Origin of the sequence: Streptomyces sp. NPDC048196 (genome assembly GCF_040652715.1) — a bacterium.
Taxonomy (GTDB): Bacteria; Actinomycetota; Actinomycetes; order Streptomycetales; family Streptomycetaceae; genus Streptomyces; species Streptomyces siderophoricus.
The window spans coordinates 1-57,671 of the sequence record NZ_JBEZMM010000041.1; the positions used below are offsets into that span (position 1 = coordinate 1).

The window sequence follows — 57,671 nt, forward strand, 5'->3', positions numbered from 1 at the left end:
CCATTTCCCACCTCCCCCGCACCGTCCCAGGAAAACACCACGAACTGCGGCGGCTTCTGCCCCGGCGCCAACCGCTCCGGCCTGGACGGCTGATGGGGCTGCTTACCGGTGTACGCCGTCGACCCGTCCCCGATCGGCCGGCCCTGCGCCCCCTTCCCCGGCGTGGTCCCGACCTTGTCCGAGGCCGACGAACCGGCGGAGGAGCACCCGGCGACCGACAGCGCCGCCGCCGCCCCTGCGCCGAGCCCGAATATCCGGCGGCGGCTGAATTCACGCATGACGATCCCATCGCATTGGTTCGAAGTTCTGGTAAGTGGCCCCCGGCGAAGTGGGACACCCGAAGAGAGAGGGGGAGTCGGATACGGAGGTTCCGCGGACGCGGGCCGCGCCGCCCGTCCCCCAACGCCCGTGGACGTGTACGACTCTCGCGGCGATCACTAGCGCACCGGTAACGCCCCACTAACAAGCGCTGCCGTGCGGACGGCGAAGCGGTCGGCCCCGGCTTCCGGCCGCTTTTCTCTTTCCACAGCTGTGGACGACGGAGGACGGGAGGCCGGCCCCGACCCGTACCGCACCCGCCCCGGCACCCACCTCCGCGCCCGCCTCCGGACCCGCCCCCGCACCCGCCCCCGCACCCGCGCCGGTCCCCGCCGAAGAAGCCGAGGTTTTCTGTTATCCGGCCAGGGCGGGAGGATCCCCAGGCATGGCACGACCGATCGCATGACCGATGGCACGACCGATCGCATCCGATCGCACGACCGATTGCACAGCGAGGAAGGAAGCCGGAACGTGAACCCACATCCTGGAGCAGCGACTGTGGTGGCCGCGCGTGCTGGGGATCAGCAGGCGCAGGACGAGCTCGTGACCGGCTTCCTGCCGCTGGTCTACAACATCGTGGGCCGCGCCCTTCGCGGCCATGCCGATGTCGACGATGTGGTGCAGGAGGTCATGCTCCGCATGTTGCAGGGGCTCGACGGGCTCCGCGATCCCGACCGGTTCCGCTCCTGGCTGGTGGCCGTGACGATGAACGAGATACGCCGGCATTGGAACCGCAGGCAGGCGGCACCGACCGACACCAGGGTGGACGACGTCGCCGACCTCGCCGATCCGGCCACCGACTTCGTCGATCTGACCATCTTCCGCCTGGGCCTGGCCGGTCAGCGCCGGGAGGTCGCCGAGGCGACCCGGTGGCTGGACGAGAACGACCGGGCACTGCTGTCGCTGTGGTGGCTGGAGGCCGCGGGCGAGCTCACCCGGGAAGAGGTCGCGGTCGCCCTGGAGCTGACCCCGCAGCACACCGCGGTACGGGTGCAGCGGATGAAGACCCAGTTGGAGACGGCCAGGGTCGTGGTGCGTGCGCTGTCGGCGGAGCCGCGCTGCGGGGAACTGCTGGCGATGGTGGCGCACTGGGACGGCGTCCCCTCCGCGCTGTGGCGTAAGCGAATAGCCCGGCACGCGCGGGGCTGCGCGGCGTGTTCGGGGTACTGGATCGGCCTGGTCCCGGCGGAAGGGCTGCTCGTCGGTCTGGGCCTGGTGCCGCCGGCGGCCGGTTTGATCTGGCTGCTGTCCGGCACGCACGGCGCGTCCGTCGTCAACCTCGCCCCCGTCGCCTCCCGGCAGGACATCCCCGGCAACGGCGGCGAACAGGTGGTCAGGGCGGCGGTACGGCGGGGAGCGCACCGCGCGCCCAAGGCGGGCGGCCGGGGCGTCCGCCGGATCCTGCAGGCCCGCCCCCGCGGCGTGAGCGCGGTCGCCGGAGGCGCCGCCGTGACCGCCACCGCCGCCGCGGCCGCCTTGTCCCTCGCCCTCGTGCCCTCCGGCGGCGGCCACGACACCACGAGCGCGGCAGCCGCGCCCCGGCACCTGCCCGCGACGGCATCGGCGAGCTCGCCCACCCCCGAACCCTCGGTCCGCCGTTCCACCAGCACGACCCCCTCGCGTCCCACGGCCGCGCCGAGCCGCAGGTCGGCCCCCGCGGCGAGCCGGGACGAACGGCCCGCCCGCCCGCCGCTGACCCCATCACCGACCCCGACACCCCGGCAGAGCCAGGCAGTTGACCCCGCCCAGCAGGTCCTCGCCGTGATCAACAAGGCGCGGGCCGACCACGGTCTGCCGCCCTACACCCTCGCCTCGGGGCTCACCCGCAGCGCACAGGCCCACAACGGCGTGATGGACGACGGCTGCGGCCTGTCCCACCAGTGCCCCGGTGAAGCGCCGCTGGGGGACCGGGAGACGGCCCAGGGCGTGCACTGGGGAGCGGCCGGCGAAAACATCGGGCGGGCCACAGCGGGGCCGGACCCCCAGGAGATCGCCTCCGCCGCCGTCGGCCTGACCCGGTCCATGCTGAACGAGAAGCCGCCCAACGACGGACACCGCCAGAACATCCTCAGCACGACGTTCCACCACGTCGGCATAGGCGTCCACCGGGACGCCAACGGCACCGTCTGGCTCACCCAGGACTTCTCCGACTGACCCAACCCACGCCCCCGCACCCGGGAGTTCCCCCTCCCGCCCCACTTTCCTGTTATCCACCCCACCCCGAAGGATCTCCTCTAACTGTCAGGTCCCTGACACCCAACTCTCTGGCAGGGCAGGACACCGCACCGCCCTGCCCTGCACTTTGCCTGCGCAAGAAATGAGGACACCCATGAGTCACGGTTCGCACCGGTGGAAGGCGATGAGCGGCAGGTCGCGTGCGCTGATCGCACTGGCCTCAGCAGGTGTGGCCGGCGCCGTCACCGTCGGGGTGTCCTCGGCGGCCACCGGGTCGACCGCCCCCCGGAAGACCGCCGACCCCCGTGCGGCAACCGCCGGGGCGTCGCAGATACCCGGTACGGCGGCCGGAAAGCCGAAACGCTTCGCCACCGGCGCGGTGCCGTCCCGGGAGAACGGCCGGACGGACGCGCTCGGCAAGACCCTGGGGCCCAGGCTGGCGGCGCTCGCGCCCGGCGCCACGGTCGGAGCGAGGCCTTCGGCGACCCGAGCCGTCCTCCCCGCAAGCGTCGACCTGAGCAAGTACGCGCCCGCCCCCGGCAACCAGGGCCAGGTCGGGTCCTGCGCCGCATGGGCCGTCGACTACACGGCCTACGGCGTCCTGGAGCGCGAGCAGAAGATCTCCGGCGGCCCCCAGGCGCCCATGTTCACCTACGCACAGGTCGTCAAGGGCCAGCAGCGGGGGACCTCCTTGGCCGACCACTTCAGGATCGCGATGAAGCAGGGCGTCGACGCCAAGTCCCACTACTGGCAAGGCGACTTCGACTACACCACCCAGCCCACAGCCGGCGAGACGAGCAACGCGACGAAGTGGAAGCTGTCCGGGTACACCCCCCTGCACACCGGAAGCCGGCTGCCGGCCGAGGTGAAGGCGGCGCTCGCCAAGGGCCTGCCGGTCACCGTCGCGATGCCGGTACACAACAGCTTCTTCACCGTCACTCCCCGAGCAGCCGCCTCCTACACCTACTCCCCGACGGCCGGTGACCCCGTGGCAGGCGGCCACGCGATGGCCGTCATCGGCTACAACAGCAAGGGAGTACGGGTGGAGAACTCCTGGGGCTCCGGCTGGGGCGACCACGGATTCATCAACCTGTCCTGGAAGACCCTGACCGCCCAGACATGGGAGGCCAACGCCGTCGGCAAACTCATCAAGCGCTGACACCCACCCCCGCCGACACCCAAGGCCCCGAACACCCAACAAGGCCCCGGCCGTCCACCGACCGGGGCCTTCGCCATGGGAACGCGTGACGGGGATCGAACCCGCGCGGCCCTAGCAGATGCGCTTCCGAACCCAGGCCGCCCCGCCTGCGACGGCGCCGATCATGCCGGCCGGCGCCATGGGGGCGGTGAAGAGAAGCTGGTAGGTCCCGATCACCTGGTCCCCGAAGTAGCCGATCGCGACGGCCAGCACGGCCGCTGCCACCAGAATGACGGGAAGAGCCCTGGTCAGGGCCTGCACGGTCGCTTCGCTCGCGGCGGCGTGGTGGTACTGGAGCGTCCCGCGCACGGCGCGCCGGATCAAGAAGAAGGCGGCGACCACGCAGAGGGGCAGGCCCACCCACATCAACGGGACGCCGGGGTTGGCGAACTCGCGCACCTCCTGGTGCACATGTCCGTCGAGCGTGGTGGCCAGGGACTCGCTGCTGGGGTCGAGGAGGTGGGACCAGGACACGTACCAGAAGGCGAGGGCGGCAAGGGCGGGCAGAGCGGCGCCCTGGGCCGCCGCGACGGCGGTCTCCTTCAGATGCCGGCGCTCCGTCAGCAGACCGCGTTCGTCGGCCCACGAGGTGGCCAGCGCCTTGATGTCGCCGCCGATGTAGTCGGCGACCGACCTGCCGTCCGCGGCGGCGGCAGTCAGGTCCGCGGCCAGCTCCTCGGCCATCTCATCGGCCGCGCCCTGTTCGACGCCGAGGCGGCGCCACGTCTCCGTGGCCTGGTGCGTCGCGTCCTCGACCGTCAGGGTCATGATTCCTCCCGCGCAGGTGCGCCGATGATGCTGTCGATGCTCGTGGCGAATTCGCGCCAGTCGCGGCCCCACGACCGGAGCATCCGCATGCCCGCTTCGCTGGGCATGTAGTAGGTACGGGCGGGCCCCCCGCCCCCGCTGCGGCGTTCGACCGTGACCAACTCGCGTTTGCGCAAGCGCGCCAGCGCCGGGTAGATCGAGCCGTCGGCGACCTCCAGCCCCACCTTGGCGAGCCGGACGGTCATCTCATAGCCGTAGACCGGCGCCTCCGCCATCAGAGCCAGCAGGCACATGTCCAGCACCCCTCGCAGCCACTGGGCGCGGGGGGCGGACGTCTCTTCCATGGCCAGTACCTTACACAGCAAGAGTCATGCACTACAAGATAGTGCGGTGCAAGATAGCGGGAGCCTTCGAATGCGGCCTGGACAACGTCGAGTTCCGCACCGCCGGGTTCCGCACCGTCGGCTCCTGCACCACCGGCGAGCCGGACACCGGGCGGCGCCCGCGGTGCCTGCGGTGCCTGAACCGGTCCGGCCAACACACAAGGCCGAGGTCTCCGACCTGGGCCTCAACTATGGAGCGGAGTGGTGCGGCTGCCACTGGAAGGAAGACGCCTTCGGCGCCTGCGACCTACAGGGGGACGGCTTCGCCGGCGAGGCTGTAACACCCCCGGTGTTACAGGCCTCTGAGCCGGACAGCCCGGACAGCTGGGACACCTGCCAGCGGGTGCAGGTCAGGGCGGGGTTCACGGGCGTCCCGCCGGAGTTCAATGCTCCACGTGACCCCGTAGAAAGCTCGACGCCAAGGCCCCTATTCTGAAATCAAGTTGAACGACATGTGTATGGGCCGGACGTGTCCCAGCGGCCGTTGGGAGGGATGGTGGGGGACTTAAGGTCGACCCTGTTGATTGGGGGACCGCCCGCGGCCGGGAAAACCACGGTCGCCAGGCTGCTCGCGCGTCGTCATGGACTGCGTTGGTACAACGCCGACGCTCACACCTGGGAGCACCGCGACAGGGCTATTGTCGCTGGTCACGCGGCTGCTCTCCGTTTTGAGCAGCTGCCGATCAAAGAGCGCTGGACGGTTCCGATGGCGGACCGGTTGGCGATGTCACTGCACTATGAGCGGGGGCCGATGATCGTAGATGATCTCCTGGACCTGCCGTCCAAACCGCTGACCGTCGCGGAGGGCACCCCCATCACGCCATCAATCGCCCGCTATGGCAGCCGTGCTGTGTGGCTACTTCCCGCGCCAGAGCTGCAGCGGGCTCGGTTGATCGAGCGCGGCTTGCCGAACGGAGTGCGCGAGCTATACGAGCATTTGCGCCGTGCGATCACTGACCAGGTTGAGAGGTACGGCTCTCGCCGACTGATCCTGGATGGCTATCAGAGCGTCGAAGACACGGTTGCTGAGGTTGAGGACCTATTCGCCGACGCATTAGCCGACGGCGACACGGCGACGACGGCCCTGGAGCGGCGGCAACTGCTGCGGTACGCAAATTGTGCCCTCGTCTCACAGTACCTCACGTTTTACACCCGCCCGTGGGCTCAATCACTCGGCGACGTCCGAACCACCGTCTTAGAGTTCGCCTGTGAATGCGCGAGCACGGGATGCGAGGAACAGGTCAAGCTTGCCGTTGCCGACTTTCCCCAGCAGGGCGACGCCACATCCGCGCTGGTGTTGGCCCCGGGACACGTCCCGTTGTAGAGAGGCGACCAATGGTGGTCTCTCGCAGACCACAGAGACAGCGCCCCTGAGGTCCCGCCGGCAGCAGCGACGCGTTCATGTACCTACGGCCCGGCTGTCGCGAACTGCGCGTCATCGATGCCGAGGTCTCGCCGCGCTTCCTGGTGAAGAACATTGAGCGCGTGTATCACTTCCGGTGTCGGCAGCGCGACTGTGCTGAGCTCACGCGCTTGCACAATGACTCGCCATAAGGCGCGATTCACCTCATGTGCCGCCTCGATAGCAGAGGGGTGCGCCAACAAGACCAAGGACTCGAAAGCAAGAGAGCGCTTCCCCTCCGCAGCTTCCATTGTGGCAAGAGCCCGCGTGCAATCCTCAGGGCTCGCCCACGCCTCCTTGGCCGCTCTCTGCGCCTCTTTTACCAGGGCCATGTACTCGATGTACGTTGCCAGCTTCCGTTCGTCCCAACGCGTCTCCAGAGTGCGTCGGTGCCTGGCGCGTTCGGCCGAAGCTGTGGCTAAGTACGAGGTCAGAGCACCGATGAGCACCCCAACAAGGGTGACTATCTGACTGATCACCAGCCAAACATAGCGTCAACCTGCCTCGGCGGGTGGCGAGTACGCATATGAAGGAGCGATCCGATCGCAAGTGAAGCGGGTCGCCCCTTCACATGTTTCGAGGCCGTAGGCGGGTTGGCCGAGCTGCCTAGATCGTGACCGGCTCGCGCGGCTGCCATGTCCAGTGAAGGCGACGGAGCACATCAGCGCGACTGAGAACTATCCCGATGCGGATGGTCCTTTCGGATTCGTCCTGGTAATCCGACGCCGCGGTTTGCTGGGCGGAGTGCTTTCGGTAGATCTCGCCGGGCTTCTCTTGCATCCACCCGTCAGCGCATGCCTCGGCGGCCAGCAGCGGGCCGACATCCTCAAATGCAGGAATGGCAGGCCAGCCACCATGTGCCAACAGCAGTTCTGTGTAGATGGTCGCGGTAGTGCCCATGACCGGCAGGGTGCCCGCGCGCAGGCCCTCGGCGAGGTAGCCGGACGGGAGACGGCCGGGTGGGGGATCGCACGGGCCGGGGACGAGTTGTCCATCGGGGTACAGGTCGACGGCCGGTGCGACCGTCCACCCCAGGTCCGGGTTGGCGGCTAGGGCCTCGATGTCGCGCGCGAGCGTGTGCTCGTCCGGGAACAGGTCATCGGCATCCAGCGTGCGTGTCAGCAACCCTTCGGCGCGAGGCAGAGCAAGGGTACGCGTGCGTGCGGCACCGCCGGCCCGGCTGGCATCTTTGGAGATCCACGGCCGGTCAGGCAACCGATCGAGAGGCCGTCCTGTCTTGCCGTCCTCCTGGACGAGCCACTGGAGAGACCACCCGGTCGGGAGCTGTTGGGCCGCTACGGACTCGTACGTCTCCAGCAAATAGGCGTCTCCGCCGTCGTAGACCGGGGTGATCACGGAAATAGTCGGCATTATGCCCAGCGCTCCAATCGCGTAATGAACCGTAGCTCTGCTCGGTCGGGAACGGGTTGCCAGTGACCTCGACAACTCTGTCGTCGGTGTCATAGGTGATCTTCCGAACTCGGATCATCAGGACCCCTGGCGGGATGTCCTGCTCCTCGACTTCTTCCTCGGACGGTATGTCAGCCGTCACTCGGTCCTCGATCCGGGCAACGCCGATACCGAGGGCGGACAGCTGGTGCTGCGTGCCACCAGGCCAAGGTTCATGGTTCGGATCAAGGGTCTCCGGATTGGGCGACACCACGTCGTATGGAAGCTAGGACACGGCGGTGCTCGCCCCCTCTCCGTGCGAATTGCAGCGCCGGGCTGACTTTCGCAGCACCTTTTGGGCGGAGGTCAGGTCCAACGAGGTCCGCCACGTGTTCTGGCAGGTCCACGATCGCCTACTGAACTGCATCCGCGACCACCTTCGCTACGGAGGTGGTCGTGCTGGGTCCGATATTCCCCAGCTCCGACGCTCATCCTCCGACAACTGCGCCCGTCGTTTTTCGCGGTGGTAGTTGTCGTTGCTGCGTAGGGGGAAGGGCCGAGAGGCCCTGAACCACGTCTTGCCGCCCACCTTGCCGGATGGCAGGCCGCGCTTTTTGAGGGCCTGGACAGGCCGCCTGGGCGTTGCCGCTCACGTCGAAGCGCTCGGCGACCTCGGAGTTGGGAAGGAAGCGATCTCCTGATGTACGTCGCGGGCATCATCGGCGCCATCCCCCGCATGGCAAGACCTTCCTTCTCCGTCTGTTGCTGCTCATCGCCGCCCTGGACCCCCGCACTGAGCTGCATACCTACGACATGAAGGGCACCGGCGGCCTGGGCCCTGTCGGTGACCGCATCTCCCACCGGCACGCCGTCGGTGACGACGACGAAGCGATCGAGTATGCCATCCGCGACTTCCGCGATCTGCGCACCGAGCTGCGGCGACGCACCAAGATGGTCCGCTCCCTGTCGCGCGACATCTGCCCGGAGTTGAAGGTGATGTCCGAGCTGGCCAGCAAGAAAGAACTCGGGCTGCACCCGAGCGTGATCGGGGTGGACGAGTGCCAGGTCTTCTTCGAGTACCCCAAGTACAAGGACGAGTACGAGGAGATCTGCACCGACCTGGTCAAGCGCGGCCCCGCCACGGAGATCGTGCTGCTGCTGGCCACCCAGCGGCCGGACGCCAAGGCGCAGCCCATCGGCATCTCCGCGAACGCCTCGGCGCGGTGGTGGAATGGAAGCTGTCCGGGCTGTCCGCTCGGCAAATGCACAGAGAGGCGAGTGGCTTGCTTGCGCCATCTGTCCGAGGGGAAGCCGCCATGTTCCTGGGAAGTAAACGGTTCGTTCGACGCCTCGTCGCAGAGCGGGGCATCACTTACGTCAAGGATCGGCGTCACGTCTTCGTGCCGGAGAGCGCTGTGGCCGAGTACCTGGCCGCGCATACGTGCCCGTACTGCGACGGGTGCCGCGTAGGAGGGCCGCATAGTGCCCAGGCGGGGGCCTAAAGCTGGAAAGCCATGCGGCGCTTCGGAGCGGTACGGCAGTACCGCTCCGGCCGTTGGACAGCCTCCTATCTCGATCTGACCGGCGGACGGCGACGGTCGCCGGACACCTTTGACACCAAGACAGACGTGAAAGTGTGGCTCCCGCAGATCGAGGCGGATCTCACCGTGGCGACTGGCGTGACACGGACGCCGGTGCCGACAACTTCGAGGCCCACGCGCTGAAGTGGGTCGGTGAACGGGGCCCGGGCTGCTGTTCGTGGGGGAGAAGGACGCGCCCTTCCGCCGCTCCTCCTTCGGGCGGAAGTGGCGCCGGGCCCGTGCGACGGTGAGGATGCCGGAGAACTTCCGCTTCTAGACCTTCGTCACACTGGCACACGCTGGTCACCCTGTCCGGCGCCACGGTGAAGGAAAACGATGGTGCGGACTGGGCAGTCGGCCGAGAAGGCCGCGCTGATCTATCAACACTCCGACCTTGAGAGGCAGCGGGAGGTGGCGGGCGAGCTGGGCGAGATGGTTTGAGTTGCTCGCAAGAAGGGCTCTGACCGGCCGAATGTGGGGCAGGTGGTGCAGAGGCGGTGCGCGGTGTCTGAATCAGTCTGGACAACACAGTGGCCCAGCTTGAGGGTTGTACCTCTGAGCTAGGCCTGAGTTCTTGGAGCGGGTGACGGGAATCGAACCCGCGCTCTGAGCTTGGGAATCAACCGGGCTTGGGTTGATCACTCGGCTCCAGCCCGGGGAAACGCTGGTCTCGCAGTCGTCCGCTGGTGTCCCGTCGCGCCCCTCGTGACCGGTGTCGACCGGACTCAAGGGCACGGAGGGGGCACGGCCGATCGCGACGCTTTTGGTGGAGTGCTTCGGGCTGCCGACCGTTGTGGGATTTGGACGTGAGAAGGGAGGGCGCTTCGCCATCGAAGGTGCGTTGCGGCCGTTGTCACGCCGGAATGTTCATGAGTGGCCATGCGCAGGCCCTCTGATGCGTTGATGGAGCTCAGCCGCAGCCGGGGCGGCAGCCGCAGGCTTCGGTTCGATCGCCGGCGGAGGGCACTCGCGGTGGACGGGCGCCGCGGGCGGGGACGTTTCGCCGTCGCGCGACGTGGGGAGAAGGCTCATACCGAACCAAACGGGCTGCCCATCCCTCCTCGGGGGTGCGCAGCCCGCCGTGTTGTGGTGCTCCTGCGGCCTGTGGCCGCGGCTGTGCTGTGTGGTGCCCCGGACAGGGATCACCGGGCCTGTGCTCTTCCCCACGCAGGGATGTGTCAGGACCCGGGCGGCCCCCCCACCGAAGGGGTCCACATGAATTCCCTAGTTCAGTCGCCGGGGCAGGAACTGCTGAGCACGGCTCCCCTCCTCGGCCAGGCGCAGCCGGCCGCCGCGGCGGGAGAGGTGAACCGGACGGCGGCGCCGGTGCGCATCTTCCTGGCGGTCACGTCCATCCCCGTCGGCACCAACCCGGTCGGGCTGGCGTTCATCCCCAACGGTGACCTCTACGTCACCAACTCCGGGTCGAATAACGTGCAGACCATCGACACCGCCACGGACACCGTCATCGGCGCCGCGATCCCGACCGGCACCACGCCGGTCTGGCTGACCGTCGCCCCCAACGGCAACGCCTACGTCCCCAACAACGTCTCCAACACCGTGACGGTGATCGACACCGCCTCCAGCACCGTCCTCACCACGATCTCCCTCAGCGGCGGCCCCGCCGCGGCGGCGGTCATCCCCAGCGGAAACGTCTACGTAAGCCGCTTCACGGCGAACAGCGTGCAGGAGATCGACACCACCACCAACACCACTGTCGGCGCCGCGATCCCCACCGGCAGCGGCCCGGTCGGCATCGCGGTCGCCCCCAACGGCAAGGCCTACGTCGCCAACCGGAACGCGAACACCGTGACGGTGATCGACACCGCCACCAGCACGGTCCTCACCACGATTCCCGTCGGCTCCCAGCCGAACTTCGTGGCGATCGCGCCCAACGGCAACGCCTACGTCGCCAACATCGGGTCCAACAACGTGACGGTGATCAACACCGTCTCGGACACCGTCGTGGGCGCCCCGATCCCGGTCGGCACCAACCCCTGGGGCATCACGGCCGGTGCCGACGGCAACGTCTACACGGCCAACCGGGGGTCGAACGACGTCACGGTGATCGACTCCGCCACCAACATGGTCGTCGGCGCCCCGATCCCCGTCGGCAACCAGCCGATCGCCCTGGTGGTCGCCCCCAACAACAAGGTCTACGTCACCAACATCGCCGGGGCCAGTGTCAGCGTCATCCAGTTCGACCCGACGATCAGCAGCATCACCCCCAACCAAGGGCCCATCGCGGGCGGCACGCCGGTGACGATCACCGGCACCAACCTGACCGGGGCGAGCGTCACCATCGGCGGCAATCCCGCCACCGGCGTGATGGTCAACTCCACCGGTACGCAGATCACGGCCATCACTCCGCCCGGTGCGGCCGGTCCCGCGGACGTCACCGTCATCACTCCTGGTGGCAGCGCCACTCTGGTGGGCGGCTTCACCTACATCCTCCCCGTCCACGCCACCTCGCTGACCGCGACCCCGGCGCTGGCGAAGCTGTTCCCGCCGCACGTGTACTTCCCGTTCCTGACGGCCACGCTGACCGACCAGGTCACCGGCCTTCCGGTGCCCAACCAGCCGATCCTCTTCAAGGCCGGCAGCAACGTCCTGGGCATCGCCAACACCGACGCCCAGGGCATCGCCCGGGTGAACGAGACGCTCACCCTGACGCTGATCCTCCTGAACGGCGGCTACGAGGTCAGCTTCGCCGGCGCGGTCACCCCGACGGCCATCCTGTCCCCGTCCAGCGCCAGCGCACCGGTCATCGAACCCTGACCTCCGGCCGGTCACCGGAACGGCTCCGCCGCCCTTCCGTGCGCTCCGGAACAGGAGCGCACGGAAGGGCCTTATGGCCTGTCCAGCGGATCATTGACGGTCGAGCGGGCACCCCACCCGGAACATTCCTCCGTGCCTGCTGACGCACGGCAGGTGCGGATCTGGTGCGGAGCGCCTGTACTGGTCCGGCCAACAAACAAGGCCCAGGTCTCCGACCTGGGCCTCAACTATGGAGCGGGTGACGGGAATCGAACCCGCGCTCTGAGCTTGGGAAGCTCATGTTCTACCATTAAACTACACCCGCGTTATTCCGCCTCGTGCGCGAGCGGAACATCGTCGCACACTCTACCCCATCGCCGCCCCGCGGTGCATTTGGCATGTCCGGGTGGGGTCGGGCGGGGTGAGGAGAGGGGTCGGCGCGCGGGTGCGCGGCCCGCGGGATGCGGGTGTGCGGGGCGGGAGTTGGGGCGTACGGTGGGGGCTCGGAGTGCCGCGTGTGGTGGCGCCCAGTTCATCCCCTAATGTGGCTTTTGTTGTCCACGCAGTTGGGAGAGGGACTTGATGGAGCGCACCGTCGTACGTTGTGCCGAGGGCCACGTGTTCAGCACCGCTTCGTTCCCGATGCAGACCACCGACCGGCTCGGTCCCGGACGGCTGTTGCGCTGCCCGCGCTGTGCTCGGCTGCGGCATGCGGTGCCCGTCGAGCACGCGAAGCGGTAGTGATCAACCCGTAGCAGCGGGAGCGATCGATCCGCAGCGGCGAGAGCGATCAGCCCGTAGGAGCGGGAGTGATCGCATCGCGGCGGCGAGAGCGATCAGCCCGTAGCAGCGGGAGTGATCGATCCCATGGCAGCGACGGCGAGCAACCCGTAGCAGCGGTGGTGATCGATCCGTAGCGGTAGTGATCTGCGTCGTCGGGCGCGAGTGGATTGATCGTCCGAGGGTGGTGGGCCCGGTCCCTGGTGGGGCCGGGCCCTCGTCGTGCGGTGGGGGTGGTGCGGGCGCGTATCCTCGTCTGCGTGCTTCTCTCAGACAAGGACATCCGGGCCGAGATCGATGCCGGCCGGGTGCGCATCGACCCCTATGACGAGTCGATGGTGCAGCCGTCCAGTATCGACGTGCGTCTCGATCGCTACTTCCGGGTGTTCGAGAACCACCGCTACCCGCACATCGACCCCGCCGTCGAGCAGTCCGACCTGACCCGTGAGGTGGTTCCGGAGGGGGACGAGGCGTTCATCCTGCACCCGGGTGAGTTCGTGCTCGCCTCGACGTACGAGGTCATCACGCTGCCCGACGACCTCGCCTCGCGGCTGGAGGGCAAGAGCTCGCTCGGGCGGCTCGGGCTGCTGACGCATTCCACCGCCGGGTTCATCGACCCGGGGTTCAGCGGACACGTGACGCTGGAGCTGAGCAACGTGGCCACGCTGCCGATCAAGCTGTGGCCCGGCATGAAGATCGGGCAGCTGTGCATGTTCCGGCTGACCTCGCCGGCCGAGCACCCGTACGGCAGCGAGCGGTACGGCTCGCGCTACCAGGGGCAGCGCGGCCCGACGCCGTCCCGGTCGTTCCGGAATTTCCACCGTTCGAAGGTGTGAGGCCGTCCGCGGCGGGGGGCGCCGCGGGTCGGGCCGAGGTCGTTGCCCGTGGACCAGGTCGTAGGTCGAAACAGAGAAGGTCTGAGAGAGATTCGTGAGTGACGTACGGGAGAACCTGACGTACGAGCGGTTCGGCGGGGCGGTCCGCGAGCTGGCGCAGACGATCGCGGACGACGGGTACGAGCCGGACATCGTGTTGTCGATCGCCCGGGGCGGCGTGTTCGTCGCGGGCGGTCTGGCGTACGCGCTGGACTGCAAGAACATCCACCTGGTGAACGTGGAGTTCTACACCGGCGTGGGCACCACCCTGGAGATGCCGGTCATGCTGGCGCCGGTCCCGAACGCGATCGACTTCTCGGAGAAGAAGGTGCTGATCGCCGACGACGTGGCCGACACGGGCAAGACGCTGAAGCTGGTGCGCGACTTCTGCCTGGAGACCGTGGCCGAGGTGCGCAGCGCCGTGATCTACGAGAAGTCGCACTCCCTGGTGAAGTGCGAGTACGTCTGGAAGCGCACGGACGACTGGATCAACTTCCCGTGGAGCGTCGAACCGCCGGTGGTCCGGCGGGAGGGGCAGATCCTCGACGCGTGACCCCGTAAGTTCCGCATAGCTCAATAACGCAATAACGCAAGGGAGTTGGCTTCGGCCGACTCCCTTTTGCGTTGTGTGCGGTGGGTGAGGGCGTGCGGTCCTGTGCGTCCTGGGTGCGTCTTTCGGCCAATGGCGTTGTCGGTGTTCCGCCGGGGCTTACTTGCGAGTACAACCCGCGGTAACAGCAGACCGGAGGGGAGGCCGCAGGGTGCGTACGAGAGGTGTGAGACGGGCGGGGCACGGGTGGCGCGGGGTCGGTGGCTTACGGGGTGCGGTGGTGGGCTCGGCCGCGGTGCTGGGGGTGGTGTTCTCCCTGGCGGCGGGTGGCGGGGCGAGTGCCGCCACCGGGGCCGCGGGCGGAAGCGGGCGGGCGACGATCACGGCCACCACACCGCTGCCGCCCGAGCTGGAGAAGGTCCGGGCGCAGGAGGCGGTCAAGCTCTACGGGGACCCGGCCGAGCGGCCGCTCGCCGAGCGCAAGACCTCGCTGATCTCGCTCGGCGACAGCGAGATCTCCGGCGAGGGCGTCGGGACGTACGAGCCGGGGACCGACGGGCCCACCAACTGGTGCCACCGGTCACCGGACGCGGCGATCCACCGGACCGGCATCGCGGCCGACGTCACGTACAACGTCGCGTGCTCGGGCGCGTACAGCGGGAACATCGTCATCGGCGGCAGCAAGCAGTACGCCGATGAGCTGGTGCAGAGCGACAGCCTGGCGATCGCGGCCCGCAACACCCGGCTGAAGATGGTGCTCCTGGTGGCCGGCGCCAATGACGACCTGCAGTTCGGGCCGGTGATGACGGACTGCGTGGAGCACTGGTTCCTGTTCCAGGGCACCTGCGAGCCGAAGTACCGGCCGGGGTGGCAGGCGCGGGTCGACGCGCTGGTGCCGAAGATCGAGCGGACGCTGAACGACCTGCGGACCGTGATGCGCAACGCGGGGTACGCGGACGGCGATTACCGGCTCGTGGTGATGTCGTACCCGAGCCCCATCGGGCCGGACGTGGAGGACAACCCGCACTTCCCCGGGAAGCTGCCGGGCGGCTGCACGGGCTACACCTCCGACGCCGGCTGGGGCCGCAACACCGCCGTACCGGCCTTCGAACGCGGCGTCCGGAAGATCGCGCAGGACACCGGCGTCACCTACCTCGACGCCTCGCGGCTCTTCCACGGCCACGAGGTGTGCATGGAGGACACCTGGGCGCGCGGGCTGTACGTGAACCTCACCAACCCCTTCCCGCCCGACTCCAATTCGGTGCGGCAGTCCTTCCACCCCAACGCGCGCGGGCATGCGGCGTTCGCCTCCTGCCTGACCCAGCTGTACGCGGCGCCGGGACTGCGTGAGGCGTCCTGCGCGGACCCGGCGAGCACCGGGCGGCCGAAGCTGTACCCGGGCGCCTGGGACGACGCGTACCGGCCGCTGCGGAACACCGCCACCGGCAGCTGTGTGGACGCGACCGGCGGCGCCAGCAGCAACGGCACGGTGGTCGGCGGCTGGGACTGCAACGGCCAGCGCCACCAGGACTGGTGGTACGACGGCGACCAGCGGTCGGTGCACGTCGGACTGACCCAGGACCGGTGCCTGGACGTCCCGGGCGGACGGTACGAGCCGGGGGCCGGGCTGGTGCTGTGGAACTGCTCGGGCGCGGCCAACCAGCAGTTCGCCCGGCCGGCGGACGGCACGGTCCGGCCGGCCGCCGCGCAGTCGCTCTGCCTGACGCTGGACGGCCCGAAGGAGCCGTTGCGGCTGCGGGCGTGTGACGGGTCGACGGGGCAGCGGTTCGCGTAACGGCCGCTGCCGGTAGGCCGATCACGGGCGGCGGCCCGTACGGCGAAGGGCCCGTCCCGGAGCGGAGTGCTCCGGGACGGGCCCTTGCCGTGTGGCCGGGTCGGTCCGGGCCGTGGCCTACAGCGTGCCGAGCTTGAGCAGCGCCAGCAGCGCGACCAGCTGGATCGCGGAGGCGCCGAGCGCCTTCGGCCACGGCAGGTCGTGCGACTTGCTGACCATGGAGGTCAGGAGGTAGCCGGTGGCGAGCCAGGTCAGCCAGCCCAGGACCTGGACGAGCGCGGAATCGCCGCCGAGGAACATCGCGAACAGCAGCCGGGGCGCGTCCGTGATCGTCATGATCAGCATGGCCAGGCCGATGGTCGGCTGCCAGGCACCGTCGCCGCCGAGCTGACGGGCCAGGGTGTGGGTGACCGCGCCCAGGATCAGACTGCCCACGATGAACATCACGGCGGTGATCAGCACCCAGGGGATGCTGTTGGAGAGCGTGGCGTTCAGCACGTCCTCACGGGCCTTGTCGAAGCCGAAGACCGCGAGCAGGCCGTAGACGAACGTGACGGTCAGGGCCGGGCCCCACACCTGGTGGTCCCGCATCTGCCAGAACGTCGGGTCGGGACGCAGCACGATGCCGGACAGCAGCTGCTTCCAGTGCAGCCGGGGGCCGGCCGGCGGGGCGGAGGACTGACCGGCGCGGTACGTGCCGCCGGCGGCGTACTCACCGTCGGCCGGGCCGTTGCCGTACTGATCGGGGTACCCGCCGTACGCGTCCGGGGCCTCGCCGATGCTGAACTGCCGGGTGCTGCCGGGGTTGTTGTCGCCGCCGTACGGTGCGTAGCCGGCGCCGCCGGCATCGCCGAAGTACTCGGGCTCGCCGTACTGCTGCGGCTGCCCCTGCGGTCCGCCGCCGTACTGCTGCCACTGCCCGTGCGGTGGCGGCGCGGCCTGCTGACCGTACGGCCCCTGCTGCCCGTACGGCGCCTGCTGCGCCTGCCCCTGGTGCCCCTGCTGTCCGTTCTGCGCGGGGCGGGCATCCCGTCCGCGACCCATCCTGAATCCAGCCACGCCTTCGAAAGTACCTGGTCCCCGGGGGCGGGGTGGCCGAGTGGGGAGATGGGGGTGCGTTTGGGGCTGAGCTGTGACAGTCCGCTGCGCTTGGCTGTCGGCCCACGTACCCGTCTGTCCCGCCGTGCTGGTTGCTCGCCGTTGCGCGCTTTGCGGCGCCCCGCACGTACTTGTCTGTCCCGCCGCGGGGCTTGCTCGCCGTTGCGCCTGGCGGCGGGCGTGGTGTTTTTGGGTGCGGTGACAGCCCTCCGGACGTCGTCCTCCGGTCTGTCCCCTCCCGTGGGTGGGGGAAAAGGTGAGTGGGGGTGCGCGTGATTTCTCACGTGCACCCCCACTCGGGGTTTTCTTGGGTCTTCAGGTGTGGGCTACTTCACCGGCTCGGGCTCCGGCTCGTTCGCCGTTTCCGGCTCGTCCGTCGGGTCGGTGGGGGTCTTGACGGAGTCCAGCAGGAGCTGGGCGACGTCGACGACCTGGATGGATTCCTTCGCCTTGCCGTCGTTCTTCTTGCCGTTGACCGAGTCGGTGAGCATGACCAGGCAGAAGGGGCAGGCGGTGGAGACGATGTCGGGGTTGAGGGAGAGGGCTTCGTCGACGCGTTCGTTGTTGATGCGCTTGCCGATGCGCTCTTCCATCCACATGCGGGCACCGCCGGCGCCACAGCAGAAGCCGCGCTCCTTGTGGCGGTGCATCTCCTCGTTCCGCAGGCCCGGCACCTTGGCGATGATCTCGCGCGGCGGGGTGTAGACCTTGTTGTGGCGGCCCAGGTAGCAGGGGTCGTGGTAGGTGATCAGGCCCTCGACCGGGGTGACGGGGATGAGCTTGCCCTCGTCGATGAGGTGCTGCAGCAGCTGCGTGTGGTGGATGACCTCGAACTCGCCGCCCAGCTGGGGGTACTCGTTCGCGATGGTGTTGAAGCAGTGCGGGCAGGTCGCGACGATCTTCTTCTTGGACTTCGGCTTCTTCGTCGACTCGTCCTCCGAGTCCTCGCCGAAGGCCATGTTCAGCATCTCGACGTTCTGCTGACCGAGCTGCTGGAAGAGGAACTCGTTGCCGAGGCGGCGGGCCGAGTCACCGGTGCACGCCTCGTCGCCACCCATGATCGCGAACTTCACGCCCGCGATGTGGAGGAGCTCGGCGAAGGCCTTGGTGGTCTTCTTGGCGCGGTCCTCAAGGGCTCCGGCGCAGCCGACCCAGTACAGGTAGTCGACCTCGGTGAGGTCCTCGATGTCCTTGCCGACGACCGGGACCTCGAAGTCGACCTCCTTGGTCCAGGCGAGCCGCTGCTTCTTGGCCAGGCCCCAGGGGTTGCCCTTCTTCTCCAGGTTCTTGAGCATGGTGCCGGCTTCGGAGGGGAAGCTGGACTCGATCATGACCTGGTAGCGGCGCATGTCGACGATGTGGTCGACGTGCTCGATGTCGACCGGGCACTGCTCGACGCAGGCACCGCAGGTGGTGCAGGACCACAGCACGTCCGGGTCGATGACGCCGTTCTCCTCCAGCGTCCCGATCAGCGGGCGCTCGGCCTCGGCCAGCGCCGACGCGGGCACGTCCTTGAGCTGCTCCTCGGTGGCCTGCTCGGTGCCCTCCGTGTCCTTGCCGCCGCCGGCGAGCAGGTAGGGGGCCTTGGCGTGCGAGTGGTCGCGCAGCGCCATGATCAGCAGCTTGGGGGAGAGCGGCTTGCCGGTGTTCCACGCGGGGCACTGCGACTGGCAGCGGCCGCACTCGGTGCAGGTGGAGAAGTCCAGCAGGCCCTTCCAGGAGAAGTGCTCGATCTGGGAGACGCCGAACTGGTCGTCCTCGCCCGGGTCCTCGAAGTCGATCGGCTTGCCCGCCGAGGTCATCGGCTGCAGCGCGCCCAGGGCGACGTCGCCGTCGGCCTCGCGCTTGAACCAGATGTTGGGGAAGGCGAGGAAGCGGTGCCAGGCCACACCCATGTCGGTCTTCAGGGCGACCGTGATCATCCAGATGAAGGAGGTCGCGATCTTCAGACCGGCGAAGAAGTAGGTCACGTTCTGGAGCGTGCCGACGTCCATGCCCTTGAGCCAGGCGACCACCGGGTACGAGATGAAGAACGACGCCTCGTAGGTGTCCACGTGGTGCTGGGCGCCCTCCAGGGCGTGCAGCATGAAGATGCAGACGCCGACGATGAGGATGACGGCCTCGACGAAGTACGCCTGGCCGAAGTTGGAGCCGGCGAAGCGGGACTTGCGGCCCGGCTTGTTCGGCTTGCTCAGCTGGCGGATCACGATCAGGGCGAGGATGCCGAGCGTCGTCATGGTGCCGAGGAACTCGACGAAGACGTTGTACGGCGTCCAGTCGCCGATGACCGGCAGGAGCCAGTCGGCCTTGAAGAGCTGGCCGATGGCGTTGACGATCGTCAGCAGCAGCGAGAAGAAGCCCACCGCCACGAACCAGTGCGCGACACCGACGATGCCCCAGCGGTTCATACGGGTGTGGCCGAGGAATTCCTTGACCACGGTGACCGTTCGCTGCACGGGGGCATCGGTGCGGGTGCCGGCGGGTACGGGCTGGCCGAGCCGCATCTGGCGGTAGATCTGCAGGATGGCGCGGCCGAACAGCGCGACACCGATCGCGATGAGGACCAGCGACACGATGATCGCGGCGAGTTGCATGAGGGGCTCCTCGGACCTGCGAGAGCGGAAGACGGAGGGCTCAGAGGGCCTGAGCGCCGGGACTACTAAGCAGTAACTTTTTTGATCTGACGCTGAGGTTACCCATTCTCCCCGGTGCCATGAAGGCGCCCGGCCGGTGATCTGTGTCGCGCAGGCAACCCTGCGTCGCGGGCGGACGTCCTCCGGGATGGCCGGGTGACGATAAGCGCGACATAAAAGTTGAGTGGACTCGACTCAGGTCTGTTGACAGGTTTTTCTCGGTGTTGCACTCTTGAGCCTGTTCCACTCAAGTCAGCTGGAGGAATCGAAATGGCACGTGCGGTCGGCATCGACCTGGGCACGACGAACTCCGTCGTCAGTGTTCTTGAAGGCGGTGAGCCCACCGTCATCACCAACGCCGAGGGCGCCAGGACCACGCCGTCCGTCGTCGCCTTCGCGAAGAACGGCGAGGTGCTGGTCGGCGAGGTCGCCAAGCGCCAGGCGGTCACCAACGTCGACAGGACCATCCGGTCGGTCAAGCGCCACATGGGCACCGACTGGAAGATCGGCATTGACGGCAAGGACTTCAACCCGCAGCAGATGAGCGCCTTCATCCTGCAGAAGCTCAAGCGGGATGCCGAGGCGTATCTGGGCGAGAAGGTCGTCGACGCGGTCATCACCGTTCCGGCCTACTTCAACGACTCCGAGCGCCAGGCCACCAAGGAGGCCGGTGAGATCGCGGGCCTCAACGTCCTGCGCATCGTCAACGAGCCCACCGCGGCCGCCCTGGCCTACGGCCTGGAGAAGGACGACCAGACCATTCTGGTCTTCGACCTCGGTGGCGGCACCTTCGACGTCTCGCTGCTGGAGATCGGCGACGGCGTCGTCGAGGTGAAGGCCACCAACGGTGACAACCACCTCGGTGGTGACGACTGGGACCAGCGCGTCGTCGACTACCTGGTCAAGCAGTTCCAGAACGGCCACGGCGTCGACCTGTCCAAGGACAAGATGGCGCTGCAGCGTCTGCGCGAGGCTGCCGAGAAGGCGAAGATCGAGCTGTCGTCGTCCACCGAGACGACGATCAACCTGCCCTACATCACCGCCTCGGCCGAGGGCCCGCTGCACCTGGACGAGAAGCTCACCCGCTCGCAGTTCCAGCAGCTGACCGCGGACCTCCTGGAGCGCTGCAAGACCCCGTTCCACAACGTCATCAAGGACGCCGGCATCCAGCTGGCCGAGATCGACCATGTGGTCCTGGTCGGCGGTTCGACCCGTATGCCGGCCGTCGCCGAGCTCGTCAAGGAGCTGACCGGCGGCAAGGACGCCAACAAGGGCGTCAACCCGGACGAGGTCGTGGCCATCGGCGCCACCCTGCAGGCCGGTGTCCTCAAGGGCGAGGTCAAGGACGTCCTCCTGCTGGACGTCACCCCGCTGTCCCTGGGCATCGAGACCAAGGGCGGCATCATGACCAAGCTCATCGAGCGGAACACGACGATCCCGACCAAGCGGTCCGAGATCTTCACCACCGCCGAGGACAACCAGCCGTCCGTGCAGATCCAGGTCTACCAGGGCGAGCGCGAGATCGCGGCGTACAACAAGAAGCTCGGGATGTTCGAGCTGACCGGTCTGCCGCCGGCCCCGCGTGGCGTCCCGCAGATCGAGGTCTCCTTCGACATCGACGCCAACGGCATCATGCACGTGACCGCGAAGGACCTGGGCACGGGCAAGGAGCAGAAGATGACCGTCACCGGCGGCTCCTCGCTGCCGAAGGACGAGGTCGACCGCATGCGGGAGGAGGCCGAGCGGTACGCGGACGAGGACCACAAGCGCCGCGAGGCCGCCGAGGCCCGCAACCAGGGCGAGCAGCTCGTCTACCAGACCGAGAAGTTCCTCAAGGACAACGAGGACAAGGTCCCCGGCGAGGTCAAGACCGAGGTCGAGACCGCCGTCGGTGAGCTGAAGGAGAAGCTCAAGGGCGAGGACACCGCGGAGATCCGCACCGCCACCGAGAAGGTCGCGGCGGTCTCCCAGAAGCTCGGCCAGGCCATGTACGCCGACGCCCAGGCCGCGCAGGGCGCCGAGGGTGCGCCGGCCGGTGAGCAGGCCAAGGCCGACGCCGCCGACGACGTCGTGGACGCCGAGATCGTCGACGACGAGAAGCCCAAGAAGGACGGTGCCGCGTGACGGAGGAGACCCCGGGCTTTGAAGAGAAGCCCGACGTCCCCTCTGACGCCGCAACCCCCGAAGACGCGGCGCAGGAGGCCGAGTCCGCCGACAAGGCGGGCTCGGCCCCGGCCGGGGACGTACAGGACGTAGCGCTCCAGGCGCAGCTGGACCAGGTGCGTACGGCGCTCAACGAGCGCACGGCGGACCTCCAGCGGCTCCAGGCGGAGTACCAGAACTACCGCCGTCGGGTGGAACGGGACCGGGTCGCGGTCAAGGAGATCGCGGTGGCGAACCTCCTGTCCGAGCTCCTTCCCGTGCTCGACGACGTCGGCCGGGCGCGTGAACACGGCGAGCTGGTCGGCGGCTTCAAGTCGGTCGCCGAGTCGCTGGAAACCGTGGTCGCCAAGCTCGGTCTGCAGCAGTTCGGCAAGGAGGGCGAGCCCTTCGACCCGACGATCCACGAGGCCCTGATGCACTCGTACGCGCCCGACGTCACGGAGACGACGTGCGTGGCGATTCTGCAGCCCGGGTATCGCATCGGTGAGCGAACGATCCGCCCCGCGCGGGTCGCCGTCGCCGAACCGCAGCCGGGCGCGCAGAGCGCCAAGTCCGCCTCGGACGAGGACGCCAAGGCTTCGGACGAGGAGAGCGGTGGCCCGGAAGAGGGCTGACGTGAGCACAAACAGAAGAACCGCGCGGGAGGAGGGACGTCGGGGATGAGCACCAAGGACTTCGTCGAGAAGGACTACTACAAGGTCCTCGGCGTCCCGAAGGACGCCACCGAAGCGGAGATCAAGAAGGCGTACCGCAAGCTGGCCCGGGAGAACCACCCGGACGCCAACAAGGGTGACGCCAAGGCCGAGGAGCGCTTCAAGGAGATCTCCGAGGCCAACGACGTCCTGGGGGACGCCAAGCGCCGCAAGGAGTACGACGAGGCGCGCGCGCTGTTCGGCAACGGCGGCTTCCGGCCGGGGCCGGGCGGTGGCGGCAGCTTCAACTTCGACCTGGGCGACCTGTTCGGGGGCTCGGCCGGTGGCGGCGGTGGTGCCGGCGGCTTCGGCGGCGGGCTCGGCGACGTCTTCGGCGGTCTGTTCAACCGCGGCGGCGGTGCGGGTACGCGTACCCAGCCGCGGCGCGGCCAGGACGTCGAGTCCGAGGTGACGCTGAGCTTCACCGAGGCGGTCGACGGGGCCACGGTCCCGCTGCGGATGTCCAGCCAGGCGGCCTGCAAGGCTTGTTCGGGCACCGGCGACAAAAACGGTACGCCTCGGGTCTGTCCGACCTGTGTCGGCACCGGCCAGGTCAGCCGGGGCGCGGGCGGCGGCTTCTCGCTCACCGACCCGTGCGCCGACTGCAAGGGCCGCGGCCTGATCGCGCAGGACCCGTGCGACGTCTGCAAGGGCAGCGGACGGGCCACCAGCGCGCGCACGATGCAGGTCCGCATCCCCGCGGGCGTCTCCGACGGGCAGCGGATCCGGCTGCGCGGCAAGGGCGCTCCCGGTGAACGGGGCGGCCCGGCCGGCGACCTGTACGTGGTCGTGCACGTCGGCGCCCACCCGGTCTTCGGCCGCAAGGGCGACAACCTCACCGTCACGGTGCCGGTCACCTTCCCGGAGGCGGCCCTCGGCGGCGAGGTGAAGGTGCCGACGCTGGGCGGCCCCCCGGTGACGCTGAAGGTGCCGGCCGGCACTCCCAACGGACGCACGATGCGGGCCCGGGGCAAGGGCGCGGCCCGCAAGGACGGCACCCGGGGTGATCTGCTGGTCACCATCGAGGTCGTCGTTCCCCAGGACCTCAGCGACGGCGCGAGGGAAGCGCTGGAGTCCTATCGCGAGGCGACCGCGGGGGCCGACCCGCGGGCGGAGCTGTTCCAGGCCGCGAAGGGAGCTTGAGATGGAGAGCCGGGGCGGGCAGCGTCGTAACCCGTATGAACTGACCGAAGAGTCGCCGGTGTACGTCATCTCCGTCGCGGCTCAGCTCTCCGGCCTGCATCCGCAGACCCTTCGGCAGTACGACCGGCTGGGGCTGGTCTCGCCCGACCGCACGGCCGGGCGGGGCCGCCGCTACTCCGCCCGGGACATCGAGCTGCTCCGCACGGTGCAGCAGCTGTCCCAGGACGAGGGCATCAACCTCGCCGGCATCAAGCGCATCATCGAGCTGGAGAACCAGGTCGCGGCCCTGCAGCAGCGGATCGTCGAGCTGCAGGGCGCCCTGGAGGGCGCGGCCAGCGCGATGCAGCAGCGGGAGGCCGCGGTGCACGCCTCGTATCGGCGCGATCTGGTGCCCTATCAGGACGTGCAGCAGACCAGCGCGCTGGTGGTGTGGCGGCCGAAGCGGTCCGAGTGACGGGCGCCGCGCCCGGCAGTTTCCCGGCCGAGGGCCGGGGTGGTGAGGAGCCGCCCCGGCCCTCGGCCGTGTCCGGGGTGGGCCGCACGGCGGTGCCAAGCCGGGGACGGTCCCGGCGGGACGCTCAGCAGCCGTTGTAGCCCGCCGTCGGCATCGACAGCCGGCGGTGTACCTGTGACTTCATCGCGAGCGTGTAGACCGGCTCGTCGAGGTCGGCGGTCTCCAGCCGGACGCCGGCCGCCGCGCAGCGGGCGCTGAATTCGTCGGCGCCGTCGATGGCGTTCTCCAGCGCCCGCCGATTGGGCGTCACGAAGACGTCGACCAGGCCCTTTTCGACGTCGCGCCACAGCGCGCTGTGGTCGGCGCGCAGGTGATGCAGGGTGAGCTGGCAGGTCAGGTGGTAATCACGGGCCGCCGCCCACTGTTTGCACATGTCGTGCTGGCTGCGGTCGTCGACCAGGAACGGGTCCTCGTCCAGCTCGGACAGCGGCATCAGGCAGGCGATCGCCGTCACTCGGACCGAGTTCATCGTGCCCTCCGGTGCGTGGCGACTGTGGGGGCGACGATACCCCCGAGGGCGGCCCGTGGTGGAGGGGCGGTACCGGGTGGCGAGGCGTAGCCGCAGGCGTGGCAGATCTTCCAGCCGTCCTGATTGACCGCGAGCTGGCCGCCGCAGCGCGGACAGAGCTCGGCGTGCGGGTGTGGACGGGCGGGGTGCGGACGGCGCGGAACGGTCGTCACGATGCGCAAAGCCGACGCCATGGCGCCTCCAGCTGCCTTCTTCCGGCCGGGACGACGCCGAAGTTGTCCGTCGTTGTCCGGTGCTGTTCGGTCCCCGTCGTACTTGGGTACCAGGTGGCGCGGCGACGCCGGATGCGGACGGTCCGTTTTCGGACAGGTCTGGACCAGCGGTCTCCCGGGCGCTCAGGCCCGTCCCATGGCCCTGGTCACCGCGATCTCGATCATGACCCGATCGGGGTTGGGGGCCGGCGTCCGCCCGTACCGCTCGGCATACCGCGCGACGGCGTCGGCCACCGCCTCGGCCTCGGTCCGCACCCGCGCGATGCCCTCCAGGGTCGCCCAACGGCCCCGGTCGACCTGGCACACGGCGACCCGCGCCCCGTCCGGCCCGGCGGCCAGCACGTTCTTGACCTTGGTGCTGTCCTTGCGGGTGATGACCCGCGCGATCCGCTGCCCGGCGTCGTAGGTGACCCCCACCGGAACGACGTGCGGTGTCCCGTCGGGCCGCGGCGTGGTGAGCGTCGGCATCTGGTACTCGCCCCAGAAGGCGAGGTACTCGGGACTGAGGGCGCTGAGGTCGTGGGCCATGCGGGTCAGGGTAATTGGGGGGCAGGCTGGAGGGAGGGCCGGTGCCCGAATCGGGCCGGAGTGGCCTTGAGTGGAATAGACTCAACTTATCGCACGTTGGCATAGGCAGGATGGCTCAGGGAACGTGCGCCGGTACCGGGTACGGGCATGAGTACGAGGAGGATCACAAGGCCGTGGACGCCGAGCTGACCAACAAGAGCCGGGAGGCGCTGAGCGCCGCCAATGAGCGGGCGGTCACCGCCGGGCACGCGGACATGACGTCCGCGCATCTCCTGCTCGCGCTGCTGGCCGGGCAGGACAACGAGAACATCATGGACCTGCTGGCCGCCGTGGAGGCCGACGCCGCCGCGCTGCGCAACGGTGCCGAGCGCCTGCTCTCGGGGCTGCCCAGCGCGCAGGGCTCGACGGTCGCCCCGCCGCAGCCGGACCGCGAGCTGCTGACCGCCATCGCGGACGCCACCCAGCGGGCCAGGGACCTCGGGGACGACTACGTCTCCACCGAGCACCTGCTGATCGGGATCGCCGCCAAGGGCGGGCGCACCGGCGAGCTGCTGGAGCAGCAGGGCGCCTCCGCCAAGAAGCTGCTGGCCGCGTTCGAGGCGACGCGCGGCGGGCAGCGGGTGACCAACCCCGACCCGGAGGGCACGTACAAGGCGCTGGAGAAGTTCGGTACGGACTTCACCGCGGCCGCCCGCGAGGGCAAGCTCGACCCGGTCATCGGCCGGGACCACGAGATCCGGCGGGTGGTGCAGGTGCTCTCCCGCCGGACGAAGAACAACCCGGTGCTGATCGGCGAGCCGGGTGTCGGCAAGACCGCCGTCGTCGAGGGGCTGGCGCAGCGGATCGTCAAGGGCGACGTGCCCGAGTCGCTGCGCAACAAGCGGCTGGTCGCGCTGGACCTGGGGGCGATGGTCGCGGGCGCGAAGTACCGCGGTGAGTTCGAGGAGCGCCTGAAGACCGTCCTGGCGGAGATCAAGTCCAGCGAGGGCCAGATCATCACCTTCATCGACGAGCTGCACACCGTCGTCGGCGCGGGCGCCGGCGGGGACTCGTCGATGGACGCGGGCAACATGCTCAAGCCCATGCTGGCCCGTGGTGAGCTGCGGATGGTCGGTGCGACCACGCTCGACGAGTACCGCGAGCGGATCGAGAAGGACGCCGCGCTGGAGCGGCGCTTCCAGCAGGTGCTGGTCGCCGAGCCGACCGTCGAGGACACGGTGGCGATCCTGCGCGGTCTCAAGGGCCGCTACGAGGCGCACCACAAGGTGCAGATCGCCGACTCCGCGCTGGTCGCCGCGGCCACCCTGTCCGACCGCTACATCACCTCCCGCTTCCTGCCGGACAAGGCGATCGACCTGGTCGACGAGGCCGCGTCCCGGCTCCGGATGGAGATCGACTCCTCGCCCGTGGAGATCGACGAGCTCCAACGAGCCGTCGACCGCCTCAAGATGGAGGAGCTGGCGCTGCGCAACGAGACCGACGCCGGATCCCTCGCGCGCCTGGAGAAGCTGCGCAAGGACCTCGCCGACAAGGAGGAGGAACTGCGCGGGCTGACCGCCCGGTGGGAGAAGGAGAAGCAGAGCCTCAACCGCGTCGGTGAGCTGAAGGAGAAGCTCGACGAACTGCGCGGCCAGGCCGAGCGCGCCCAGCGGGACGGCGACTTCGACACCGCCTCCAAGCTGCTCTACGGCGAGATCCCGGGCGTCGAGCGGGAGCTGGAGGAGGCCGCGGCCGCCGAGGCCGAGCAGGAGGCCGCCAAGGAATCCATGGTCAAGGAGGAGGTCGGCCCGGACGACATCGCGGACGTGGTCGGCTCCTGGACCGGCATCCCGGCCGGCCGCCTCCTGGAGGGCGAGACCCAGAAGCTGCTCCGCATGGAGGAGGAGATCGGCAAGCGGCTGATCGGCCAGAGCGAGGCCGTCCGCTCGGTGTCGGACGCGGTCCGCCGCACCCGCGCCGGGATCGCCGACCCGGACCGGCCCACCGGCTCGTTCCTCTTCCTCGGCCCGACCGGCGTCGGCAAGACCGAGCTGGCCAAGGCGCTCGCCGACTTCCTCTTCGACGACGAGCGGGCGATGGTCCGGATCGACATGTCGGAGTACGGCGAGAAGCACAGCGTCGCCCGCCTGGTCGGCGCGCCGCCCGGTTACGTGGGCTACGAGGAGGGCGGTCAGCTGACGGAGGCGGTCCGCCGCCGCCCGTACAGCGTGATCCTGCTCGACGAGGTGGAGAAGGCGCACACCGAGGTCTTCGACGTCCTGCTCCAGGTGCTCGACGACGGCCGGCTCACCGACGGCCAGGGCCGCACGGTCGACTTCCGGAACACCATCCTGATCCTCACCTCCAACCTGGGCTCCGCCTTCCTGATGGACCCGCTGCTGAAGGAGGAGGAGAAGAAGGAGAGGGTGCTGGAGACCGTCCGCGCGTCCTTCCGGCCCGAATTCCTCAACCGGCTCGACGACGTGGTGGTCTTCCACCCGCTCGGCACGGAACAGCTGCAGCGGATCGCCCGGCTCCAGCTGGACCACCTCCAGCGCCGGCTCGGCGACCGCCGGCTCACCCTGGACGTCACCGACCGCGCGCTGGACTGGCTCGCCTGGCTCGGCCACGAACCGGTCATCGACGCACCCGCGCCCGACCTGTCGTACGGTGCCCGGCCGCTGCGCCGCCTGGTGCAGACGGCCATCGGCGACCAGCTCGCCCGGGCCATCCTGGCCGGCGAGGTGCTCGACGGCGACACCGTACGGGTGGACGTGGACGGCGACGGGGAGCGGCTGACGGTGGCGGCGGCCGGGCACGCCACGGCCTGAGCCGGGGCCGGCCCGGGCGGCGGACCGCCCGCCCGGGCCGCCGGAGCCGCCGGTGGGACATCCCCTTGACCTACACGTTGCCCGCACCGGCCCCGTCCGGGCTTGCCAGGACGGGGCGGATGTGGGGGAGGATGGCAGGGACCATACGAAGGGATTTCCACGGTGAGCATCGACCCGTCCTCGATTCCGAATTTCGGGGGCCAGCCCGAACCGCAGCCGTCGGGGCCTGATGGTCCCGTCCTGCCAGACCAGGACCTGGTCAAGCAGCTCCTCGACCAGATGGAGCTGAAGTACGTAGTCGACGAGGAGGGTGACCTCGCCGCGCCGTGGGAGCAGTTCCGCACGTACTTCATGTTCCGGGGCGAGGAGGAGCAGCAGATCTTCTCCGTCCGCACGTTCTACGACCGTGTCCACGGCCTCGATGAGAAGTCGAAGCTGCTGGAGGCGATCGACGACTGGAACCGCCGGACGCTGTGGCCCAAGGCCTACACCCACACCCATGACGACGGCACGGTCCGTCTGATCGGTGAGGCATCGATGCTGATCGGCACCGGTGTTTCGCTCGAACACTTCGTGTCGAGCACGGTCAGCTGGGTTCGTGCCTCGATCGAATTCGACAAGTGGATCGTCGAGCAGCTCGGTTTGGAGGCCGAGATCGACGGCGATTCCGACGACAAGCCGGGCGAGGAGGAGGGCTGACACCCCCCTTCACCCCCGGACCCGGCTGCGCGGGCCCAGGAGCATCCGCTCCGGGGCCCGCGTCGTCGTGTCGGGGTCCTGGGTGGGGGCCTTCCCGCCGCCGGCTATCCGGCCGCCAGGGCCTTCAGCCGCCCGGCCGCCTCCTGGAGGACCTCGATGCTCTTGCAGAAGGCGAAGCGGACGAACGGGGCGCCCTCGTCCTTGTGGTCGTAGAAGACCGCGTTGGGGATGGCGACGACGCCGGCGCGCTCGGGCAGGGACCGGCAGAAGGCGAAGCCGTCGTTCTCTCCCAAGGGGCGGATGTCGGTGGTGATGAAGTACGTGCCGGTGGGACGGAAGACCTGGAAGCCGGCGTCGGCCAGGCCGGCGGCGAGCACATCGCGCTTGGCGCGCAGGTCGTCGCGCAGGCCGCTGTAGTAGCTGTCGGGCAGGGCCAGGGCCTCGGCGACGGCGTACTGGAAGGGGCCGGCGGAGACGTAGGTGAGGAACTGCTTGGCCGAGCGGACAGCGGTGATCAGCTCCGGCGCCGCGGTGACCCAGCCGACCTTCCAGCCGGTGAAGGAGAAGGTCTTGCCGGCCGAGCTGATCGTGACGGTGCGGTCGCGCATCCCGGGGAAGGACGCCAGGGGCAGGTGCTCGCCCTCGAAGACGAGGTGCTCGTAGACCTCGTCGGTGATCACGAGGAGGTTCCGCTCCACGGCCAGCTCGGCGATCGCGGAGAGCTCCTCGCGGGTCAGCACGGTGCCGGTGGGGTTGTGAGGCGTGTTGAGGAGGATGAGGCGGGTGTCGTCGGTGACCGCCTCCCGCAGCTCGTCGAGGTCGAGGCGGTACGTACCGGATTCCGGCTCGGCGCGCAGGGTCACCGGCACCCGGTGGCCGCCCGCCATGGCGATGCAGGCGGCGTAGGAGTCGTAGTACGGCTCCAGCGCGACGACCTCGTCGCCCGGTTCTAGGAGGGCGAGCAGCGCGGCCGCGATGGCTTCGGTGGCGCCGGCGGTGACCAGGACCTCGGTGTCGGGGTCGTACGAGAGGCCCAGGTGGCCGTAGAAGCGCTCCTGGTGGGCGGCGACGGCGGTGCGCAGCTCGGGGATGCCGGGGCCGGGCGGGTACTGGTTGCCGCGGCCGTCGCGCAGGGCGCGCACCGCCGCCTCCCTGACCTCTTCGGGGCCGTCGGCGTCCGGGAAGCCCTGGCCGAGGTTGAGCGAGCCGGTGCGCACGGCGAGTGCCGACATCTCGGCGAAGATCGTGGTGCCGAATTCGGCGAGGCGGCGATTGAGCAGCGGTCGGTCCATGCGCGCCATCCTGCGCCGAACCTCTGGAGTTCCTCAACTCACCTTCATGGATTGGCATCTGCGGCGGTACTCAACGCGCCATGTCTGACCAGGGGGTGAGTAGTCGTCAACTGTCGTTGTTGGTCGTTGCTGGTCGCCCTCGGACGGCCCAGGGACGGCCCGGCGAACCTGCCAGCGGGCCAGGTAGAGGGGCCCCTCTACCTCGGTAGAGCCCCCCGGTAGAGGGGGCTGACCTGCGAGGTAGAAGGGGGTAGAGGGGGTAGCGCCACCACCCCAGCAGCGCTGCTAGACCTAGCAGCGCGGGGTGCTAGGTCTAGCACCCCCGCTAGCGCCCCAAAGGGCCCGTGATCAGGCGCCTAGCGTCTAGCACCTGGTCTGGCCCGCCCCCGGAAACTGCGCTGACGCGCGAGTTGACTCATGGCCCTTCCCGCTAGCTCGGTAAGAGCTTGCCGGCCGTCTTGAGGCCGTGGTCCGCGTGTGTCCGAGGAGCGGATTTCTGCGTCATCGCGTCACGCACGTCATTTGTGGCTCTGACCTGTGGTTATGCGGTGACGCGGGCAGTTCTGGGTGTGTCACGGGGCTGTCCGGCCGCAACACGGTGCCGACCGCCCCCTCTTAAGAGCCTGCCTTGACGATGGCAGCCGGTACCGGGCCGATGGCCGGTCCCCCCTCTCCTCAGGTCCGCTACTGCCGCTACCGCCGCTACCGTGCAGGTCAGAGCCATGATCAAGGTAGCGGCAAGGCGTGCGGGTAGCGGATAGCTCCCGCTACCGGTCGCAGGGGCGCGAAGGCGCCGTGGTCTGCGTCTGTCCGAGGTGCGGATTTCTGCGTCACCGCGTCACCTGCGACACCCGGCACCTCTGACCTGCACTTTTCGGGTGACGCAGAGGTTTGGAGGTGCGTCAACGGTGACGCGGGCGTCCGTCAACGATGTCGCAGGTGACGCAGCGGTGACGCAGGATTCACCGTCTGCGTCACCGCTGTATGCGCAGGTCACAGGGCGTTTTTCATGATCAGGTGACGCGGTGACGCAGCCTTCCCCTACTTAGGAAAGAGGGGGCGTCTTTCGTAGTTGGGTGCGCCTCAAGGCTGAAGAAGGAGCCGCTTCGCGGCGCGACCATCGGGCGGCGCCGCGGCGCCGAACAGCAAGAAGAGCACCCTGCCTGGCACGGAGCGGGCGCCGGTGCTCTTCTTGCTTGTCCTACCAGGGCGATTCGTGGCCCGGCGGCCGGACGCGTTGAAAGGCTGGAAGGACCGCCCTCCGGGCGGACGACTCTCGGGGGCGCCTCAACGCTCCGGAGCGCCAGACGGACGGCGACTGCGAGTCGGGGCGGCCGGGCGAGGCTCTTAGTAGAGCTGGAGGAGGTTTCTCCTTCGTCGCGACTCAAGCGACTCAGCGCGTCTCAACGCAGGTCAGAGGATAGGCGCCTGAGACGCGCACTGCGGCTCATCGTGACTCAGGCCGTGACTCAAACCGGGCCCCGTCGTCGGCCACCATGGCTTTTCAGGAGGGCGGGGCAGCCCCGGCTGATGGAGGAAGGTGGTGGAGGTGCCGGAATCTGATGGAGAACTCCACCAGACGGTCCACCGCCCACCTCACCAGCCCTCAGCTGCATAAACGGCACCTCGGTGGACCTGGTGGACCTGATGGAGGTGACCCTCCAGCGGGATTCACAAGCCCCCCTTTCGGGTCTTGAGGCCCCTCCTCCTGCGTCTCCCGTCTGTAGAGCCGCGGTGTCTCCCACACGGAGCGGAAAGCGGTCCAGGGCGGGGGTCCGGTGGGCTGCCGGCCGCCCCGCCCGGGGAGCCTCAGAGGGCCTTCCAAGGAAGGAGCTGGACGGCGCCCCTTGGAAGGCCCTCTGCGCGTCGACAGCGGCAGGGCAGAGAAACCACCTCCCCGGCCCGGGGTGGTGTCTTCAAGGCTGCCTGAGTCGCGATGCGCGTCTCATCGCGGCTCAGGCGCGCCCCCTCTGACCTGCGGTGAGTCGCCTGAGTCGCGATGAGACGCTGTTTTCAGCATTGTGGGGCGAACTCCCGCGCCTCCTGAAAAGCCTTCCGGCATCGGGGCGGGCCGCTGTCGCCGTCCGGCCGGAACTCTCGACCGCTTGGGCGCCTGAGGGTCGCCCGCCGAAGGCGGTCCTTTCAGCTCTTTGCCCGGACCCGCACCGGACCGGTAGCGGGAGTTATCCGCTACCCGCACCCCTTGCCGCTACCTTGATCATGGCTCTGACCTGCACGGTAGCGGCGGTAGCGGCAGTAGCGGACTTCCCAGGGGAGGGGGGTTACTGCGGCAGGAAGCCAGGCTTCTCCTGTCCAAGCTGACGGAGGTGCGCAAGGTACTCCTGCGCAGAGGGCTCGGAAGCGTACCGGCGCTTCATTTCAGCAGCCAGTTCGCGGCTCGTCATGATGAGAGAGGGGACCGACTGGCGCTCCCCTTCAAGGGCGCGTTCGCCCATGATGAGCGCCTGTTCAAGGTCACCTTCGCGGGCCGCAGTGACGCCCAACGTGACACGGGCTTCCGCGTTGCGCATCGGCATCCGTTCCATGCCGTCGAAGTCCGTGCCCGCCCGGAGCACTTCCTCCGCCAGAGTCCGGGCAAGCTTGTCTTCGCCCACCAGGCGGTAGCAGTCCATCGCGTAGAAGTCGAACTTCGCCGGGTCCACAACGAAGTGGTTGTCGAGGTTCTCGGGGTGTGGCATCCCCTCCAGCAGCCGACGCCCCTTATCGAGCGCTACCTCGACCTGCCGGCGGTCGCCCAGCCGTGCCCATGCCTTGGCCTCTTGCGCGGCAAGCTGCACAGCAACGCCGTGGTGCGCCGCCAGCTCTCCCCCAGCCTGTGCCGCCGCGACAACGCCGCGGTAGTCGCCGGTAGTGAGAGCGAACCACGCGCGCATCTCGTGGGCCCATCCACCGATCTCAGCGTGTTCGGCCTCGGTCGCGAGCGAGAGTGCGGCCCGGCGCGTGGACTCAGCGGCGTGACGGTTTCCCGTGTCGTACTCGACACACCCCACCAGCAGGGCAAGCCAGCCGGAGAGCGCCAGCACCTCCCGATGCTGTGCGAGCGTGAGGCTCTTGGAATGGAGGTCCACAACGCGGCGCAGCCACTGCCGCCCCTCAAGGAGGAGCTGCTCGCTCGGCATGTACGGGTACTCAGAGCAGAGTCGATCTGCCGTCATACGCAGAGCATCGAGCGTGGCAGCATCCACATCGGAACGGCTGAGGCGGCTCACGATCTCCAGCGTTTCCATGCCGCTGGCTGCGAGGATCTCCCTGTCGCCATCCCGGCGCGCCGGAGCGGGGAACAGTGCGTGTGTCACGGTGCCGAACACGGCCGCCAGGAGCGGCCGGTAGAACTCGTTCGGGATCTGCCCGGACTCCCACCGCTTCCACTGTCGGATCATGCTCTCGTCGCCAGGGAGCTCTTCTGTGGCGTGAGCTCGGAGCGCCCTCACGGCATCTCGCTGAGACCAGTCGCGAGCCGCCCGCTCGGCCGCGATGCGTCGTGCCCATGCGGGCCTGTCGTCGCTCATGCGCCCTCCTCCGAGTACCTACCTGCTGAGTCTCGCGCGGAGACCGTGGGGACAGGCAAGGGGACAGCGAGGTGACACCGGACATGTCCCCGCCTCCCGGCAACGCCCCCTCTGTGTCACTTACGGCACACGCTCCGTTTCCCGCAAGGTGGTTGCAGATCACGCACCACTCGGGACGGAGCTGCTTTCCAGCGCTGCGACCCGTTCAGCCAACGCCTGAATCTGGGAGCGGATTTCCTTGATCTCGTCGCGCACGTCGTTGTTCGGGGCAGCACCGTCGCTGACGAAGTTGCCGAGATTCCCGGCTGAGACGATCAGCCCTTCAGCTCGGAGTGAAGCCAGCCCGTTCTGGATCGTCTGGCTTGCGAATCCGAAGCGTTCGACCAGGTCTCGCTGTGACGGCAGACGGTCGCCGGGCTTCATCTTCTTGATGTCCTCGCGGAGGGCGTCCGCGACTTGTTCCGCCTTCGGTTTGGGCCCGCCTGTGACAGTCATGCCCTGAGGTTACCCACCAGAGCGGACTAGCGCACACCACCGCACGGGGGTTGTGCACCACAGCGGACTAGTGCAAGCTAGTCGACGAGCGGGCCGCCCGATCCGGGGCGTGATTCCGCGTAGAAAAGCCCTGGTCAAAGCTGGGGCGCCACCAGGGAGCGGCCACCCACCGCCAAGCAGACAGCCGCTCCCCGACCCACGAAGGGGCACTTCCATGATGCCTGGAATCGTCAGCGACCGGCTCACCGCTGGTCAGGTCGTCGACAACCTTGACGTGTTCGGTGAGCCCGAGACGGGTGCACCGACGCGCGTCACGCTGCAGTTCCGAACCTGCCTCTCGTTCGGTGAGCTGCTTGCCCTGCTGGTGTTCACCCCGGGGCTGAACCTGCTGTGGGAGGAACTGGACGACGATGACGCGGTCCGCTGGGCGGTGCACTTCGCTGCGCTGACCGCCGACGTGATGGACCTGTACTACCTGGCTGCGTACGCCACGGCCCTCTACCAGGGGGCTGAGGTGGTGGAGACGGGGCGTGTGTACCCGACCGTGGACGGCGAGTACCTGACCGCGGTCGGCCGCGCCGTGACGCGGGTCTTCGGGGTGGCGGCATGACCGTCATCGCTCCCGAACGCAAGTGGACCCGTGCCGCCGACGGCCGGCAGATGACCGTCACCTTCGCCGGGGAGGTGCCTGCCGAGCCCGGAGCTCAGCCGCAACCGTTGCGGGCGCCGGACACCCCCCTGGGCAAGGCTCGGCTGCGGCGTGGCTGGTCGCGTGAACGGACTGTGCGGGCGCTGATGGCGCTTGCGGACCGCTGGGGCTGGCAGGTCGCCACCGAGAACTCGCTGAAGGTGCAGTTGCACCGCTGGGAGCACCAGCAGGGCAGGCCCAGCGAGACGTACCGGGTCCTGCTGTGCGCTCTGTTCCAGTCGTCGCCTGACGCCCTGGGATTCACCGGTCCTGCCCGGCAGGCCAGCCCCTCCGCCCTGCGGGACCGGGTGGAGTCGCTGGAAGCCCTGGTCCTGCAACTGACGGACGCGCTCGCCCAGGTGCGGGAGGTGGCCTCATGAGCACCCCCACACGGCAGGTGCGAGCCCTGTTCGCCCACGTGCCCGCTGCCCCGCACGGCGCGCTCCCGAGGCGCCGTGCGGGCGCCACGGGGGTGCTGTCGGTACCCGTGGCGGGCATGGAGCTGTGCCGGGAGGAGACCGCAGCAGCACTGTTCGAGGTCTACAGCGACGAATACGGCGTGCCCGGCATGACCACGGACACCCTGTACGACCTGCTGGGCGCGGCCGTGTTCGAGCTGGGCCCGGCCGGTCTGCTGGAGGTCACTGAAACGTTCTCAGAACTGGAGGCGGCCGAGTTTCCCGAGGTGGGCACCTGCCGCTGGTACGCCTACCGACTGGCCGTGTCGTTCTGGTACGAGGGGGCGCGGTCGCGTCCTATGACCGCCGGTGAAGCCGCCGCCGCCCTCTACCTGTCCGACCATGCCCGCCACGCGGGCACCCACGGCACTGACCCGCGCCATCTGGCCCGGCACGTCCGTCAGGGTGCCGGACGGGTGCCCACGGCCGCGCTGCTGCGTCTCGGGTCGGCTGTGGGCGCGGACCTAGCCCGCGTCCCCGACCCGCGGGGCGACGGCGGATGGCTCTATCGGCGCCTGATGCCCGACCGGCAACGCGCCCGCCGCTGCTTCGACCTCATCCGCAGCAACATCCCCGTATCCCTGCCGCTCATCGTTCGGACCGATGACGGCGACTACCTGACCGGCGCCACCCCGCCGCCGGGGCCCGGCAACCGGTGGGCCCGCCCGCTGAAGGCGCAGTGGTGAGCGCCATCGGCCCGATCGACCGGACGTCGCTGCGGCCAATCGACCCGATGAACAGCCGGGTCGACACCGCCGATGCCCACCCGATTTCCGCGCCGATCCGCGGGGGGCATTTGGTTCGCGACCTGCGGCCCTTGGCCCGACTCGACGCCGCCGGCCGGAGGGCTCTGACCGGCGTGACGACCCGCGTCACACCCGGCGTCACACCCAATCCACCGACCCGATCGACGCGCGTTCGGCCCCTGCCGTGCTGGCCGACCCGATCGGTGAACGGTCTACCCCTGGCTTGCGCGAATCGACCCGCACGGCGCCGTGCGGCGGTCGAACGATCGCCCCGACTGTTGCGCGGTGCCCGCGTGAACACCCATGAACGGCCTAGCGAACGGAATAGCCCAAGCCATGAACGCGGTGACGGCGCCGTGAACACGGTGAACGGCCCCGTGAACGAATCAACCCGCCCCATGAACACGGTGAACAGCGCCGTGAACGCCACTCCCAACACACCGGACCACGGACACGAGGAGTCGCCACACCATGGCCACTGAAGCCACCGACGCGCGCGCCGTTCTGCGTGGCGGTCTCCCGGACCGCTACCTCACCCCTGAAGACCTGGTCACCATGTTCAGCCTGCCGAGCGTCGAAACGGTCTACCAGTGGCGCCGCAAGCGCACTGGCCCGCCCGCCTTCCGCGTCGGCAAGCACCTCCGCTTCGACCCGGCCGCCGTCCACGCCTGGGTCGCCCAGCAGGCCACCCTCACCGACGCAGCCTGAACCGCGCGGCGCGCGGCAACCGCGCGGCTCCAACCGCGCGCCGCGCGGCAGGGAGGACACCCCACCCGGATCAGGGAGGGAGGGAGAACTCCCTAACCGCCTCCCTGCCCCGCCTCCCTCTGCCTGACCAGGCCAAACAGCCCCACAGGGAGGCAGGGAGGCGCATCTCAGCACCCCCGAAAACCACCCCAAGAAGCCTCTTTCGGCCCCTGCCTCCGCCTCCCTCCCCGGGCGGCAACCCGGGCCCTACCACCCACCACCACGAAGGACCCCCACCACATGGCAGGCCACATTCAAGACCGCTGGTACAAGACCGAAACTGACGCCGACGGCAAGACCTGCCGGATCAAGACCGACCGGTACGGCACGGGCATGCGCTACCGGGCCCGCTACGTCGGCCCCGACGGAACCGAGAAGTCCAAGAGCTTCCCTGACAGGCAGAAGCGTCTCGCCGAGAAGTGGCTCAGTGCTATCGAGACGGACATGACGCGCGGTCAGTACACCGACCCGAAGTCCATGCAGATCACGTTCCGGCAGTACGCCGAGAAGTGGTTGGACAGCAAGACCTCCAGCCCGATGAGTCGGAAGGAACTCGGCCGGCGCCTGCGGCTGCATGCGTACCCGGTGCTTGGCTCGCGACCGATCGGAACCTTCCGGCCGGAGCACATCAGGGACCTGGTCTCAGCCCTGGAAGGGAAGCCCAACGTAGGTCCCTCCTATGCTCGGAACATCTTCGCGGACGTTCAGTCGGTTCTGTCCGCTGCTGTCGACGACACGCTGCTGTCCCGTAACCCGTGCAGTGCACGCACCGTCCGGCGGCCCAAGCCTGCGCCGCGCCTCGTCGTTCCGTGGGCGCCCACTCAGGTGTTCGGCGTTCGATCGGCTCTTCCGGAGCGGTATCAAACGATGGTCGATGTTGGTGCCGGATGCGGTCCGCGTCAGGGCGAGATCTTCGGGTTGGCAGAGGATGCCATCGATTTCGGCGGGCGCACGCTCCGCGTAGTTCGGCAGATCAAGCACGTGGAAGGGCACCCGGTGTTCGCTCTCCCCAAGGGCGGCAAGACGCGGGAGGCGCCGTTGCCTGACTACGTGGCGGAGTCTCTCCGGGCGCATATGGACGCCTTCAAGCCCGAGGAGATCACACTGCCCTGGGAGACGCCGGAAGGTCCGCTGGTGTCCTTCCGGCTGATCTTTACCGCTGAGCAAGGCGGCATGGTGTGGAGGAGCAACTTCAACGGCAAGGAGTGGAAGCCCGCTCTCGCGGCCGCTGGGCTCATCCCGGAAGCGGACGATGACGGCAAGTACGAATCGGCGCGCGAGCACGGCATGCACGCCCTCCGGCACTTCTACGCATCCGCGCTGCTGGACGCGGGCGAGAACATCAAGGCCGTCAGCGAGTACATGGGGCATGCTGATCCCGCCCTGACGCTGCGGGTGTACGCCCACCTGATGCCCGACAGCCGCGAGCGTGCCCGCCGGGCCATCGACACCGTGTTTCAGCGTCTCTCCCACGAAGATCACGGCCCACAGACGGCCCCGTGAGGCACGGACGGCCCGTGAACTGCCCTTATGCGCAGGTCAGGGGCCGTCTCGCCTGAGGAACCCTCAGAAGTTCCTCAACTGTGCTTTGAGACGCGGAGGGCGAGGGCATCAGCCCCAGCACACAAGGACGGAAGCGGTCGCCGACGCGGCGGCCGGCGGCCCGGGAGGGGCCGTGACGGCGCACCGGGCGCCGGACGGAGCGATGCGCCCCCACTGCCTGAAGGGCGGGGGAGGTGCCCCACGCTTCGGGGGGAGCGAAAGGAGTGTGAGGCAGATGATGGGGCTCGTATTCTTCGGGCTGGTCTGTGCGGTGGTGCTCGGGGTCGTGGCCCTGGCCGTGCGGAACGGGGGCGGCACACGCGGCGGGAGCTCGGCCGGCGCCAGCTGGTGGGCGGGTGGCGACTCGGGGTCGGGCGGCCACCACGGCGGGCACCACGGTGGTGGCCACGGCGGCGGGCACCACGGCGGGCACTCGTGCGGCGGCGGCGGTGGTGGCTGCGGCGGTGGCGGGGGCTGCGGCGGAGGGTCCTGAACCGTACACATGCGGGTGGCCCATGCCCTTCCGCATATGCGCCCGGCGGGCCGGGAAACGAGCACCAACGCCCGCTGGGCGCAAGGTAGTTGAACAGATGAACTGCTAGGCCCTCTAGGGGATGGAAACCCCCAGGAGATGGGTAAAACTGCTGTGGGTGACCCGGCATTCATGATTCCCTCTTCATAGAGAATCCCCCACGTTCTCCGATTCCCACGTGGGCACGAGCCGGCAGGCAGACGTACATTCCTGATCCTTCACGGGCGGGCCGGCCCACCATTCCACTGCGTGCTTGCGGAGCCGACCCATGCTCACCACTTTGAAGACGGCGTACACCGATACCCGTGCATCCGATCTGGCCTGGGCGCTGGGCAGGGAACCCCTGCCGGCCCTGGCCGTGCTCGACCTCCAACACCACGACGTACAGGTCCAGTTGAGGCTGCTCGGCGCCTCCCACCAGGTCATCCTCGAAGAGGAGCGCGGGACGTGCTCCGAGACCGTCGCCTGCATGCCGGGCAGCAGCACCCCGCTGCCGCTCGGCGTGGCCAAGCGCCTGGGGGACTGGGAGTACGAGTTCGCCGCGCATGTGGAGACCCTGTCGCGCGGTTCGTTCGCCGGGCGCGCGCAGGAGTTGCTCGCGCTGGTCGCCGAGCATCCGTACGGGCTCGCCGGGACGTTCCCCGGTTCGCCGCACGCCTTCACGGCGCTGCTGGCGCAGTGCCAGCGGGACCAGGTGCGCTGGCGGACCTGGCACGCGTATCCGCAGGAGGGTCGTTTGGTGGCCACCCGGACCCGGGTGGGCGTACGCGCAGCGGTCGCGGCTGTCTAGAGGCGCCTCCCAACTGCGGTGCACGCCCGGCGGAGGGAGAGGCGGCGGGGCGCGCGCGGTGTTGCGTACGCGGGCGCGCAACGTTCGCCGTCCGCCGCGGACTTGCGCTCCGGCATCGCTCAACTGACGCGTGTAGCCCGCAGAGTGCACTCGTGTGGGTGACCAAGAGGCACGGAATCGTCACGTAGCGTTCACGCATGATCGACCCGCCAGAGTCCGCTCTCACCGGCACCCTGGAGCCGCCGGAGGCCATGGCATCGGCGCGGCTGCCCGTCCCGGCCGGGCTCGGCCGGCTGCTCGTGCTCTGCGTGGTCTTCGTCTGCGCCGCCTGCGGACTGGTCTACGAACTCGAACTCGTCGCGCTGGCCACGTACTTGGTGGGCGACTCGGTCACCCAGGCGTCGGTCGTGCTGTCCGTCATGGTCTTCGCGATGGGCGTCGGCGCGCTGCTCGCCAAGCGGCTGCGGTGCCGGGCGGCGGTCGGCTTCGGCGTGGTCGAGGCCGGTCTCGCCCTGGTCGGCGGCAGCTCCGCGATGGCGCTCTACGCCTGCTTCGCCTGGTTCGCCCAGTCCCGCTCCGTGCTGGTCGCCTTCTCCCTGGTCATCGGCGTCCTGATCGGCGCCGAGGTGCCGCTGCTGATGACCCTGATCCAGCGGGTGCGGCGCCAGGACGCCGGCGGGGCGGTCGCCGACCTGTTCGCCGCGGACTACGTCGGCGCGCTCGTCGGCGGCCTGGCCTTTCCCTTCCTGCTGCTGCCCAGCCTCGGCCAACTGACCGGCGCGCTGGTCACCGGCACCGTCAACGACGTGGCCGGCGGCGCCCTGGTGCTCTGGCTGTTCCGCCGCGACCTGACCGCCCGCGCCCGCTGGACCCTGCTCGTGGTGAACGTCCTCGTGCTGGCGCTGCTCGCCGCCGGCGTGCTGCTGGCCGCGCCCTTCGAAGGTGCCGCGCGCCGGGCGGTGTACGGCTCGGCGGCCCGGGTCGCGGTGCAGACCGGCGTCCAGGAGGTGGTGCTGACCGGCGGGACGGGAACCGGTGCGGGACGGGCGAGGAAAGGTTCCGGCCGGCCGCTGGAGCTCTATCTCGACGGCCGGCTGCGGGTCAGCGCGGACACCGAATTCCGCTACCACGAAGCGCTGGTGCACCCGGCGATGGCCGCCGGGCCGCACGCCCGGGTCCTGGTCCTCGGCGGCGGCGACGGGCTCGCCGTACGCGAGATCCTCCGCTACCGCGCGGTCCGCTCGGTGACCGTCGTCGAGCTCGACCCCGGCGTCCTCCGGCTGGCCCGTACGGACCCCGGCCTGACCCGCCTGAACGGACACTCGCTCGGCGACCCCCGGGTCCACGTCGTCACCGCCGACGCCTTCGACTGGCTGCGCGACCGGCACGCCCCCGGCCACCGCACGGCGCCGTACGACGTCATCGTCTCCGACCTCCCCGACCCCGGCATCACCGCCAGCACCAAGCTGTACTCCCAGGAGTTCTACGGTCTGGCCGCGCGGCTGCTGGCCGACCGCGGACGCCTGGTGGTGCACGCCGGACCGCCGGTCGCCCGGGCCCGGGCGTACTGGACGGTGGACGCGACGGTCCGCTCGGTGGGGCTGGCCACCGACCCGTACCGCATGCCCGGCCGTCCCGCGTCCTTCTTCGGCCCGGACCGCTCGCCCGACCCCGCCCCGCGCCCGACCGGCGAACCGCTCACCGCCGGACCGACCCTCGGCTACTGGGGCTTCGTGCTCGCCGCCCGGCAGCGCCCCCGCTTCGGTCCGGCGCCCGACGCACCCCCGCCACCGGTGACCCGCGAGGCGCTCCGGGCCGCCCGGCACGGCGACCTCCGCGACCGCATCCCCGGCCTGCCGGCCTCCACGCTGATGCGTCCGCGCTACCAGGACTGAGCACCCGGACCGAGCCGTTCCGCGACCCGCGGCAGGGTACGCGCGGCGGCCTCGATCCGCGCCGGAGTGCAGAAAGTTGTGCGTGGGCGGGCACGGTTCCGGGGGCGCTGGGTAGGCTCCGTTGTCATGGAGCATGAGGTGTACGTTCCGTTTCCCGTCCGGACCGTGCGGCAGGCGCTCACCGAACCGGAGCGGGTGGCGCGCTGTGTCCCCGGAGTCCAGCTCGACGCCGATGCCGCCCCGCACCGCCCCGAGGGCAGGCTGCGGCTGCGCGTCGGAAGCTCCACCATCACCTACCGCGGCAGTCTCACGGTCGGCGAACCGGCGGACGGCGGCCCCGGCGACGACGGCACCGCCGAACTGACCGTCGAGGCGAAGGGCACCGAATCCGTGGGCGACGGGGCGGTCGCGCTCACCCTGACCGTACGGCTGTCCCCGGCCACCGAGCCCGGCCCCGGCACCACCCTGGCCTGCGCCGGCACCGTCCACAGCGACGGCCGGCTGGCCGAGGCCACCGACCGGTCCGCCGAGGCCGCCGGGCGCCGGCTGCTGGACCGGTTCGCCGAGAACCTCGCCGACGACCTGCGGCAGCGCCCGGTGGCCGAAGGCCCCGCCCGGACCGGCGTCTTCGACGCCGAGGTGCCGCCGCCCGCCCTGGACCCGCTCAGCGACGAGGACGCCATCGAGGAGGCCGACCTGGCCGACGCGGGCGACGCCGCCGAGGAGCCCGGGTTCGCCTACGACGACGACCTGGACGAGGTCGCCCCGGCCGAGGCCGCGCACGCCCGCCGCACGATGATCGGGCGCAGCGCCGAGGAGGTCGACCACGCCCCGCCGCGCGGCCGGTACGCGCCGGTGCCCGCCCCCGAGCCCAACGCCACCTCGCTGACCCTGCGCTGGGCGGCGCCGGCCGCTGCGGTGGTGCTGGCGTCCGCCGTGGTCGTCGGCCGGGTGCTGCGCCGCCGCCGCTGACCGCGACCCCCGGCGACTTCCCCCGGCGCGGCCCGGCGCACCGCTAGGGTCGGGCCCCGTGAGTACCGACACCACCACGCAGGGCGGCGCGCCGGACGGGGTACGGCTGGCCGCCGGAGACACCGAAGTGACCGTCCGGCCGGACCACGGCTGCCGGATCGAAAGCCTCCGGGTCGGCGGTACGGAACTGCTGCGGCAGGGCGACAAGTACGGCTGTTTCCCGATGGTTCCGTGGTGCGGCCGGCTCGCGCACGGCGAGTTCCGCAACGGCGGCGAGCTGCACCGCATGCCGCTGAACGCCCCGCCGCACGCGATCCACGGCACCGGCCGCGACCTCCGCTGGCACACCGCCCGCACCGGCCCGACGGAAGCGGTCTTCACCTACGACCTCACCGACCCGGCGGCGCCTTGGCCGTACCCGGGGCGGGTCACCCAGCTCGTCCAGCTCGGCGCGGACGGCACCTCGCTGACCCTCACCATGGGCGTCGAGGCGACCGGCGACTCCTTCCCGGCCCAGGCCGGCTGGCACCCGTGGTTCCGGCGGAACCTCGGCGAGGGGGCGGACGTACACCTCGACTTCCTGCCCGAGTGGCAGGAGGAGCGGGGCCCCGACCACCTCCCGACCGGCCGCCGGATCACCCCGCGGCCCGGCCCCTGGGACGACTGCTTCGGCGTGCCGCGCGGGGTGGCCGCCACCCTCACCTGGCCGGGCCGGCTGGAACTGAAGGTCACCAGCCGCGCCGAGTGGGTGGTGGTCTACGACGAGCAGGAGGCCGCGGTCTGCGTCGAACCGCAGACCGGCCCGCCCAACGGTCTCAACACCCTGCCGCGCCTGGTCACCCCCATCGACCCGCTGGAGATCTCGATGACCTGGAGCTGGCGGAGCCTGTCCGGGGACACCGCATAAGCTCGGGACCATGAGTGACGACGTGCGCGGCGAGCTGCTGCAGCAGATCAAGGACAAGGCCGTGGTGCACGGCAAGGTGACGCTTTCCTCCGGCAAGGAGGCCGACTACTACATCGACCTGCGCCGGATCACCCTGGACGGCGAGGCCGCCCCGCTGGTGGGGCAGCTGATGCTGGACATCACCGCCGACCTGGACTACGACGCGGTAGGCGGGCTGACGCTGGGCGCCGACCCGGTGGCGACCTCGATGCTGCACGCCTCCGCCGCCCGCGGCCGGCGGCTGGACTCCTTCGTCGTCCGCAAGGCCCAGAAGGCGCACGGCATGCAGCGCCGCATCGAGGGCCCGGACATCACCGGCCGCCGGGTCCTGGTCGTCGAGGACACCTCCACCACCGGCGGCTCCCCGCTGACCGCCGTCGAGGCGGCCCGCGAGGCGGGCGCCGAGGTCGTCGCGGTGGCCACCATCGTCGACCGCGGCGCCGCGTCCGCGATCGCCGACGCCGGACTGCCCTATATCACGGGCTTCCAGCTCGCCGACCTCGGCCTTGCCTGAGGATCGCCCGGCACCCGGCGCTGACGCGGACGTACCGCGCTGACCTGGGGATTCGCGGAGGGGTGGACGGTTTCACGTGAAACCGACCACCCCTTTCGCGTGGTGGCCGGATGGGGGAGGTGGAGCAATCCACGGAGTCTGGGAAGATGTGCTCGGCAACGTCGCCGTCCCAGGTCAGGGCCAAGAACGCACACCCGCACATACAAGGAGCGGACAGATGCCCATCGCAACCCCCGAGGTCTACAACGAGATGCTGGACCGGGCGAAGGCAGGCAAGTTCGCCTACCCGGCCATCAACGTCACGTCGACGCAGACGCTGCACGCCGCACTGCGAGGGTTCGCCGAGGCCGAGAGCGACGGCATCATCCAGATCTCCACCGGTGGTGCGGAGTTCCTGGGTGGTCAGCACAACAAGGACATGGTGACCGGCGCGGTCGCGCTCGCCGAGTTCGCGCACGTCGTGGCCGACAAGTACGGCATCACCGTCGCGCTGCACACCGACCACTGCCCCAAGGACAAGCTCGACGGCTATGTCCGCCCGCTGCTCGACATCTCCGCCGAGCGCGTCGCCAAGGGCCAGAACCCGCTGTTCCAGTCGCACATGTGGGACGGCTCGGCCGAGACCCTCGCCGACAACCTGGCCATCGGCCAGGAGCTGCTCGCCAAGGCCGCCGCCGCCAAGATCATTCTTGAGGTCGAGATCACCCCGACCGGCGGCGAGGAGGACGGCGTCACCCACGAGATCAACGACGAGCTCTACACCACGGTCGACGACGCGCTGCGCACCGCCGAGGCGCTGGGCCTGGGCGAGAAGGGCCGCTACCTGCTCGCCGCCTCCTTCGGCAACGTCCACGGCGTCTACAAGCCGGGCAACGTCGTGCTCCGCCCCGAGCTCCTCAAGGACCTCCAGGAGGGCGTCGGCGCCAAGTACGGCAAGGCCGCCCCGTTCGACTTCGTCTTCCACGGCGGCTCCGGCTCCACCGAGCAGGAGATCGCCACCGCGCTGGAGAACGGCGTGGTCAAGATGAACCTCGACACGGACACGCAGTACGCGTTCTCCCGTCCGATCGCGGACCACATGTTCCGCAACTACGACGGTGTGCTGAAGGTCGACGGCGAGGTCGGCAACAAGAAGACCTACGACCCGCGCAGCTGGGGCAAGCTGGCCGAGGCCGGCATGGCCAAGCGGGTCACGGAGGCTTGCGCGAACCTTCGCTCCACCGGCACCAAGATTAAGTAGCCGTACGTTTTTGACCGTCCCGCCGTGGTGGTTTCTCGCCGTGGCGCTTTGCGGCGCCTCGCACGTAGCCGTCTGCGGCGCCGCGGGGCGTCTCGCCGTGGCGCCTGCGGCGGGCGGGTGATTGTCGGGTGCGGTGACGGACCTCCGGGGCCTTGTTCGTGGACTGCTGTCGCTTTACGTCCACGAACAAGGCCCCTCCGGTCCGTCCCCTCCCGTTGGTGGGTGGAAAACGGTGTGTGGGGGCGGGCGTCTTCGGGCGTCCGCCCCTTCGTCGTGCGAGGGGCCCGGTTGGCGGGCAGGCTCGGGCTATGGGTGATGTGGGGCTGAGGTCCTCGCAGGGGCGGTGGGTCTTGCTGACCGCCGTGCTGGGGTCCGGGATGGCGATGCTGGACAGCACCGTCGTCAATGTCGCGCTGCCGCGGATCGGGCAGGACCTGCATGCGGATCTGGCGGTGCTGCAGTGGACGGTGACCGCCTATTTGCTCACCCTCTCCGCGCTGATCCTGCTGGGCGGGGCGCTGGGGGACCGGTACGGGCGACGGCGGGTCTTCGTCATCGGGGTGGTCTGGTTCGCCACGGCCTCGCTGTTGTGCGGGCTGGCGCCGCAGGCCGGGGTGCTGATCGCGGCCCGGGCGTTGCAGGGGGTCGGCGGGGCGCTGCTCACGCCCGGTTCGCTCGCCCTGATCCAGGCGGTCTTCCGGCCGGGCGACCGGGCCCGGGCGGTCGGTGCCTGGTCGGGGCTGGGCGGGGTGGCCGCGGCGATCGGCCCGTTCGTGGGCGGCTGGCTGGTGGACGGGCCCGGCTGGCGCTGGGTGTTCTTCGTGAACGTACCGCTGGCGCTGGTGTGCGTACCGGTGGCGCTGCGGCACGTCCCCGAGACCCGGGAGCGGGACGCGGAGGCGCGCCGCGGGTTCGACGTGGCGGGCGCGGTGCTGGGCGCGCTGGCGCTGGCCGGGGTGACGTACGCGCTGATCGCCGCGCCCGGCCGGGGTGTCTCGCCCGGGGTGGTCGTCCCTGCGGTGGCGGGTGTGCTGCTCGGGGTGGCCTTCGTCCGCGTCGAGGGGCGCCGGGCGGACCCGATGCTGCCGCCCTCGATCTTCCGCATCCGCCTGTTCTCCGCGATCAACGTGGTGACGGTGTGCGTCTACGCGGCGTTCAGCGGCTTCTTCTTCCTGGCCGTCCTCCAGCTCCAGGTCGTCGTGGGCTACTCGGCCCTCCAGGCCGGTGTCGCGCTGCTGCCGACCACGGTGCTGATGCTCCTGCTGTCCGCCCGCTCCGGTGAACTCGGCCAGCGCATCGGGCCACGGATGCCGCTCACCGTCGGGCCGGTGCTGTGTGCCGCCGGGATGCTGCTGATGGTCCGGGTGGGCCCGGGTGCCTCCTATCCGGCCGATGTGCTGCCCGCGCTGGTGGTGCTGGGCATGGGAATGGTGACGCTGGTGGCGCCGCTCACCGCGACCGTGCTGGCCTCGGTGGACGTGGACCGGGCCGGTCTGGCCAGCGGCATCAACAACGCGGCGGCCCGGGCCGCGGGCCTGGTCGCGGTGGCCGCCCTGCCCCTCCTGGCGGGCATGGGCCCCGAGGCGTACCGCTCGGCCGACGAATTCGCCGCCACCTTCCGCCGCGCCATGCCCCTGTGCGCCGCCGTCCTCCTGGCCGGCGCCCTGATCGCCTGGCTGACGGTGCGGCCGGCGCCCCGCCCTCCGACCCCACCCGCCAAGGAACGCTGCCACCCCGAATGCGCCTACCACTGCGGAGTGGCCTCCCCACCTTTGGACCCCGGCGACGAATCACACCGGCCCCCACCCACCTTCCCTTCTCCCCCAACGGGAGGGGACGGGCCGGAGGGACCGGTGTTTGGGAGGTAAAGCGACAGCAGTCCCAAACACCGGCCCCTCCGGCCCGTCACCGCACCCGATACCCACCCAGCCCGCCGCAGGCGCAACGGCGACCAAGCCCCGCGGCGCCGCAGACAGCCACGCGCGGGGCGCCGCAGAGCGCGCAACGGCGAGACGCCCCGCGGCGCCGCAGACAGCCACGCGCGGGGCGCCGCAAAGCGCCACGGCGAGCAACGACCACGGCGCTGCAGCCGAGTACGTGGGTTGAGGGAGACTAAGGGCATGCCCATTCACGAAAACCTGCTGGGGGGACCGCCCCCCACTCACCTCCCCGACGACCCCGGGCCCCGCGAGGCGCTCGCGGCCGGTACCGCGCCGGCCGATGTCGCCGCGAAGTACCCGACGTCCTCCCTCGCCTGGGCGCAGCTCGCGGACGACGCGTTCGAGGGCGGCCGGGTCGTCGAGTCGTACGCGTACGCCCGCACCGGCTACCACCGCGGTCTGGACGCGCTGCGCCGGGCCGGCTGGAAGGGCCACGGCCCGGTGCCGTTCGAGCACGAGCCCAACCGCGGCTTCCTGCGGGCGCTGCACGCCCTCGCCCGGGCCGCCGGGGCGATCGGCGAGCAGGAGGAGTACGAGCGCTGCACGCAGTTCCTGAAGGACTCCTCGCCGACGGCCGCCCAGACCCTGGGCTGACCGCGCCGCGACGCCGCGCCCGCTGGCCCGCCTGGCCCTCTGACCAGGCGGGCCTTGCACATGCCGGGGACCATTGCGGAAGATGCCCGGTGGGGACCGGGGCCCCCGTGCCGGAATCGGCAGGGGCGGACCGCTACCCGGAGTACGTTTCGAGGAGACAGCGATGTCCCACGAGGTAACCGGCGGGGCTCAGGAGCCTGAGACCCCGAACCTCGACTTCGCAGGTACCACCCCGTACGAGGACTACGTCCAGGCGGACGTCCTCACCCATCTCCAGCACCCGCTCTCCGACGACCCCGGCGAGATGGTCTTCCTGGTCACCACCCAGGTCATGGAGCTGTGGTTCACCGTCATCGTCCACGAGTGGCAGACCGCCGCCGAGGCGCTGCGCCGTGACGACCTGCCGGCGGCCATCGACGCGCTGCGGCGCTCCGCGTACGAGCTGGAGGCACTGAACGCCGCGTGGAAGCCGCTGGCCAAGCTGACCCCGGCCCAGTTCAACGCCTACCGCAGTGCGCTGGGCGAGGGTTCCGGTTTCCAGTCGGCGATGTACCGGCGGCTGGAGTTCCTGCTCGGTGAGAAGTCCGCGTCGATGCTGGTGCCGCACCGCGGCGCCCCCCGCGCGCACGCCGAGCTGGAGAAGGCGCTGCACGAGCCGAGCCTGTGGGACGAGGTGCTGCGGCTGCTGGCCCGCCGCGGCCACCCGCTCCCGGCGGCCGTCACGGAGCGGGACCCGGCCCAGCGCTACGAGCCGGACCCGGCCGTGGAGGCCGCCTGGGCGGAGATCTACGCGGGGGACCAGGAGTCCGAGCTGGTCCGGCTGGGCGAGGCGCTGACCGAGGTGGCCGAGCTGGTCTGGCGATGGCGCAACGACCATCTGGTCGCGACCCGGCGGGCGATGGGGGCGAAAATGGGTACCGGTGGTTCCGCGGGCGTCGCCTGGCTGGAGAAGCGGGCCCGCAAGAACGTGTTCCCCGAGCTGTGGACGGCGCGCAGCCATGTCTGAGACCCCCGAGACCCCCACGCCTCCCGCGTCCGGGAGCGAACTCGCCATACGTGCAACGGAGTTGGACGCCGCCGATCCGCTGGCCGCGGTCCGGGAGCGGTTCGTCCTCGACGACACCGTCTATCTGGACGGCAATTCCCTCGGCGCGCTGCCCCGCACGGTGCCCGGCCGGATCGCCGACGTCATCGCCCGAGAGTGGGGCGAGCTGCGGATCCGTTCGTGGACCGAATCCGGCTGGTGGACCGCGCCCGAGCGGATCGGCGACAAGATCGCGCCGCTGATCGGGGCCGGCCCGGGCCGGGTGGTGGTCGGCGACTCGACCAGCGTGAACATCTTCAAGGCCGTGGTCGGCGGCGTCCGGATGGCCGGGAGGGGCTGTACGGAGATCCTCGTCGACGCCACGACCTTTCCGACCGACGGCTACATCGCCCGGTCGGCGGCGCGGATGACCGGGCTCGCGGTGCGGCCGGTGGAGCCGGCCCGGATCGCCGACGAGGTCACCGAACGCACCGCGGTCGCGCTGGTCAACCACGTCGACTACCGCACCGGGCGGCTCAACGACCTGCCGTCCATCACCACCGCGCTGCACTCCGCGGGCGCGCTGGCCATCTGGGACCTGTGCCACAGCGCGGGCGCGCTGCCGGTCGGCCTCGACGCCCACGGCGTGGACCTCGCGGTCGGCTGCACGTACAAGTACCTGAACGGCGGCCCGGGTTCGCCCGCGTACCTCTATGTCCGCGAGGGGCTCCAGGAGCGGTTCGAGTCGCCGCTGCCGGGCTGGAACTCGCACGCCGACCCGTTCGCGATGGACCCCGGCTACGCCCCCGGCGACGGCATCGTGCGCGGCCGGGTCGGCACCCCCGACATCCTGTCGCTGCTGGCGCTGGAGGCGGCGCTGGAGGTCTGGGACGGGGTGTCCATGGACGACGTACGGGCCAAGAGCCTGGCGCTGACCGACTTCTTCCTGGAGTGCGTGGCTGCCCAGGTGCCGCCGGGCCGGGTCCGATCGGTCACCCCGGCCGACCACCGGCAGCGCGGCAGCCAGGTGGCGCTGCAATGTACGGGTGCCGGTGAGGTGATGGACGAGCTGATCCGCCGCGGTGTGGTCGGTGACTTCCGCCACCCGGACGTGCTGCGCTTCGGCTTCACCCCGCTCTACACCTCCTTCGGGGACGCGGAGCGGGCGGCGCGGGTGCTCGGCGAGGTGCTGGGCGCGCAGCCGGACGCGGTGGCGCCCGGGACCGCCGGGTGAGCGCGGCGGACGAGGAGTCGGCGCTGCTGGGGCTCGCCCCGGTGGCGCCGGACCGCACGCTGGCCTACGGGCCGCACCCGGACCAGATCGTCGATCTCTACGGCCCGTGGGGCGCCGCCGGTCCGCCCGTGGTGCTGCTGCACGGCGGGTTCTGGCGCGCGGCCTACGACCGGTGTCATCTGTCGCCGCTGGCCTCCTTGCTGGCCGGGCAGGGGCGGCCGGTCGCGCTCGTCGAGTACCGCAGGGTCGGTGCGGGCGGCGGTGCGCCGGGGACCTTCGAGGACGTGGCGGCCGCCATCGAGGCCGTGGCGGCGCAGGCTCCCGGCGCCGGCGGCCCGGTGCTGGTCGGGCACTCGGCGGGCGGCCATCTCGCGCTGCTCGCCGCGGCCCGGCCCGGCACCCCGGTCGCCCACGTGCTGGCCGTCTCGCCGGTCGCCGACCTGGCACGCGCCCATGAGCTGGGCCTCAGCGACGGGGCGGTGGCGGAGCTGCTCGGATCGGCGCCCGGTCTGGTGGAGCGGCTGGCCGCCGCGGACCCGGTGCGCCATCCGCCGGCCGGCGTCCCGGTGACGCTCCTGCACGGCACCGACGACCCGGACGTCCCCCTGGAGCTCTCCCGCCGGTACGCCGCGGCGAACCCCGGCGGCGCCGAGCTGCGGGAGCTGCCGGGCGTCGGGCACTACGCCCCGGTGACACCGGGCACCCCGGCCTGCGCCACGCTGTGCGGGCTGCTGCCGGAGCCCGTCCCGCGGTGATCCCCGGCACCGCGCCGACCAGGTAGTACTTGAGACGGACCCCGGCAGATCCCCTTTGGTGGGGACGCCCGGCGGTCCGTCTCTGCTTACCGTTGTCTGCGTGAACGAGAAGACCCAGTCGCAGGGCACCCTGCGCTCAGAGGCCCGGATAGCTCACGGTGCGCTGCACCGGCTGCGCCAGGACCTGTTCGTGGACGCCTTCGCCTTCCGCCCGATGCCGCCGCTGGAGGACGCCAAGGTGGCCCGGTGGGTCCCCTGGCTGCCGGAGCGGCTGCGGCACTGGGCGCGCTGGCTGCCGCACCTCATCGTGGTCGGCTTCGCGGTGCTGGTCTTCCTCGGGACCTTCGCCATGAGCTACGACATCGGCCCGCTGCGGGGACTGCTGATGGCGGGCTACTGCCTGCTGGTGGCCGCCCCGCCCGCGCTGACGCTCTTCCGCCCGGTGGGGGCCTACTGGATCTCGCTGTTCGCGGTGGTCGTGGGGTGGTTCGCCACGTCGGCCTTCTCCCCGTACGGCAGTCCGTTCGGGCAGGAGGCCTTCCCCACCCACCTGGCTGTGATGACCCTGGTGGTGCTGCGCACCCGGCCGCGGCTGGCGGTGGAGATGTGGCTGGTCACCTTCGGTGTGACGGCCGTGCTGTCGGTGTTCAGCGGAAGCGGTGCGGGCGACGTGGCGCCGGTGGCGTTCTTCTCCGGCCTGGTGCTGATCGCCGCCGCCGCGGTCCGCGCCTGGCGCGAGGAGCGCCGGACGGTCGTCGAGACGCAGACCGTGACCGCCGAGGAACGGTCCCGGCGCACTCTCCTGGAGGAGCGGGCCACGATCGCCCGTGAGCTGCACGACGTGGTGGCCCACCACATGTCCGTGATCGCCATCCAGGCCGAGGCGGCCCCGTACCGGGTCGAGAACACCCCGCCCGAGCTCGCCACGTCCTTCGCCACGATCCGGGAGAACGCCGTCGCCGCACTGACCGAACTGCGCCGCATCCTGGGCGTGGTCCGCTCCGAGGACCCGGACGCGTTCAGGGAGGTCGACCCGGAGGCCCCGCAGCCGACGCTGGCCAGCCTCGAATCGCTGCTGGACAGCGTCCGCGGCGCCGGGCTGACCGTCGAGGCGGTGATCACCGGTGCGCCGCGTCCGCTGCCGCAGGGTGTGGAGCTCTCCGCCTACCGGATCGTGCAGGAGGCGCTGAGCAACACGCTGCGCCATGCGCCGGGCGCCGACGCCCGGGTGGAGATCTCCTACGTGCTCGGCGGGCTTGGCCTGCGGATCATCAACGGCGCCCCGAGCCGACTGGCCAAGCCCTCCCCGGGCGCGGGCCACGGCGTGCTGGGCATGCGCGAGCGGGTACAGATGCTGGGTGGTGAGATGACCGCCGACCACACCGAGGACGGCGGCTTCGAGGTCGCGGCGTTCATTCCGGTCGCCGCCTCCGAGGCCACCGCGAAGGGGGGTGCCGCATGATCCGGGTGCTGATCGTCGACGACCAGGTGATGGTCCGCGAGGGGTTCTCCGTTCTGCTCAACGCCATGCCGGACATCGAGGTCGTCGGGGAGGCCGTGGACGGACGCCAGGCGGTGCGGAAGGTCGCGGAGCTCAAGCCCGACGTCGTTCTGATGGACATCCGCATGCCGGAGATGAACGGTCTGGACGCGACCCGCGAGATCGTCGCCGCCGACGCGGACGCCAAGGTCCTGGTCCTGACGACCTTCGATCTGGACGAGTACGTGTACCAGGCGCTGCGCGCCGGGGCCAGCGGCTTCCTGCTGAAGGACGCCTCGGCCGGCCAGCTCGCCGAGGGCGTGCGGATCGTCGCCTCCGGCGAGGCCCTGCTGGCCCCGACCGTCACCAAGCGGCTGATCTCGGAGTTCTCCCGACTGGGGACGCCCCGCGCCCCCGCCCAGGAGCGCATCGCCGATCTGACGGAACGCGAGACCGAGGTGCTGGTGCTGGTCGCCCAGGGCCTGTCGAACGGGGAGATCGCGGCCCATCTCGTCGTCGCCGAATCGACGGTGAAGACGCACGTCAGCCGCATCCTGGTGAAGCTCGGCCTGCGCGACCGCACGCAGGCGGCGGTCTTCGCGTACGAGGCCCGGTTGGTGACACCCGGCGCCTGATTTCCGCCCTGGTCCACAGCCTGTGGACGCGAGTACGCCGCCGGAGTCCGCTACAGCTCCGGCGGCGTACGTCTGTGGGGTGGTGGTTTCACGTGAAACGGCGGCGTCCGGCTGGGGGTGCAGGTTTCACGTGAAACGGCCGCGTACATCGGCGAGTTGGGTGTACGTCGGGGAGTTGCAGTTTCACGTGAAACCGCCGGGCCAGATCAGTCGATGTCGCGTCGACGGAACCCGGCCAGGCCGGCGGCGAGGAAGACGGCGGAGAGCACCAGCAGCCAGACGAACGGGGCGGCGGTGGCCTCCGTGCCCGGAAGCTTGGGCAGGTGGCCGTAGGGCGAGAGGTCCATGGCCCACTGGGGGAGGTTCAGCGAGGGTCCGATCCAGCCGAGCGCCAGGCAGCCACCGACCACCGCCCACACGGCCGTGGTGGCCCGGGGCAGCAGCCCGAAGGCCAGCACCGCCAGGCCGGTGAGCGTCCAGACCGCCGGCACCTGGGCGAGCGCGGCGCCCAGCACCGGCCCCACCCGGCCGGTGTCGCCGACCGAGATGCCGTACGAGACGCCGAGCGCCAAGCCGCCGAAGCCGAGGACGACGACCGTGCCGACGTAGGCGACGGTCAGATGGCCGGCGGCCCAGCGGAGCCGGCCCACCGCGCCGGCCAGCACCGGTTCGGCCCGGTCGGCGGTCTCCTCGCCGCGCAGCCGGAGCACCGCACCGGCCGCGTAGATCGCGGCGACCATGCCGAGCATGCCGACCATCGTGGCCAGGAAGGCGTCGGTCAGCCGCGCCTGCCCGCCCATCCGCTCGAAGATCTCGCGGGTCCGCTGGTTGCCGCCGACCAGGTCGGACGCGCCCTTCGCGATCCCGCCGAAGACCGCACCGGCGCACACATAGCCGAACGTCCAGCCGCCGAGCGTCGTCCGCTGCAGCCGCCAGGCCAGGCCGAACGGGCCGGCCAGCGAGCGCGGGGCCCGGGCCGGACCGGGCCGGGCGGGCAGGAAGCTCATGCCGAGGTCGCGGCGGGCGGTCAGCGCGTAGGCGGCGGCGACGGTGAGCGCGGTGCCCGCCAGGAAGAGCAGCAGCACCCACCAGCGCTCGTCGGCGTACGCCCGCAGGTTCTCCGCCCAGCCGAGCGGCGAGACCCAGGTGAGCGGGGAGCCGGCGGTGGCGTCGGCGGCATCGCCCGCGCCGCGCAGCGCGAAGGCGAGGCCGAGCACCGCGCCGGTCAGCCCCTTCGCCATCCGGGCGCTCTCGGTGAGCTGCGCGGCGACGGCGGCCAGCCCGGCGAACAGCATGCCGGTGCCGCCGATGGCGAGCCCGAGGGCCAGCGAACCGGCGGCCGGCCGTCCGGACCGGGCGAGCCCCGCCGCGATCAGCACGACGAGCACGGCGTTGGCGAGCAGCGCGGCCAGCAGGGCCGCGGTCAGCGGCGCCCGGCGGCCCACCATCGCGGCGGACAGCAGCTCCTGACGGCCCGTTTCCTCCTCCTCGCGGGTGTGCCGGACGACGATCAGCAGGCTCATCACCGCGGCCAGCACCGCCCCGAACCCGGCCATCCGCCAGGCGATCAGGCCGCCGAGGGAGTCGCTGAAGACGGGGCCGTACAGCGCGCGCATCGAGCCGTTGGCGGTCATCGAGCCGGCCAGTTCGGCGCGCTCGGCGGCGGTGCCGTAGAGCGCTTGAAAGGACGAGCCCAGGCTCGCCACGACCAGGCCGAGGCCGAGCACCCAGGCCGGGATCAGCACCCGGTCGCGGCGCAGCGCGAGCCGCAACAGGGCACCGGTACCGGCCAGTTGGCGGGAGCGGGCGGTGCCGGTGGGCACCGCGGCGGCCACGGCGGTCATCGGACGACCGCCGTCTCGTCGCGGTCGGCCCCGCCGCGCACGTCGTCCTGGTAGTGCCGCAGGAACAGCTCTTCCAGGGTGGGCGGGGTGCTGGTCAGGCTGCGCACCCCGGAGGTGCCCAGCGACCGCAGCACGGCGTCGAGCTTGTCGGTGTCGACCTGCAGCCTGACCCGGCGCCCCTGGACGTCCAGGTCGTGGACACCGGGGAGCGCGGCCAAACCTCCCCCAGCTACCGCTGGGGGGACCCCCAGAGGGCCCGCCAGTTCGGCGACGATCGACGTACGGGTCAGGTGCCGCAGCTCGCCGAGCGAGCCGGACTCGACCGTCCGCCCCTTGCGGATGATGCTGACCCGGTCGCAGAGCGCTTCGACCTCGGACAGTACGTGGCTGGAGAGCAGCACCGTACGGCCGCGGTCGCGCTCCTCGATGACGCAGGCCTGGAAGACCTCCTCCATCAACGGGTCGAGCCCGGAGGTCGGTTCGTCGAGGATCAGCAGGTCGACGTCGGAGGCGAAGGCGGCGACCAGGGCGACCTTCTGCCGGTTGCCCTTGGAGTACGCGCGCCCCTTCTTGGTCGGGTCGAGCTCGAACCGTTCCAGCAACTCGTCCCGCCGCGCCCGGTCCATCCCGCCGCGCAGCCGCCCGTAGAGATCGATGACCTCGCCGCCGGAGAGGTTGCGCCACAGGGTGACATCGCCGGGGACATAGGCGATGCGGCGGTGCAGGGCGACGGCGTCATGCCAGGGGTCGCGGTCCAGGAGCCGGGCGGTGCCGCGGTCGGCGCGCAGCAGGCCGAGCAGTACGCGGATGGTGGTGGACTTCCCGGCGCCGTTGGGCCCGAGGAAGCCGTGTACCTCGCCGGCCTCGACGGTGAGGTCGAGACCGTCCAGCGCGCGGGTCCGTCCGAAGGACTTGTGGAGACCGTCCACCCGGATCGCGGGAGCGGGAGCGATTGGCTTGGTCATACTTCGGAAGCTACGCTAGTTTCACAAATTTGTGAAGTTAAGAAACCGTATAAAGTTGGGCGGGGTGGCGCTGATCAGGGGAGAGGATCGGGACATGAGCAATGCGGAACCTGCGGCCGGTACGGACGGCGGCGACGGGCGGCGGACCGCCGACCCGCGCGCCCAGGAGGCGATCTCCCAGTTCGTCGAACGGTTCGCGGCCCAGATGGTGGACGCCGGGATGGCCCGCATGCCGGCCCGCGTCTTCGCCTGCCTGCTCGCCTCCGACTCCGGCGTGCTGACCTCCGCCGAGCTGGGCGAACGGCTCCAGATCAGCCCCGCCGCGGTGTCCGGCGCGGTGCGCTACCTCTCCCAGGTCGACATGATCAGCCGCGAGCGCGAGCCGGGCTCCCGCCGCGACCGCTACCGCGTGCACAGTGATCAGTGGTACGAGGCGCTGACCCGCCGGGAGAACGTCATCGCCCGCTGGGAGGGCACCCTGCGCGAGGGCGTGGAGAGCCTCGGCCCCGACTCCCCGGCCGGCCGCCGGCTCAACGAGACCCTGGTCTTCTTCGCGTTCCTGCAGAAGGAGCTGCCCGCCCTGCTGGACCGCTGGCGCGACCACCGCGACCAGCTGCGCGCCGGTTACCACGACGCCGACGGCTGAGCGGGGCGGCCAACGGCTCACCGCTCACCGCGGTGTGGAGAGCCTCACCCGCTCCCAGCTACCCCCGCCGCGGCAGCTGCAGCCGCCAGGCCCCCGGCTGCACCGTCCACGTACGGGTCCGCACCGGCCCGCCGACCACCGCGTCCGCCCGGTAGTGGAAGTCCGCGCCGGACACCGTCACGGCCCGCGCCCGGGCCCGTACCGGATGCCCGCCGCCCGGCCAGTGCACCACCACCTCGGCCAGCTCCCCGCCGCCGTCCCGGCCGTCCCCCTGACCGTCGCCGGCGCCCGCGCCGCGACCGGTCCCGGCCCCCGGCCACCCCGCCCCGGCCTGCCCGCCCGGCACCACCGACACCCCGCGCACCGGCCGGTCCAGGTCCGCCAGCAGCACCCCGTCCGCCTCGATCCGCAGCCGCTGCTGCGGCACCCGCACGCGCCGCCCGCCCGCCGCCCCGGCCTCCGTACGGGACGCCCCCCAGAACCCGGCCGCCGGTGCCAGCAGCGCCAGCGCCGTCCGCGCGGTCCGGGCGGCCGGCCCCCACCACGGCCGGTGCCCGTCGGCGCCCGGCACCGCGGCCGACACCCCGTCCGACCCGGCGGGCCCCGGACCCACCGCGCCCACCGCACCCTCCGTGTGCTCCCCGGCATCCACCGGACCGGCCGCACCCGGCACGAACACCCGGTGTCCCGGGCCGGCCGCCGCCCGCCGTCCGCCGTTCCGTCCGCCGTCCCGCCCGCACGGGATCCGCAGCCCGCCCAGCACGATCCCGCCGCTGTCGTCCGTGAGCAGGTCCATCGCCCGCTCCGCGCCGTCCAGCACCGTCCGCGCCGCGGCGACGGTGTCCTGCGGAACGCCCAGCGAGCGGCTCAGCGCCACCGCCGCCGGCGCCCCCACCGGGACCATCGACACCGGCACCCCGGCCAGCTCCCGCTCCTTGTGCAGCAGTCCCACGACCCGCAGCAGCGCCCGGTCGTCGCCGATCACCACCGGCCGCCGCTGACCCCGCCGGGCCAGCGCCCGCGCGAACTCCTCCGGCCCCTCCGGCAGGCAGATCTTCGCCCCCGAACCCCCCGCGCCCGCACACAGCACATCCCGCGCGATCCGGACAGACTCCCCGTCCGTACTGCGCGCGACCGGATCGATGACCACGAGCAGGGGGTACCCCCGAACGGAGT

At 70.5% G+C, this 57,671-nt stretch carries 48 protein-coding genes, 1 tRNA gene and 2 pseudogenes; 34 read left to right on the top strand and 17 right to left on the bottom strand.

All coding sequences use genetic code 11. The annotated features are described in order from the left end of the window. A pseudogene (locus AB0E02_RS29635) lies at positions 1-278 on the bottom strand (hypothetical protein); the annotation flags it as partial. Between the two features lie 511 nt (positions 279-789). Between AB0E02_RS29635 and AB0E02_RS29640 the strand changes: the two are divergent. Both AB0E02_RS29640 and AB0E02_RS29645 read left to right on the top strand, forming a co-directional pair. After that, positions 790-2,472, top strand: coding sequence for a sigma-70 family RNA polymerase sigma factor (locus AB0E02_RS29640; RefSeq protein WP_362144689.1), 1,683 nt, complete (start codon positions 790-792; stop codon positions 2,470-2,472). A gap of 175 nt (positions 2,473-2,647) precedes the next feature. Further along, positions 2,648-3,652, top strand: a complete 1,005-nt coding sequence (locus tag AB0E02_RS29645) for a C1 family peptidase (RefSeq protein WP_362144691.1) — start codon at positions 2,648-2,650, stop codon at positions 3,650-3,652. Positions 3,653-3,763: 111 nt separating this feature from the next. Here AB0E02_RS29645 and AB0E02_RS29650 read toward each other — a convergent pair whose 3' ends face one another. Next, on the bottom strand, positions 3,764-4,459 hold the full coding sequence (locus tag AB0E02_RS29650) for a hypothetical protein (protein WP_362144694.1): 696 nt from the start codon (positions 4,457-4,459) through the stop codon (positions 3,764-3,766). Further along, positions 4,456-4,803: a PadR family transcriptional regulator gene (locus AB0E02_RS29655; RefSeq protein ID WP_362144697.1), complete on the bottom strand. Its 348-nt coding sequence runs from the start codon at positions 4,801-4,803 to the stop codon at positions 4,456-4,458. Before AB0E02_RS29655 ends, AB0E02_RS29650 begins: the two co-directional genes overlap by 4 nt. Positions 4,804-5,362: 559 nt before the next feature. Here AB0E02_RS29655 and AB0E02_RS29660 point away from each other — a divergent pair. Next, entirely contained in the window at positions 5,363-6,166 is an 804-nt protein-coding gene (locus AB0E02_RS29660) for a hypothetical protein (RefSeq protein ID WP_362144700.1), read from the top strand. 83 nt (positions 6,167-6,249) lie between these two features. On the opposite strand, the gene AB0E02_RS29665 is transcribed toward AB0E02_RS29660, so the two are convergent. From AB0E02_RS29665 to AB0E02_RS29675, 3 genes are all read right to left on the bottom strand, one after another. Further along, positions 6,250-6,723, bottom strand: a complete 474-nt coding sequence (locus AB0E02_RS29665) for a hypothetical protein (RefSeq protein ID WP_362144702.1) — start codon at positions 6,721-6,723, stop codon at positions 6,250-6,252. A 127-nt stretch (positions 6,724-6,850) separates the two neighbouring features. Next, positions 6,851-7,564: a GltA gene (locus AB0E02_RS29670; protein ID WP_362144837.1), complete on the bottom strand. Its 714-nt coding sequence runs from the start codon at positions 7,562-7,564 to the stop codon at positions 6,851-6,853. Beyond that, positions 7,452-7,907, bottom strand: a complete 456-nt coding sequence (locus AB0E02_RS29675) for a UTRA domain-containing protein (RefSeq protein WP_362144705.1) — start codon at positions 7,905-7,907, stop codon at positions 7,452-7,454. The genes AB0E02_RS29670 and AB0E02_RS29675 overlap by 113 nt, the downstream gene beginning before the upstream one ends. Positions 7,908-8,330: 423 nt before the next feature. Here AB0E02_RS29675 and AB0E02_RS29680 point away from each other — a divergent pair. The 3 genes and pseudogenes from AB0E02_RS29680 to AB0E02_RS29690 form a co-directional block, all read left to right on the top strand. Next, positions 8,331-8,860, top strand: a pseudogene (locus tag AB0E02_RS29680) (cell division protein FtsK); the annotation flags it as partial. Positions 8,861-8,949: 89 nt separating this feature from the next. Continuing rightward, the gene (locus AB0E02_RS29685; RefSeq protein ID WP_362144708.1) at positions 8,950-9,135 is read left to right on the top strand and encodes an excisionase family DNA-binding protein; all 186 of its coding nucleotides are present in this window, start codon (positions 8,950-8,952) and stop codon (positions 9,133-9,135) included. A 1,293-nt stretch (positions 9,136-10,428) separates the two neighbouring features. Further along, on the top strand, positions 10,429-11,991 hold the full coding sequence (locus tag AB0E02_RS29690) for an IPT/TIG domain-containing protein (RefSeq protein ID WP_362144711.1): 1,563 nt from the start codon (positions 10,429-10,431) through the stop codon (positions 11,989-11,991). Between the two features lie 230 nt (positions 11,992-12,221). Here the strand turns inward: AB0E02_RS29690 and AB0E02_RS29695 are convergent. Then, positions 12,222-12,295, bottom strand: a tRNA-Gly gene (locus tag AB0E02_RS29695). A gap of 715 nt (positions 12,296-13,010) precedes the next feature. On the opposite strand from AB0E02_RS29695, the gene dcd reads away from it, so the two are divergent. The 3 genes from dcd to AB0E02_RS29710 all read left to right on the top strand — a co-directional run bounded on the left by dcd (position 13,011) and on the right by AB0E02_RS29710 (position 15,970). After that, positions 13,011-13,586 carry a dCTP deaminase gene (dcd, locus tag AB0E02_RS29700; RefSeq protein WP_030809865.1) on the top strand — a complete coding sequence of 192 codons (576 nt, stop codon included), beginning with the start codon at positions 13,011-13,013 and terminating at the stop codon, positions 13,584-13,586. A gap of 94 nt (positions 13,587-13,680) precedes the next feature. Next, a complete protein-coding gene (locus AB0E02_RS29705; RefSeq protein WP_078872318.1) occupies positions 13,681-14,178 on the top strand; it encodes a phosphoribosyltransferase in 498 nt (165 codons plus the stop codon). Between the two features lie 274 nt (positions 14,179-14,452). Next, a complete protein-coding gene (locus AB0E02_RS29710) occupies positions 14,453-15,970 on the top strand; it encodes a ricin-type beta-trefoil lectin domain protein (RefSeq protein ID WP_362144715.1) in 1,518 nt (505 codons plus the stop codon). Positions 15,971-16,087: 117 nt separating this feature from the next. On the opposite strand, the gene AB0E02_RS29715 is transcribed toward AB0E02_RS29710, so the two are convergent. Beyond that, positions 16,088-17,014: a Yip1 family protein gene (locus AB0E02_RS29715; protein ID WP_362144840.1), complete on the bottom strand. Its 927-nt coding sequence runs from the start codon at positions 17,012-17,014 to the stop codon at positions 16,088-16,090. Between the two features lie 380 nt (positions 17,015-17,394). Continuing rightward, positions 17,395-19,662, bottom strand: a complete 2,268-nt coding sequence (locus tag AB0E02_RS29720; RefSeq protein ID WP_362144718.1) for a (Fe-S)-binding protein — start codon at positions 19,660-19,662, stop codon at positions 17,395-17,397. A gap of 309 nt (positions 19,663-19,971) precedes the next feature. On the opposite strand from AB0E02_RS29720, the gene dnaK reads away from it, so the two are divergent. Genes dnaK through AB0E02_RS29740 form a run of 4 tightly spaced genes read left to right on the top strand, consistent with a single transcriptional unit; the run spans position 19,972 to position 24,153 of the window. Then, a complete protein-coding gene (dnaK, locus tag AB0E02_RS29725; protein ID WP_201811623.1) occupies positions 19,972-21,825 on the top strand; it encodes a molecular chaperone DnaK in 1,854 nt (617 codons plus the stop codon). Next, positions 21,822-22,478, top strand: a complete 657-nt coding sequence (gene grpE / locus AB0E02_RS29730; protein WP_310728446.1) for a nucleotide exchange factor GrpE — start codon at positions 21,822-21,824, stop codon at positions 22,476-22,478. The genes dnaK and grpE overlap by 4 nt, the downstream gene beginning before the upstream one ends. A 45-nt stretch (positions 22,479-22,523) precedes the next feature. Further along, on the top strand, positions 22,524-23,699 hold the full coding sequence (gene dnaJ / locus AB0E02_RS29735) for a molecular chaperone DnaJ (protein WP_362144723.1): 1,176 nt from the start codon (positions 22,524-22,526) through the stop codon (positions 23,697-23,699). Between the two features lies 1 nt (position 23,700). Further along, positions 23,701-24,153 carry a helix-turn-helix domain-containing protein gene (locus AB0E02_RS29740; protein WP_362144726.1) on the top strand — a complete coding sequence of 151 codons (453 nt, stop codon included), beginning with the start codon at positions 23,701-23,703 and terminating at the stop codon, positions 24,151-24,153. A 124-nt stretch (positions 24,154-24,277) separates the two neighbouring features. Here the strand turns inward: AB0E02_RS29740 and AB0E02_RS29745 are convergent, their stop codons facing one another. Next, the gene (locus AB0E02_RS29745) at positions 24,278-24,682 is read right to left on the bottom strand and encodes a hypothetical protein (RefSeq protein ID WP_030414445.1); all 405 of its coding nucleotides are present in this window, start codon (positions 24,680-24,682) and stop codon (positions 24,278-24,280) included. A 395-nt stretch (positions 24,683-25,077) separates the two neighbouring features. Next, positions 25,078-25,482, bottom strand: coding sequence for a pyridoxamine 5'-phosphate oxidase family protein (locus AB0E02_RS29750; protein WP_362144730.1), 405 nt, complete (start codon positions 25,480-25,482; stop codon positions 25,078-25,080). A gap of 173 nt (positions 25,483-25,655) precedes the next feature. On the opposite strand from AB0E02_RS29750, the gene clpB reads away from it, so the two are divergent. Continuing rightward, positions 25,656-28,292 carry an ATP-dependent chaperone ClpB gene (gene clpB / locus AB0E02_RS29755; RefSeq protein WP_362144843.1) on the top strand — a complete coding sequence of 879 codons (2,637 nt, stop codon included), beginning with the start codon at positions 25,656-25,658 and terminating at the stop codon, positions 28,290-28,292. A gap of 162 nt (positions 28,293-28,454) precedes the next feature. Then, entirely contained in the window at positions 28,455-28,991 is a 537-nt protein-coding gene (locus AB0E02_RS29760) for a YbjN domain-containing protein (protein ID WP_030414448.1), read from the top strand. A gap of 104 nt (positions 28,992-29,095) precedes the next feature. Here AB0E02_RS29760 and AB0E02_RS29765 read toward each other — a convergent pair whose 3' ends face one another. The 3 genes from AB0E02_RS29765 to AB0E02_RS29775 all read right to left on the bottom strand — a co-directional run bounded on the left by AB0E02_RS29765 (position 29,096) and on the right by AB0E02_RS29775 (position 34,308). Beyond that, on the bottom strand, positions 29,096-30,283 hold the full coding sequence (locus tag AB0E02_RS29765; RefSeq protein ID WP_362144735.1) for a pyridoxal phosphate-dependent aminotransferase: 1,188 nt from the start codon (positions 30,281-30,283) through the stop codon (positions 29,096-29,098). Between the two features lie 2,282 nt (positions 30,284-32,565). Beyond that, on the bottom strand, positions 32,566-33,813 hold the full coding sequence (locus tag AB0E02_RS29770; RefSeq protein ID WP_362144738.1) for an XRE family transcriptional regulator: 1,248 nt from the start codon (positions 33,811-33,813) through the stop codon (positions 32,566-32,568). A gap of 159 nt (positions 33,814-33,972) precedes the next feature. Then, positions 33,973-34,308, bottom strand: a complete 336-nt coding sequence (locus AB0E02_RS29775; RefSeq protein WP_362144741.1) for a winged helix-turn-helix domain-containing protein — start codon at positions 34,306-34,308, stop codon at positions 33,973-33,975. Between the two features lie 214 nt (positions 34,309-34,522). Between AB0E02_RS29775 and AB0E02_RS29780 the strand changes: the two genes are divergently transcribed. From AB0E02_RS29780 to AB0E02_RS29865, 18 genes are all read left to right on the top strand, one after another. Then, the gene (locus AB0E02_RS29780; RefSeq protein ID WP_362144744.1) at positions 34,523-34,918 is read left to right on the top strand and encodes a hypothetical protein; all 396 of its coding nucleotides are present in this window, start codon (positions 34,523-34,525) and stop codon (positions 34,916-34,918) included. Further along, complete coding sequence (locus tag AB0E02_RS29785; protein ID WP_362144747.1) at positions 34,915-35,376, top strand: XRE family transcriptional regulator; 462 nt, start codon at positions 34,915-34,917, stop codon at positions 35,374-35,376. Before AB0E02_RS29780 ends, AB0E02_RS29785 begins: the two co-directional genes overlap by 4 nt. Then, positions 35,373-36,140 (top strand): hypothetical protein, encoded by a 768-nt coding sequence (locus AB0E02_RS29790; protein ID WP_362144749.1) that lies wholly within the window; start codon positions 35,373-35,375, stop codon positions 36,138-36,140. The genes AB0E02_RS29785 and AB0E02_RS29790 overlap by 4 nt, the downstream gene beginning before the upstream one ends. Positions 36,141-36,671: 531 nt before the next feature. Next, a complete protein-coding gene (locus AB0E02_RS29795; RefSeq protein WP_362144752.1) occupies positions 36,672-36,908 on the top strand; it encodes a helix-turn-helix domain-containing protein in 237 nt (78 codons plus the stop codon). 279 nt (positions 36,909-37,187) lie between these two features. After that, positions 37,188-38,450, top strand: a complete 1,263-nt coding sequence (locus tag AB0E02_RS29800) for a site-specific integrase (protein ID WP_362144753.1) — start codon at positions 37,188-37,190, stop codon at positions 38,448-38,450. 839 nt (positions 38,451-39,289) lie between these two features. Next, positions 39,290-39,811 (top strand): DUF2617 family protein, encoded by a 522-nt coding sequence (locus AB0E02_RS29805; protein WP_030414451.1) that lies wholly within the window; start codon positions 39,290-39,292, stop codon positions 39,809-39,811. Positions 39,812-40,008: 197 nt separating this feature from the next. Beyond that, a complete protein-coding gene (locus AB0E02_RS29810) occupies positions 40,009-41,706 on the top strand; it encodes a polyamine aminopropyltransferase (RefSeq protein WP_362144757.1) in 1,698 nt (565 codons plus the stop codon). A 126-nt stretch (positions 41,707-41,832) separates the two neighbouring features. After that, entirely contained in the window at positions 41,833-42,678 is an 846-nt protein-coding gene (locus AB0E02_RS29815; protein ID WP_362144760.1) for an SRPBCC domain-containing protein, read from the top strand. 58 nt (positions 42,679-42,736) lie between these two features. Then, positions 42,737-43,585, top strand: a complete 849-nt coding sequence (locus tag AB0E02_RS29820) for an aldose 1-epimerase (protein ID WP_362144763.1) — start codon at positions 42,737-42,739, stop codon at positions 43,583-43,585. A 10-nt stretch (positions 43,586-43,595) separates the two neighbouring features. After that, positions 43,596-44,138 carry an orotate phosphoribosyltransferase gene (pyrE, locus tag AB0E02_RS29825; protein WP_030414455.1) on the top strand — a complete coding sequence of 181 codons (543 nt, stop codon included), beginning with the start codon at positions 43,596-43,598 and terminating at the stop codon, positions 44,136-44,138. 217 nt (positions 44,139-44,355) lie between these two features. Continuing rightward, positions 44,356-45,378: a class II fructose-bisphosphate aldolase gene (fbaA, locus tag AB0E02_RS29830; RefSeq protein ID WP_362144766.1), complete on the top strand. Its 1,023-nt coding sequence runs from the start codon at positions 44,356-44,358 to the stop codon at positions 45,376-45,378. Between the two features lie 308 nt (positions 45,379-45,686). Continuing rightward, on the top strand, positions 45,687-47,246 hold the full coding sequence (locus AB0E02_RS29835) for an MFS transporter (protein ID WP_362144768.1): 1,560 nt from the start codon (positions 45,687-45,689) through the stop codon (positions 47,244-47,246). Positions 47,247-47,498: 252 nt separating this feature from the next. Then, positions 47,499-47,912: a DUF3151 domain-containing protein gene (locus AB0E02_RS29840; protein WP_362144772.1), complete on the top strand. Its 414-nt coding sequence runs from the start codon at positions 47,499-47,501 to the stop codon at positions 47,910-47,912. Positions 47,913-48,075: 163 nt separating this feature from the next. Next, the gene (locus AB0E02_RS29845) at positions 48,076-48,918 is read left to right on the top strand and encodes a tryptophan 2,3-dioxygenase family protein (RefSeq protein WP_362144774.1); all 843 of its coding nucleotides are present in this window, start codon (positions 48,076-48,078) and stop codon (positions 48,916-48,918) included. Next, a complete protein-coding gene (gene kynU, locus AB0E02_RS29850) occupies positions 48,911-50,170 on the top strand; it encodes a kynureninase (protein WP_362144776.1) in 1,260 nt (419 codons plus the stop codon). Before AB0E02_RS29845 ends, kynU begins: the two co-directional genes overlap by 8 nt. Continuing rightward, positions 50,167-50,925 (top strand): alpha/beta hydrolase, encoded by a 759-nt coding sequence (locus AB0E02_RS29855; protein ID WP_362144779.1) that lies wholly within the window; start codon positions 50,167-50,169, stop codon positions 50,923-50,925. The genes kynU and AB0E02_RS29855 overlap by 4 nt, the downstream gene beginning before the upstream one ends. A gap of 100 nt (positions 50,926-51,025) precedes the next feature. Continuing rightward, entirely contained in the window at positions 51,026-52,387 is a 1,362-nt protein-coding gene (locus AB0E02_RS29860) for a histidine kinase (RefSeq protein ID WP_362144781.1), read from the top strand. Continuing rightward, positions 52,384-53,040: a response regulator transcription factor gene (locus tag AB0E02_RS29865; protein ID WP_030414463.1), complete on the top strand. Its 657-nt coding sequence runs from the start codon at positions 52,384-52,386 to the stop codon at positions 53,038-53,040. Before AB0E02_RS29860 ends, AB0E02_RS29865 begins: the two co-directional genes overlap by 4 nt. A gap of 206 nt (positions 53,041-53,246) precedes the next feature. Here the strand turns inward: AB0E02_RS29865 and AB0E02_RS29870 are convergent, their stop codons facing one another. Together AB0E02_RS29870 and AB0E02_RS29875 are read right to left on the bottom strand one after the other, a co-directional pair. Beyond that, a complete protein-coding gene (locus AB0E02_RS29870) occupies positions 53,247-54,884 on the bottom strand; it encodes an ABC transporter permease (RefSeq protein WP_362144785.1) in 1,638 nt (545 codons plus the stop codon). Then, entirely contained in the window at positions 54,881-55,849 is a 969-nt protein-coding gene (locus tag AB0E02_RS29875; protein WP_362144788.1) for an ABC transporter ATP-binding protein, read from the bottom strand. Before AB0E02_RS29875 ends, AB0E02_RS29870 begins: the two co-directional genes overlap by 4 nt. A gap of 94 nt (positions 55,850-55,943) precedes the next feature. On the opposite strand from AB0E02_RS29875, the gene AB0E02_RS29880 reads away from it, so the two are divergent. Beyond that, positions 55,944-56,495, top strand: a complete 552-nt coding sequence (locus tag AB0E02_RS29880; RefSeq protein WP_362144791.1) for a MarR family transcriptional regulator — start codon at positions 55,944-55,946, stop codon at positions 56,493-56,495. A gap of 58 nt (positions 56,496-56,553) precedes the next feature. On the opposite strand, the gene AB0E02_RS29885 is transcribed toward AB0E02_RS29880, so the two are convergent. Beyond that, positions 56,554-57,645, bottom strand: a complete 1,092-nt coding sequence (locus tag AB0E02_RS29885; RefSeq protein WP_362144794.1) for a hypothetical protein — start codon at positions 57,643-57,645, stop codon at positions 56,554-56,556. Positions 57,646-57,671: the final 26 nt, after the last annotated feature.

Excerpts from the sequence above, each read along its gene's own strand:
- AB0E02_RS29645 (WP_362144691.1), top strand. The coding sequence starts at position 2,648 with ATGAGTCACGGTTCGCACCGGTGGAAGGCGATGAGCGGCAGGTCGCGT.
- AB0E02_RS29650 (WP_362144694.1), bottom strand. The coding sequence starts at position 4,459 with ATGACCCTGACGGTCGAGGACGCGACGCACCAGGCCACGGAGACGTGG.
- AB0E02_RS29655 (WP_362144697.1), bottom strand. The coding sequence starts at position 4,803 with ATGGAAGAGACGTCCGCCCCCCGCGCCCAGTGGCTGCGAGGGGTGCTG.
- AB0E02_RS29685 (WP_362144708.1), top strand. The coding sequence starts at position 8,950 with ATGTTCCTGGGAAGTAAACGGTTCGTTCGACGCCTCGTCGCAGAGCGG.
- AB0E02_RS29690 (WP_362144711.1), top strand. The coding sequence starts at position 10,429 with ATGAATTCCCTAGTTCAGTCGCCGGGGCAGGAACTGCTGAGCACGGCT.
- AB0E02_RS29715 (WP_362144840.1), bottom strand. The coding sequence starts at position 17,014 with ATGGGTCGCGGACGGGATGCCCGCCCCGCGCAGAACGGACAGCAGGGG.
- AB0E02_RS29720 (WP_362144718.1), bottom strand. The coding sequence starts at position 19,662 with ATGCAACTCGCCGCGATCATCGTGTCGCTGGTCCTCATCGCGATCGGT.
- dnaK (WP_201811623.1), top strand. The coding sequence starts at position 19,972 with ATGGCACGTGCGGTCGGCATCGACCTGGGCACGACGAACTCCGTCGTC.
- dnaJ (WP_362144723.1), top strand. The coding sequence starts at position 22,524 with ATGAGCACCAAGGACTTCGTCGAGAAGGACTACTACAAGGTCCTCGGC.
- AB0E02_RS29740 (WP_362144726.1), top strand. The coding sequence starts at position 23,701 with ATGGAGAGCCGGGGCGGGCAGCGTCGTAACCCGTATGAACTGACCGAA.
- AB0E02_RS29745 (WP_030414445.1), bottom strand. The coding sequence starts at position 24,682 with ATGAACTCGGTCCGAGTGACGGCGATCGCCTGCCTGATGCCGCTGTCC.
- AB0E02_RS29750 (WP_362144730.1), bottom strand. The coding sequence starts at position 25,482 with ATGGCCCACGACCTCAGCGCCCTCAGTCCCGAGTACCTCGCCTTCTGG.
- AB0E02_RS29765 (WP_362144735.1), bottom strand. The coding sequence starts at position 30,283 with ATGGACCGACCGCTGCTCAATCGCCGCCTCGCCGAATTCGGCACCACG.
- AB0E02_RS29770 (WP_362144738.1), bottom strand. The coding sequence starts at position 33,813 with ATGAGCGACGACAGGCCCGCATGGGCACGACGCATCGCGGCCGAGCGG.
- AB0E02_RS29775 (WP_362144741.1), bottom strand. The coding sequence starts at position 34,308 with ATGACTGTCACAGGCGGGCCCAAACCGAAGGCGGAACAAGTCGCGGAC.
- AB0E02_RS29780 (WP_362144744.1), top strand. The coding sequence starts at position 34,523 with ATGATGCCTGGAATCGTCAGCGACCGGCTCACCGCTGGTCAGGTCGTC.
- AB0E02_RS29785 (WP_362144747.1), top strand. The coding sequence starts at position 34,915 with ATGACCGTCATCGCTCCCGAACGCAAGTGGACCCGTGCCGCCGACGGC.
- AB0E02_RS29790 (WP_362144749.1), top strand. The coding sequence starts at position 35,373 with ATGAGCACCCCCACACGGCAGGTGCGAGCCCTGTTCGCCCACGTGCCC.
- AB0E02_RS29795 (WP_362144752.1), top strand. The coding sequence starts at position 36,672 with ATGGCCACTGAAGCCACCGACGCGCGCGCCGTTCTGCGTGGCGGTCTC.
- AB0E02_RS29800 (WP_362144753.1), top strand. The coding sequence starts at position 37,188 with ATGGCAGGCCACATTCAAGACCGCTGGTACAAGACCGAAACTGACGCC.
- AB0E02_RS29805 (WP_030414451.1), top strand. The coding sequence starts at position 39,290 with ATGCTCACCACTTTGAAGACGGCGTACACCGATACCCGTGCATCCGAT.
- AB0E02_RS29810 (WP_362144757.1), top strand. The coding sequence starts at position 40,009 with ATGATCGACCCGCCAGAGTCCGCTCTCACCGGCACCCTGGAGCCGCCG.
- AB0E02_RS29815 (WP_362144760.1), top strand. The coding sequence starts at position 41,833 with ATGGAGCATGAGGTGTACGTTCCGTTTCCCGTCCGGACCGTGCGGCAG.
- pyrE (WP_030414455.1), top strand. The coding sequence starts at position 43,596 with ATGAGTGACGACGTGCGCGGCGAGCTGCTGCAGCAGATCAAGGACAAG.
- fbaA (WP_362144766.1), top strand. The coding sequence starts at position 44,356 with ATGCCCATCGCAACCCCCGAGGTCTACAACGAGATGCTGGACCGGGCG.
- AB0E02_RS29835 (WP_362144768.1), top strand. The coding sequence starts at position 45,687 with ATGGGTGATGTGGGGCTGAGGTCCTCGCAGGGGCGGTGGGTCTTGCTG.
- AB0E02_RS29840 (WP_362144772.1), top strand. The coding sequence starts at position 47,499 with ATGCCCATTCACGAAAACCTGCTGGGGGGACCGCCCCCCACTCACCTC.
- AB0E02_RS29845 (WP_362144774.1), top strand. The coding sequence starts at position 48,076 with ATGTCCCACGAGGTAACCGGCGGGGCTCAGGAGCCTGAGACCCCGAAC.
- kynU (WP_362144776.1), top strand. The coding sequence starts at position 48,911 with ATGTCTGAGACCCCCGAGACCCCCACGCCTCCCGCGTCCGGGAGCGAA.
- AB0E02_RS29865 (WP_030414463.1), top strand. The coding sequence starts at position 52,384 with ATGATCCGGGTGCTGATCGTCGACGACCAGGTGATGGTCCGCGAGGGG.
- AB0E02_RS29870 (WP_362144785.1), bottom strand. The coding sequence starts at position 54,884 with ATGACCGCCGTGGCCGCCGCGGTGCCCACCGGCACCGCCCGCTCCCGC.
- AB0E02_RS29875 (WP_362144788.1), bottom strand. The coding sequence starts at position 55,849 with ATGACCAAGCCAATCGCTCCCGCTCCCGCGATCCGGGTGGACGGTCTC.
- AB0E02_RS29880 (WP_362144791.1), top strand. The coding sequence starts at position 55,944 with ATGAGCAATGCGGAACCTGCGGCCGGTACGGACGGCGGCGACGGGCGG.